The 57,320-nt window shown below is 64.8% G+C and carries 50 protein-coding genes and 1 tRNA gene; 20 read left to right on the top strand and 31 right to left on the bottom strand.

Annotated features, from left to right (window positions below; all coding sequences use genetic code 11):
• Window positions 1–207: 207 nt before the first annotated feature.
• Window positions 208–1,443: a DNA polymerase IV gene (gene dinB / locus ACFUCV_RS10950; protein WP_380815518.1), complete on the bottom strand. Its 1,236-nt coding sequence runs from the start codon at window positions 1,441–1,443 to the stop codon at window positions 208–210.
• A 116-nt stretch (window positions 1,444–1,559) separates the two neighbouring features.
• On the opposite strand from dinB, the gene ACFUCV_RS10945 reads away from it, so the two are divergent.
• Window positions 1,560–2,180 carry a hypothetical protein gene (locus ACFUCV_RS10945; protein WP_380815516.1) on the top strand — a complete coding sequence of 207 codons (621 nt, stop codon included), beginning with the start codon at window positions 1,560–1,562 and terminating at the stop codon, window positions 2,178–2,180.
• Window positions 2,181–2,257: 77 nt separating this feature from the next.
• The gene (locus tag ACFUCV_RS10940) at window positions 2,258–3,373 is read left to right on the top strand and encodes a polyprenyl synthetase family protein (RefSeq protein WP_380815514.1); all 1,116 of its coding nucleotides are present in this window, start codon (window positions 2,258–2,260) and stop codon (window positions 3,371–3,373) included.
• 95 nt (window positions 3,374–3,468) lie between these two features.
• Here ACFUCV_RS10940 and ACFUCV_RS10935 read toward each other — a convergent pair whose 3' ends face one another.
• On the bottom strand, window positions 3,469–3,822 hold the full coding sequence (locus ACFUCV_RS10935; RefSeq protein WP_380815512.1) for an Rv2175c family DNA-binding protein: 354 nt from the start codon (window positions 3,820–3,822) through the stop codon (window positions 3,469–3,471).
• Between the two features lie 169 nt (window positions 3,823–3,991).
• On the opposite strand from ACFUCV_RS10935, the gene ACFUCV_RS10930 reads away from it, so the two are divergent.
• Together ACFUCV_RS10930 and ACFUCV_RS10925 are read left to right on the top strand one after the other, a co-directional pair.
• Window positions 3,992–5,353, top strand: coding sequence for a LysM peptidoglycan-binding domain-containing protein (locus ACFUCV_RS10930; protein ID WP_380815509.1), 1,362 nt, complete (start codon window positions 3,992–3,994; stop codon window positions 5,351–5,353).
• A gap of 90 nt (window positions 5,354–5,443) precedes the next feature.
• On the top strand, window positions 5,444–7,588 hold the full coding sequence (locus ACFUCV_RS10925) for a PASTA domain-containing protein (protein WP_380815507.1): 2,145 nt from the start codon (window positions 5,444–5,446) through the stop codon (window positions 7,586–7,588).
• 96 nt (window positions 7,589–7,684) lie between these two features.
• Here the strand turns inward: ACFUCV_RS10925 and ACFUCV_RS10920 are convergent, their stop codons facing one another.
• Together ACFUCV_RS10920 and ACFUCV_RS10915 are read right to left on the bottom strand one after the other, a co-directional pair.
• On the bottom strand, window positions 7,685–9,079 hold the full coding sequence (locus ACFUCV_RS10920) for a class II 3-deoxy-7-phosphoheptulonate synthase (protein WP_380815505.1): 1,395 nt from the start codon (window positions 9,077–9,079) through the stop codon (window positions 7,685–7,687).
• 135 nt (window positions 9,080–9,214) lie between these two features.
• Window positions 9,215–10,159, bottom strand: coding sequence for a lysophospholipid acyltransferase family protein (locus tag ACFUCV_RS10915; protein ID WP_380815502.1), 945 nt, complete (start codon window positions 10,157–10,159; stop codon window positions 9,215–9,217).
• A gap of 182 nt (window positions 10,160–10,341) precedes the next feature.
• On the opposite strand from ACFUCV_RS10915, the gene ACFUCV_RS10910 reads away from it, so the two are divergent.
• The 3 genes from ACFUCV_RS10910 to ACFUCV_RS10900 all read left to right on the top strand — a co-directional run bounded on the left by ACFUCV_RS10910 (window position 10,342) and on the right by ACFUCV_RS10900 (window position 13,610).
• The gene (locus tag ACFUCV_RS10910) at window positions 10,342–11,085 is read left to right on the top strand and encodes an alpha/beta hydrolase (RefSeq protein WP_380815500.1); all 744 of its coding nucleotides are present in this window, start codon (window positions 10,342–10,344) and stop codon (window positions 11,083–11,085) included.
• Window positions 11,075–11,632, top strand: coding sequence for a hypothetical protein (locus ACFUCV_RS10905; protein ID WP_380815497.1), 558 nt, complete (start codon window positions 11,075–11,077; stop codon window positions 11,630–11,632). Before ACFUCV_RS10910 ends, ACFUCV_RS10905 begins: the two co-directional genes overlap by 11 nt.
• 163 nt (window positions 11,633–11,795) lie before the next feature.
• Window positions 11,796–13,610 (top strand): AMP-dependent synthetase/ligase, encoded by a 1,815-nt coding sequence (locus tag ACFUCV_RS10900; RefSeq protein ID WP_380815495.1) that lies wholly within the window; start codon window positions 11,796–11,798, stop codon window positions 13,608–13,610.
• Window positions 13,611–13,697: 87 nt separating this feature from the next.
• Here the strand turns inward: ACFUCV_RS10900 and ACFUCV_RS10895 are convergent, their stop codons facing one another.
• Window positions 13,698–17,093 (bottom strand): pyruvate carboxylase, encoded by a 3,396-nt coding sequence (locus tag ACFUCV_RS10895; protein ID WP_380815494.1) that lies wholly within the window; start codon window positions 17,091–17,093, stop codon window positions 13,698–13,700.
• Window positions 17,094–17,724: 631 nt separating this feature from the next.
• On the opposite strand from ACFUCV_RS10895, the gene ACFUCV_RS10890 reads away from it, so the two are divergent.
• Complete coding sequence (locus ACFUCV_RS10890; protein WP_380815491.1) at window positions 17,725–18,561, top strand: ParA family protein; 837 nt, start codon at window positions 17,725–17,727, stop codon at window positions 18,559–18,561.
• Window positions 18,562–18,599: 38 nt separating this feature from the next.
• Here ACFUCV_RS10890 and ACFUCV_RS10885 read toward each other — a convergent pair whose 3' ends face one another.
• From ACFUCV_RS10885 to gcvH, 5 genes are all read right to left on the bottom strand, one after another.
• Complete coding sequence (locus ACFUCV_RS10885) at window positions 18,600–19,193, bottom strand: MerR family transcriptional regulator (RefSeq protein WP_380815488.1); 594 nt, start codon at window positions 19,191–19,193, stop codon at window positions 18,600–18,602.
• 261 nt (window positions 19,194–19,454) lie between these two features.
• Window positions 19,455–19,964, bottom strand: a complete 510-nt coding sequence (locus ACFUCV_RS10880; RefSeq protein WP_380815485.1) for a bifunctional nuclease family protein — start codon at window positions 19,962–19,964, stop codon at window positions 19,455–19,457.
• Window positions 19,961–20,686: a MerR family transcriptional regulator gene (locus ACFUCV_RS10875; RefSeq protein ID WP_380815560.1), complete on the bottom strand. Its 726-nt coding sequence runs from the start codon at window positions 20,684–20,686 to the stop codon at window positions 19,961–19,963. The genes ACFUCV_RS10880 and ACFUCV_RS10875 overlap by 4 nt, the downstream gene beginning before the upstream one ends.
• Before the next feature lie 48 nt (window positions 20,687–20,734).
• Window positions 20,735–21,217 (bottom strand): FHA domain-containing protein, encoded by a 483-nt coding sequence (locus ACFUCV_RS10870; RefSeq protein WP_380815482.1) that lies wholly within the window; start codon window positions 21,215–21,217, stop codon window positions 20,735–20,737.
• 66 nt (window positions 21,218–21,283) lie between these two features.
• Window positions 21,284–21,670, bottom strand: a complete 387-nt coding sequence (gene gcvH, locus ACFUCV_RS10865) for a glycine cleavage system protein GcvH (RefSeq protein WP_380815480.1) — start codon at window positions 21,668–21,670, stop codon at window positions 21,284–21,286.
• Window positions 21,671–21,807: 137 nt separating this feature from the next.
• Between gcvH and ACFUCV_RS10860 the strand changes: the two genes are divergently transcribed.
• Together ACFUCV_RS10860 and ACFUCV_RS10855 are read left to right on the top strand one after the other, a co-directional pair.
• Window positions 21,808–22,473, top strand: a complete 666-nt coding sequence (locus ACFUCV_RS10860) for a hypothetical protein (protein ID WP_380815478.1) — start codon at window positions 21,808–21,810, stop codon at window positions 22,471–22,473.
• Between the two features lie 251 nt (window positions 22,474–22,724).
• Window positions 22,725–24,530 (top strand): acyl-CoA dehydrogenase, encoded by a 1,806-nt coding sequence (locus ACFUCV_RS10855; protein ID WP_380815476.1) that lies wholly within the window; start codon window positions 22,725–22,727, stop codon window positions 24,528–24,530.
• Window positions 24,531–24,618: 88 nt separating this feature from the next.
• Here ACFUCV_RS10855 and ACFUCV_RS10850 read toward each other — a convergent pair.
• The 8 genes from ACFUCV_RS10850 to ACFUCV_RS10815 form a co-directional block, all read right to left on the bottom strand.
• Window positions 24,619–24,692 (bottom strand) — tRNA-Pro (locus ACFUCV_RS10850).
• A gap of 149 nt (window positions 24,693–24,841) precedes the next feature.
• Window positions 24,842–26,398: a ribosome biogenesis GTPase Der gene (gene der, locus ACFUCV_RS10845; protein ID WP_380815474.1), complete on the bottom strand. Its 1,557-nt coding sequence runs from the start codon at window positions 26,396–26,398 to the stop codon at window positions 24,842–24,844.
• 195 nt (window positions 26,399–26,593) lie between these two features.
• On the bottom strand, window positions 26,594–27,325 hold the full coding sequence (cmk, locus tag ACFUCV_RS10840) for a (d)CMP kinase (RefSeq protein WP_380815472.1): 732 nt from the start codon (window positions 27,323–27,325) through the stop codon (window positions 26,594–26,596).
• Window positions 27,322–28,425, bottom strand: a complete 1,104-nt coding sequence (locus tag ACFUCV_RS10835) for a prephenate dehydrogenase (protein ID WP_380815470.1) — start codon at window positions 28,423–28,425, stop codon at window positions 27,322–27,324. The genes cmk and ACFUCV_RS10835 overlap by 4 nt, the downstream gene beginning before the upstream one ends.
• Window positions 28,426–28,432: 7 nt before the next feature.
• Window positions 28,433–29,494, bottom strand: a complete 1,062-nt coding sequence (locus ACFUCV_RS10830) for a pseudouridine synthase (protein WP_380815468.1) — start codon at window positions 29,492–29,494, stop codon at window positions 28,433–28,435.
• A gap of 46 nt (window positions 29,495–29,540) precedes the next feature.
• On the bottom strand, window positions 29,541–30,140 hold the full coding sequence (gene scpB, locus ACFUCV_RS10825; RefSeq protein ID WP_380815466.1) for an SMC-Scp complex subunit ScpB: 600 nt from the start codon (window positions 30,138–30,140) through the stop codon (window positions 29,541–29,543).
• Window positions 30,137–31,009, bottom strand: a complete 873-nt coding sequence (locus ACFUCV_RS10820; RefSeq protein ID WP_380815558.1) for a segregation and condensation protein A — start codon at window positions 31,007–31,009, stop codon at window positions 30,137–30,139. The genes scpB and ACFUCV_RS10820 overlap by 4 nt, the downstream gene beginning before the upstream one ends.
• A 13-nt stretch (window positions 31,010–31,022) precedes the next feature.
• Window positions 31,023–31,904 (bottom strand): ParA family protein, encoded by an 882-nt coding sequence (locus ACFUCV_RS10815; protein WP_380815464.1) that lies wholly within the window; start codon window positions 31,902–31,904, stop codon window positions 31,023–31,025.
• 227 nt (window positions 31,905–32,131) lie between these two features.
• Between ACFUCV_RS10815 and ACFUCV_RS10810 the strand changes: the two genes are divergently transcribed.
• Both ACFUCV_RS10810 and ACFUCV_RS10805 read left to right on the top strand, forming a co-directional pair.
• On the top strand, window positions 32,132–32,875 hold the full coding sequence (locus ACFUCV_RS10810; protein WP_380815462.1) for an ATP-binding cassette domain-containing protein: 744 nt from the start codon (window positions 32,132–32,134) through the stop codon (window positions 32,873–32,875).
• Window positions 32,876–32,893: 18 nt separating this feature from the next.
• Window positions 32,894–34,552 carry a DUF6297 family protein gene (locus tag ACFUCV_RS10805; protein WP_380815461.1) on the top strand — a complete coding sequence of 553 codons (1,659 nt, stop codon included), beginning with the start codon at window positions 32,894–32,896 and terminating at the stop codon, window positions 34,550–34,552.
• 67 nt (window positions 34,553–34,619) lie between these two features.
• Here ACFUCV_RS10805 and ACFUCV_RS10800 read toward each other — a convergent pair whose 3' ends face one another.
• Window positions 34,620–36,002 carry a cation:dicarboxylate symporter family transporter gene (locus tag ACFUCV_RS10800; RefSeq protein WP_380815460.1) on the bottom strand — a complete coding sequence of 461 codons (1,383 nt, stop codon included), beginning with the start codon at window positions 36,000–36,002 and terminating at the stop codon, window positions 34,620–34,622.
• 127 nt (window positions 36,003–36,129) lie between these two features.
• Between ACFUCV_RS10800 and ACFUCV_RS10795 the strand changes: the two genes are divergently transcribed.
• The 3 genes from ACFUCV_RS10795 to ACFUCV_RS10785 all read left to right on the top strand — a co-directional run bounded on the left by ACFUCV_RS10795 (window position 36,130) and on the right by ACFUCV_RS10785 (window position 39,969).
• Window positions 36,130–37,824, top strand: a complete 1,695-nt coding sequence (locus ACFUCV_RS10795) for an ATP-binding protein (RefSeq protein ID WP_380815457.1) — start codon at window positions 36,130–36,132, stop codon at window positions 37,822–37,824.
• The gene (locus tag ACFUCV_RS10790) at window positions 37,821–38,528 is read left to right on the top strand and encodes a response regulator (RefSeq protein ID WP_380815455.1); all 708 of its coding nucleotides are present in this window, start codon (window positions 37,821–37,823) and stop codon (window positions 38,526–38,528) included. Before ACFUCV_RS10795 ends, ACFUCV_RS10790 begins: the two co-directional genes overlap by 4 nt.
• A gap of 157 nt (window positions 38,529–38,685) precedes the next feature.
• Complete coding sequence (locus ACFUCV_RS10785) at window positions 38,686–39,969, top strand: dicarboxylate/amino acid:cation symporter (RefSeq protein ID WP_380815453.1); 1,284 nt, start codon at window positions 38,686–38,688, stop codon at window positions 39,967–39,969.
• Between the two features lie 138 nt (window positions 39,970–40,107).
• Here the strand turns inward: ACFUCV_RS10785 and ACFUCV_RS10780 are convergent, their stop codons facing one another.
• Window positions 40,108–42,006: an AMP-binding protein gene (locus ACFUCV_RS10780; RefSeq protein ID WP_380815451.1), complete on the bottom strand. Its 1,899-nt coding sequence runs from the start codon at window positions 42,004–42,006 to the stop codon at window positions 40,108–40,110.
• 209 nt (window positions 42,007–42,215) lie between these two features.
• Here ACFUCV_RS10780 and ACFUCV_RS10775 point away from each other — a divergent pair, with 209 nt between their 5' ends.
• The 5 genes from ACFUCV_RS10775 to ACFUCV_RS10755 are packed head-to-tail and all read left to right on the top strand — an operon-like array spanning window position 42,216 to window position 46,897.
• Window positions 42,216–42,851: a GntR family transcriptional regulator gene (locus ACFUCV_RS10775; protein WP_380815449.1), complete on the top strand. Its 636-nt coding sequence runs from the start codon at window positions 42,216–42,218 to the stop codon at window positions 42,849–42,851.
• Window positions 42,852–42,903: 52 nt separating this feature from the next.
• Window positions 42,904–44,424 (top strand): MmgE/PrpD family protein, encoded by a 1,521-nt coding sequence (locus ACFUCV_RS10770; RefSeq protein ID WP_380815447.1) that lies wholly within the window; start codon window positions 42,904–42,906, stop codon window positions 44,422–44,424.
• 1 nt (window position 44,425) lies between these two features.
• On the top strand, window positions 44,426–45,355 hold the full coding sequence (gene prpB, locus ACFUCV_RS10765; protein WP_380815445.1) for a methylisocitrate lyase: 930 nt from the start codon (window positions 44,426–44,428) through the stop codon (window positions 45,353–45,355).
• A gap of 34 nt (window positions 45,356–45,389) precedes the next feature.
• Window positions 45,390–46,535, top strand: a complete 1,146-nt coding sequence (locus ACFUCV_RS10760) for a bifunctional 2-methylcitrate synthase/citrate synthase (RefSeq protein WP_380815443.1) — start codon at window positions 45,390–45,392, stop codon at window positions 46,533–46,535.
• Window positions 46,536–46,567: 32 nt separating this feature from the next.
• Entirely contained in the window at window positions 46,568–46,897 is a 330-nt protein-coding gene (locus ACFUCV_RS10755) for a cupin domain-containing protein (protein WP_380815441.1), read from the top strand.
• A 103-nt stretch (window positions 46,898–47,000) separates the two neighbouring features.
• Here ACFUCV_RS10755 and ACFUCV_RS10750 read toward each other — a convergent pair whose 3' ends face one another.
• The 11 genes from ACFUCV_RS10750 to ACFUCV_RS10700 form a co-directional block, all read right to left on the bottom strand.
• Window positions 47,001–47,507 carry an 8-oxo-dGTP diphosphatase gene (locus tag ACFUCV_RS10750; protein ID WP_380815439.1) on the bottom strand — a complete coding sequence of 169 codons (507 nt, stop codon included), beginning with the start codon at window positions 47,505–47,507 and terminating at the stop codon, window positions 47,001–47,003.
• 36 nt (window positions 47,508–47,543) lie between these two features.
• Window positions 47,544–48,512 carry a site-specific tyrosine recombinase XerD gene (gene xerD / locus ACFUCV_RS10745; protein WP_380815437.1) on the bottom strand — a complete coding sequence of 323 codons (969 nt, stop codon included), beginning with the start codon at window positions 48,510–48,512 and terminating at the stop codon, window positions 47,544–47,546.
• Window positions 48,509–49,204 (bottom strand): NUDIX domain-containing protein, encoded by a 696-nt coding sequence (locus tag ACFUCV_RS10740; RefSeq protein WP_380815436.1) that lies wholly within the window; start codon window positions 49,202–49,204, stop codon window positions 48,509–48,511. Before ACFUCV_RS10740 ends, xerD begins: the two co-directional genes overlap by 4 nt.
• Complete coding sequence (locus tag ACFUCV_RS10735) at window positions 49,204–50,910, bottom strand: CTP synthase (protein ID WP_380815434.1); 1,707 nt, start codon at window positions 50,908–50,910, stop codon at window positions 49,204–49,206. Before ACFUCV_RS10735 ends, ACFUCV_RS10740 begins: the two co-directional genes overlap by 1 nt.
• A 57-nt stretch (window positions 50,911–50,967) precedes the next feature.
• Window positions 50,968–52,695: a DNA repair protein RecN gene (recN, locus tag ACFUCV_RS10730; protein WP_380815432.1), complete on the bottom strand. Its 1,728-nt coding sequence runs from the start codon at window positions 52,693–52,695 to the stop codon at window positions 50,968–50,970.
• Complete coding sequence (locus ACFUCV_RS10725; protein ID WP_380815430.1) at window positions 52,692–53,768, bottom strand: NAD kinase; 1,077 nt, start codon at window positions 53,766–53,768, stop codon at window positions 52,692–52,694. Before ACFUCV_RS10725 ends, recN begins: the two co-directional genes overlap by 4 nt.
• Window positions 53,769–53,864: 96 nt before the next feature.
• Entirely contained in the window at window positions 53,865–54,689 is an 825-nt protein-coding gene (locus ACFUCV_RS10720) for a TlyA family RNA methyltransferase (protein WP_380815428.1), read from the bottom strand.
• Window positions 54,686–54,922, bottom strand: a complete 237-nt coding sequence (locus ACFUCV_RS10715) for a hypothetical protein (protein WP_380815426.1) — start codon at window positions 54,920–54,922, stop codon at window positions 54,686–54,688. The genes ACFUCV_RS10720 and ACFUCV_RS10715 overlap by 4 nt, the downstream gene beginning before the upstream one ends.
• The gene (locus tag ACFUCV_RS10710) at window positions 54,919–55,956 is read right to left on the bottom strand and encodes an HAD-IIA family hydrolase (RefSeq protein WP_380815425.1); all 1,038 of its coding nucleotides are present in this window, start codon (window positions 55,954–55,956) and stop codon (window positions 54,919–54,921) included. The genes ACFUCV_RS10715 and ACFUCV_RS10710 overlap by 4 nt, the downstream gene beginning before the upstream one ends.
• Window positions 55,919–56,947: a hypothetical protein gene (locus ACFUCV_RS10705; protein WP_380815423.1), complete on the bottom strand. Its 1,029-nt coding sequence runs from the start codon at window positions 56,945–56,947 to the stop codon at window positions 55,919–55,921. The genes ACFUCV_RS10710 and ACFUCV_RS10705 overlap by 38 nt, the downstream gene beginning before the upstream one ends.
• Window positions 56,863–57,320: hypothetical protein (locus ACFUCV_RS10700; protein ID WP_380815421.1), on the bottom strand; the 458-nt coding region annotated here is incomplete at its 5' end. The genes ACFUCV_RS10705 and ACFUCV_RS10700, both read right to left, overlap by 85 nt.

Below are 57,320 nucleotides of genomic sequence, written 5' to 3'. Positions count from 1 at the left end.
CCTCCTTCAGGTCCGGGCCGTGGGCGCTTGTACTCGTATAACGACTTCGGCGTGCCAATGATTCCCATGGGCCAACTGCCAGAGCCGCCACAGGCGGGCGCTGGTAGGTCCTGACAGCAGCCAAAGTCGTCATTGAGTCAACTCCTTGTCACTAAGAATAGGCTTGATTCCGCCGATCTGAAACCCGTGTTTGCAATCCTGTGAAGACTAGGGGTCAAACTTTTTTTGCTGCCGGGCCTCGGCGGCCGGCTTCAACAGCCGGGCCGGGACAATTTTGGCGCTGCCAAAGCGTGCGGCTATGGCATCGCCGACCAGTTCAGCGGAGCGTGCATTGTTGTCCCGGGGATCCAGGGTGAACTGCATCGGGGCATCAGCCACCGAATCCAGGCGCTCCACACGGACCCCAATGAGCCGCACACTTTGCCTCCTTTGGCCCAGGCCTGCCAGCAAGGCCACGGCGCCAGAATATATTTGGGCGGCACTGTCGGTGCCGGCACTGAGGGCCTTGGAACGGGTGATGGTGGTGAAGTCGGCATACTTGATCTTCAGCGCCAAGGTGTGTCCGCTGAGCCCGGCGGCGCGCAAACGCCCCGCCACCTTATGTGAGAGGCGCAAAAGTTCCCGGGTGAGGACTTCGTCGTCGCCGGTGTCTTGGGCGAAGGTCTCCTCGGCCCCAATGCTCTTTTCCTGATGCACGCCGCTCACAGGCCGCGGATCGATGCCCCAGGAGAGCGCATGCAGGCTGGTGCCGGTGCTCCCCAAGGCCTTGTGCAGGACGGCCGGCGGCGTGGCCGCAACGTCGGCGACCGTGAAAATCCCCAGGCGCGCCAGGACGCCGCGGGTCTTTTCCCCCACCCCCCACAACGCCTCCACCGGCAGGGTGTGCAGGTACTCCACCGTGCGTTCCTTTTCAATCAGCAACATCCCATTGGGCTTGCACCGGGTGGATGCGACCTTGGCCACGAATTTGCTGGCGGCCAGCCCCACGGACGCCGTGATGCCAATCTCCGCGGCAATGCGCGACCGGATCAGGGCCCCGATCTCCAGTGGCGTGCCCAGGCGGCGCAGCGAGCCGCTGATGTCCAGGAAGGCCTCGTCAACGCTCAACTGTTCCACCGTGTCGGTAATGGAATTGAAGACGGCCATGATCTGTCCGGACACCTGCTGGTAGTCGGGGTGCCGGGGTGGAAGCACCACAGCACCGGGACACAGGCGCAGGGCCGTGACCATGGGCATCGCCGACCGCACTCCCAGGGCGCGCGCCTCGTAGGATGCGGAGAGCACCACCGAGCGGCCCTCGGGCTGGCCCACAATGACTTTTTTGCCGCGCAGATCGGGCCTGCGGCGCAGCTCAACGGAGACATAAAAGGCATCCATGTCCACGTGCATCACCGTGCAGCCGCTTTGATCCGGCGCCTGCTGCGACGTTTGCTCCACTCTCACCCTTCCAGTCTAGTGAGCGCCGCAGACAAGCACCGCGTGCGCTGCCGCTGGCGCGGACCCCAGTGGGTAAACTGATCAAGATGCCACAGCACCGGCACCAAACCCTAAGGACCGCCATGACCCACCCTTCATCCCGTCCCGGCTCGAATGCAATGGCACTGCGCAGGGCCCTGGCGGCCCTGGCCATCACGGCCGCCGCGGTCTGCACCTCCGCCTGCTCGGCTGCTGGACCGGCGCAGAATCCGGCCACGGGCACTTCCACACAGGAATCGTCCGCGGCACCGCCCACCGCATCGGGCTCCGTCAGCGCCCAACCGCCGGCAGGCTCCCCGGCGGCGACGGCGGAGGCGACGGCTGAGGTGACGGCCACCGCCACGACACAACCGACTGCGCAAACCGCGGTGGGCAGCTTGGTGGAAGGCTTTCCCGTGGCCAGCGTGCCGCTGATGGAAAAAGCCCGGATACAGGTCTCCAGCACTGAACGTGCAGGTGCCCTCTCGCAGGCTGCCGTGACAGCGAGCATCACTGCCAGCAGCGCCGAAGTGCTGGCCCACTACACCAAGGTCTTTGCCGGCCAGGGGTTCACGGCGCAGCCCGGCGAGGCAGTGGACGGGGTGCCGCTGAAAACGTTCGTCCGAAGCGGGGGCCGGGAACTCGCCACCGTTTCGGTCAGCCAGGATGCCGGAACGGCCACCTTCACCGTGGGCGTCACCCTTTTGCAGGCGGCCTTTAAATAACGCGCCAACATAACGCGCTGCTGCCAAAACCCGAAATTTCCCTTCCCGCCCCAGCCCACAGCAAGGACCCCTGCCGCATGAATTCCACGCCCTCCCCCAGCAGCGCCGACCAAGACGTGGAAGGTGCTGACTTTGTAGCAGCCGTCGCCATGGAGCTGGAGAGCTTTCTGGCGGAGAAACGTGCGCTTTTGGAGCGCGTCTCCCCGGCTTCCCTGGTCCTGCTGGATTCCATCCAAACCTTGGCCACCGGCGGCAAGCGCATGCGGGCGCTGCTGTGTTATTGGGGTTGGCGGGGCGCCGGGGGCGCAGCCGGGGGCGCAGCCGGGGCCGGCACCATTGTGCAGGCAGGTGCCGCCCTGGAACTTTTTCAAACGGCGGCTCTGATACACGACGACATCATTGACCGCTCGGACACCCGCCGCGGACGGCCCAGCGTCCACCGCCAGTTCACCACCTTGCATCAGAGCAGTTCCTGGGCCCTGGACGGGGAACGTTTTGGCCACGCCGCTGCCATCCTGGCCGGGGACCTGTGCCTGTCGCTGAGCGAGGAAATGTTTGCCCGCATTGGTGCCGGCGCCCACAGCACCGCCCGCGAGGTGTTCAATGTGATGCGCGCAGAGGTCATGGCGGGGCAGTACCTGGACATACTGGAGGAAGTCGCCGGCCCTTCCCAGCCTCATGGGACGGCTGTGGCGAGGGCATCGGCGATCATCCGCTACAAGTCGGCGAAGTATTCCTCCGAGCATCCCCTGGTGTTGGGCGGCGCCTTGGCGGGGGCCGACGGGGCCTTGCTCGAGGGCTACAGCGCCTTTGCGCTGCCGCTGGGCGAGGCCTTTCAACTCCGCGATGACATCCTGGGGGTCTTTGGGAATCCGGCCACGACCGGCAAGCCCGCCGGGGATGACCTGCGCGAGGGCAAGCGCACGGTGCTGATAGGCCTGACCATGGAGTGTGCCAAGGAGGCCGACCGCAGCTTTGTGCATGAAAACCTGGGCCGCGAAGATTTGTCCGACGGCGAGGTGGAACGTTTTCGTGCCATCCTCACAGACTCCGGCGCGCTGGCCCGGGCGGAGGAAATGATAGCGGTGCTGCGCGCCCAGGCATTCGAGGCACTGGAGCGGCTCCCCCTCGGTGCCGCCACCGCCAACGCACTGGCAGCATTGGGCGAGGCGGCCATTTCCCGCTCGGCCTAGACCAAAACGGCAGTCCCCGGCGCGCAATGCGCCGGGGCCTGCCGTTTCAGCACTGCCGTTTCAGCACTGCCGCTTGCAGCGCTGCCCGCGGGTTCTTACCAGCCCAAAGCTCCGGCGCGGCGGCGAATTTCCGTTTTGCGTCCGGCAATCAAGGCATCCACCGGGCGTCCGGGCAGGGACTCGTCGGGCGTGTACAGCCACTGGATGGCTTCTTCATCGTTAAAGCCGGCGTCGCGAAGCACCGTAATGGTTCCGCGCAGGCTGTCCAGAATGTGGTCCCCGGCAATGAACTCCGCCGGAACCGCCCTGATGTTCCGTTCGCCGATGCGGGCCGAGAGCAGGCTGCCGTCCTTCACCAGGGCGTGGACCCTGGTGATGGGCAGCTGCAGCATTTCAGCGACGTCGGGCAGGGGCAACCACGTATTGACTACTGTTTCAACATTACTCACCCTCAAAGGTTCCCACATTTTGACCCGCAGGGTGCAAATTTATGACCGCGCACAGCCCGTGGGCATCCACTCTGCCTGGCATTTAGTGTAAATTCGCTTCTAATCAGCTTGGCAAAACCACGCGCACTGGTTTTGATCCGCAAAATACAAGACCCTAAGGTATTCGCCTATGACTCCCCCGCGTTCTTCGACGTCCAACAGCAAGCAGCTGGCAGCCGTTGCCACGGCGGCCATCCCCGTGGTCATGCTTTCTTCCTTGGCCATGGCTGGAACGGCCACGGCCGCGCCGATGCAGGCCGAACCCCTGTCCCACGGCAACCACGGGACCCTTGACGGGAAGAAAATGCTCGCCGCCGTACAGGCCCGCACCAGCGGCAAGAGCATTTCCTCGACCATGGTTGCCAGCACCATGCCCAAGGCGGTGTCCACCCTGAAGGCCGCCACCATCACCGCAGCCGCCACGCATACCGTCGAAGCGGGCGAGACCCTTTCCGGCATTGCCGTTTCCCACGGCGTATCGCTGGGTTCCCTGCTCTCAGGCAACGGCCTCTCAGCGGAGGACCTCATTCAGCCCGGCCAGGTCCTGGCTGTTTCCGGGTCATCAACACCCGGCAGCTCCACCAGCCCGAAAGCGGCAGGAAAGGCCCACATTGTCAGTTCCGGCGAGACCCTCAGCGCGATTGCCGCCGAGCACGGTGTAAGCCTGGCTGAGCTTTTCTCCCTCAACCAGATGGGCCAGGACACGGTGATCCATCCGGGCCAGTCCATCAAGATCAGTGCCGCCGCGCAGGAATCCCGGAATGCACCCGCGGCTGCGCCACAGCCGGCCGGCAGCTATGTCATCAAGGCCGGTGACACCCTGTCCTCCATTGCGGCCGAACACAATGTCCAGCTTTCGGCGCTTGCGGCCGCGAACGGCACCAGCGTCAACGGGACCATCTATGCCGGCAAGAGCCTCGCCATCCCCGGCGTCGCCGCCGCCTCCAGCGACATCGTGCCGATTGAACCCGGCGCGCCGGCTCCGGCCCAGCTGCCCGCCGATCAGCAGGTTCCCAACACCTTCCTGCACTACACCTACCCCGATGCCGTGGTCAACGACGCCAACCGCAACAAGGCAGCCCTGCTGGCTGCCCCCGCACCGACGCGGGGGCAGATGCAGGAGATGGTGGCCGGCACCGCGGCAGCCATGGGCGTGGATCCGGCGCTCGCCCTGGCTTTTGCCGAACAGGAATCGAGTTTCAACCACCAGTCGGTCTCCCCCGCCAATGCCATCGGCACCATGCAGGTCATTCCCGACGCCGGCGAATGGGCCTCAGGGCTGGTGGGCCGGCAGTTGAACCTGCTGGACCCGCAGGACAATGTCACGGCCGGGGTGGCCATCATCCGCGCCCTGCACGCAGGCGCAGCCACCGAGGAGGAAGCCATTGCCGGCTACTACCAGGGCCAATATTCCGTCAGCGTCCACGGCCTTTTCCCGGATTCGGTGAATTACGTGGCGGGCATCAAGGCCAAGCGGGAGCTGTACCGCTAGGCCCCACCCGGGATGGCAAATTCCAAGAAAGGGACCGCCGGCACGGTGTTGCTGGCGGTCCCTTCGCCGTTGGCCTCCTAAGCTGGAGGAGTGCAAGAACAACCAGCCGATCCCCTGATTGGGTCCACGCTTGACGGCCGCTACCTGGTGCTCTCCAAGGTGGCGCACGGCGGCATGTCCACAGTCTATTTAGCCAACGACCAGCGGCTGGGGCGCAACATCGCCTTGAAAATGCTGCGCCCGCACCTGGCTGCCGACGACGGGTTCGTGGCCCGGCTGCAACGCGAGGCACAAAGCGCCGCCAGCCTTTCGCACCCCCACGTGGTCCAGATCCATGACCACGCCGCCGGCCCCGACCATGCTTATCTGGTCTTTGAATTCATTGACGGCTACACCCTGCGTGATGTCATTGACGGCAATGGCGCCCTGAGCCCGCGCCAGGCACTTGACCTCCTGGATCCTGTGGTGGAGGGCCTGGCGGCGGCCCACCACGCCGGTCTGGTGCACCGGGACGTCAAACCTGAGAATGTTTTGATCTCCCATCAGGGCTGGGTGAAGATTGGCGACTTCGGGCTCTCCCGGGCGGTGACCACATCCACCAACACCAGCACCCTGCTGGGCACGGTGGGCTACATTGCCCCGGAACTGGCGCAGGGCCAGGGCGGGGACGCCCGCAGCGACATATACTCCGCCGGCATCATGTTGTATGAACTTTTGACCGGTCAGCAGCCCTTCCGTAATGAAATGCCCGTGGCAGTGGTCATGGCGCACATCCGCGATGACGTGCCGGCCCCGTCCTTGGCCGTCCCCGGGTTGCCACCTGTGATGGATGAACTGGTGCGCTACATGACGGAGAAGGATCCCGACCACCGTCCCGCCAATGGGGCCGCGCTGCTGGAGGACCTGCGGCACATCCGGCAGACCCTCAGCCCCGGCGAACTTGATTTTGGTGCCCCCTTCGGAAAGGCGCCGCTGGCGGCCCCCGGTGCCGCCAGAAAAGCCGTGGAACGGGCAGGGACGGCCATACTGGCCCAGGGCGGCAGCTTCCATGGCGAACTTGGCAGCGCCCCGGACCACGCCCCGGCGGAGCACCACACCCAGGCGCCCCCCTTCGCCCGTTCAGCTGCGCCGACCACGGACGAAGCGGACGCCACCAGCGTCATTGCCGCGCCCCGGTTCCCCACCTCCGTGCTCCCGGCCGGCACAGGGCTGTACGCGGAGGATCCCCACGCACCGGGGACGGGTCCTGTGCCGGTGAAAACGAGCCGGCGCCGCACTTCGGCGCAGGCCAAGGCCCGCGCCAGGGAGGCTGCCACGCCCCGGACCACGCTGGGACCGGCCAAGCCGCGCCGCCGGGCGCTGCTGTGGATTGCCCTGGTCATGGTGCTGGTCGCCGCCGTTGCGGCAGCAGGCTGGTTCCTCGCCCTGGGGCCGGGCGCCTTGGCCACCGTGCCCGACGTCCACAACAAAAGCATCCCCCAGGCCCAGGAGGCCCTGCTCGCGGCAGGCTTTGAAACCGTCCCCACGGCGGAAATTTTTGATGAAAAGGTGGCCGCGGGTTTGGTGGTCGCCACCGACCCCAATGCCGGGGCATCCGTGCGCAGGTTCAACTCCATCCTGCTCCAGGTCTCCCGCGGACCGGTGTTGTACCAAGTTCCGGACCTGACCGGAAAAACCCTGCCGGAGGCCCAGCAGGACCTTGCCGACGCCACCTTGGCGGTGGGCAAGGTCAGCGAAGCGTTTAACGAGTTGGTTCCGGCCGGCACCGTGATCAGCCAGGATCCGCAGGCGGGCAAGGAATTCCGGGCCAACAGCAAAATCACGCTGAACGTGTCCAAGGGCCCCCGCCCCATCCCCGTTCCCGCCGTCACGGGCCTGACCGAGTCCGCTGCAATCGCCGCTTTGAAGGAGGCGGGCCTGGTGGGGGCCATCGCACCGGAGCAGGTCAACAGCGCCACCGTGGCTGCAGGGCTGGTCCTCACCCAGTCCCCCGCCAGCGGTGAGCTGAAAGCAGGGGAAAAAGTGACCCTGACACTCTCCAAGGGACCCAAAATGATCCCGGTTCCGGACCTGGTGGGCAAGCAGGCAGCGGCGGCCCGGAGCGAGCTGGAGGCCCTGGGCTTTAAGGTCGCGGTGGAAAACCTGCTCGGCGGCTTCTTTGGCACCGTCCGTTTCCAAGACCCCCAGGGCGGCTCCGCCCCGGAAGGCAGCACCATCACGCTCAGGGTCATCTAAACTGCGGCAGCCGGACTTCAGCAGGAAACAACGACGCCGGCGCCGCACCCTGTGATCAAGGTGCGGCGCCGGCGTCGGCCGTCTCCTAAAAAATCCCTACTTGGACTTGCGCAGGGCCTCGGAGACCAGGAAGGCCATTTCCAAGGACTGTTTGTGGTTCAGGCGGGGGTCGCAGACGGACTCGTAACCGGTCAAAAACGCCTCCTGGTCAATGGGGTCCGCGCCGCCCAGGCACTCGGCAACGTCGTCGCCCGTCATTTCCACGTGCAGCCCGCCCGGGAAGGTCCCCAGCGACTGGTGCACTTCGAAGAAGCCGCGGACCTCGTCAATGACATCGTCAAAGTTGCGGGTCTTGTAACCATTCGGGGACGTCACCGTGTTGCCGTGCATCGGGTCGGTGACCCACAGCACCTTGGCACCGGAGGCCGTGACCTTCTCCACCAGCTGGGGCAGCTTTTCACGGATGTTGTTCGCGCCCATGCGGGTGATGAAGGTCAGGCGCCCGGGCTCGCGGTTCGGGTCCAGCTTCTCAATCAGTGCCAGCGCATCATCGGCACTGGTGGTGGGTCCCAGCTTCACGCCAATCGGGTTGCGGACCCGGGACAGGAAGTCCACATGAGCCTGGTCCAGATCGCGGGTGCGCTCGCCAATCCACAAAAAGTGCGCCGAGGTGTCGTACGGCAGGCCGGTGCGCGAATCGATGCGGGTCAGGGCACGCTCGTAATCCAGCAGCAGGGCCTCGTGGCTGGCAAAGAACTCCACCGTCTTCAGCGCATCAAAGTCCGCACCGCAGGAGGCCATGAACTTGATGGCGCTGTCGATGTCCTGCGCCAGACGCTCGTAGCGGCTGTGGGCCGGATTGGAGGTGAAACCCTTGTTCCATTCGTGGACGCTGCGCAGATCGGCGAAGCCGCCCTGCGTGAAGGCCCGGATCAAATTCAAGGTCGACGCCGAGGTGTGGTACGCCTTGAGCATGCGGGCGGGGTCGTGCCGGCGGGACTCGGGCGTGAAGTCGTAACCGTTGACAATGTCCCCCCGGTACGCCGGCAGGGTCACGCCGTCGCGCGTTTCATCATTGGACGAGCGCGGCTTGGCGAACTGTCCCGCCATGCGGCCCATCTTGATCACGGGCAGCTGCGCGCCATAGGTCAACACCACAGCCATCTGCAGGATCGTCTTGACCCGGGCACTGATCTTGTCAGCCGTGGCTGCTTCGAAGGTTTCAGCGCAGTCACCGCCTTGGAGCAGGAAAGCCTCGCCCTGGGCGGCTTGGGCCAGACGGGAGCGCAGCACATCCACTTCGCCGGCGAAAACCAGCGGCGGCATGGTGGACAGTTCCTTCACCGTGGGGGCAAAGGACGGGGCATCACTCCAGGTGGGCTGCTGGGCAATGGGCAAGCCGCGCCAGTCATCCAGGCCGGGATAAACCGCCGCACCCGGGACGGGAAGGGCCGGGGTGGCAGCGTCTGCATCATAAGTTAGTTCAGTCACCCATCAAGCGTAGTCCCGAAAACCCCATCGGCGGCAACCGGTCCGTTCCGTGAGATGCCGAGGATGGTTCCGCCCCGCAGGGCCCCGCCGTTGCAGCTGCTGCGGCTGCCCCCGGGCGCAGGCGCGCCAAGTGGCTCAGGGCCTGCCGGACCGGCGTGGTTTGAGGGCTGGTGCGGGACCGTGTCCTTCTGCCGCCGCCGGGTGCGCTTCGTGCACGGACGCCCCGGTGGGCAGCGGGGTGTCCTGGGTTGGTGCGGTTTTGCCGCCCACGATGCTGATGGTCCCCGGCGCCAGCGGTGCGGGGGGCTCAATGCGCACTGCGTCATGCGCGCTTGCCTGGGGCTGCTGCGCGGCGGGGCGCTGGGCGGCGGCGTCGGCCTTTGTCGATTTGGCGGCCTTTTCCGCAGCGAGTTTTTCCTTCACCGTGGAGGCGTAGGAGTCCACATACTCCTGGCCGGAGATCCGCATGAGCTCATACATGATTTCATCCGTGACCGAGCGCTGCACAAAGCGGTCTTCGGCCATGCCCTGATAGCGGCTGAAGTCCATGGGTTCGCCAAAGATGATGCCCAGGCGGCGGATGCTGGGAATGCGGCGCCCAATGGGCTGGACCTTGTCCGTGCCGATCATGGCCACGGGAATGACGGGGACATTGGCTGTGAGCACCAATTTGGCCACCCCCACCTTTCCCCGGTACAGACGTCCGTCGGGACTGCGGGTGCCTTCGGGATAGATGCCCAGCAGCCCCCCGGCTTTGAGGACCTCCACGCCGGTGCTCAGCGAATTGGCCGAGGCCGCCCCGCCCGAACGGTCCATGGGCAGCTGGTTCGTCAGGCGAAAGAACGCGGCCGTGAGCCGGCCCTTGAGGCCTTTGCCGGTGAAGTAGTCGCTTTTGGCAAGAAACACCACCGGCCGCGGCACCATCAGGGGCATGAAGATGGAGTCAGAGAACGACAGGTGGTTGCTGGCCAAGACCGCCGGCCCGTCCACGGGCAGGTTGTCCAATCCCTTGGTCCACGGACGGAACAGCACCTTCAGGACGGGACCGAGAAAAAAATTCTTGAGCACCCAATAAATCACGGCGGTCTGCCTCCTCCGGTGCTGCCGCAGTGGCGGCGAACTCCCTGTTGTTGCGGTACCCCGCTGTGGACTTAACAACAGTAGTCTAGTGAAGGAGCGGCTGAAACTACGCTGGCGTCACCAGTTCCGGTGTTTTTTACTCCCGCCCTTCCCCGTGTTGCATGCTCCAGAGAGGCTCTGCCATGACTGAATCGTTCCGTTCCCTTGGCCATGGCGGGCTGGCGCGCACCGGAGTGGTGGTGTGCCATGGTTTCACCGGTTCCCCCGTCAGCGTCCAAGGCTGGAGTGAAGCCTTCGCCGCGGCCGGTTTCGCCGTGAACATGCCGCTGCTGGCAGGTCACGGCACCAGCTGGCAGGAACTTGCCAAAACACCTTGGCAGCACTGGTACCGGGATCTGGAAAAGGCGTATTTGGACCTGGTCAGCCGCTGCGACGCGGTCTTTGTGGCAGGCCTGTCCATGGGTGGGGCCCTGGCGCTGCGCCTGGCGGCCCAGCACCCGGTGGCGGGACTGGCCCTGGTGAACCCCGGCCTGACCTTTGCCGACAGGCGCGCCAAATACGCCGGACTGCTTAAATACGCCCTGCAAAGTGTGCCGGCCATAGGCAATGACGTGAAGAAGGAAGGGATTTTGGAAGGGGCCTACAGCCGCACCCCCGTCGCGGCCGTGCATCAACTCGCGCAACTGTTCACCGACACCACGGCCCTGCTGCCCCAGGTCACCGCGCCAGTGCTGATCTTTCGTTCCACCGTGGACCATGTGGTTCCGGACTCCAGCATCGATGTGCTGCGAAAGCGCATTGGCAGTGCCCATGTGGAGCTCACAGCGCTTGAAAACAGCTATCACGTGGCCACCCTGGACCACGATGCCCCCCAGATTTTCTCCGAATCCATTGCATTTTTCCAAAGGACACTCCATGGGCTTTAATCCAGGCGCTGAACCCCGCTCCTCCAGCGGCGATGACGAGCAGACGTGGCGGGAACTGGTGGCCCGGCTCGAGGCTGCCGATCAGGGCGGGACGGGCCAGGAGGGCGAAGGAACTGCCCCGCCCTCCGCCGCAGCATCCCCGCCCGGCTTTGATGCAGGTGCTGCGCCCAAGGGCGTGGCTGATTTTGATCCGCTGGGGGTGTGGCAGCAGCACGGGGACCCTGCCCCCCGGGAGCTTTCCGCCCACAGCCGGTCCAATGCCGCCGGGCCCGGGCCACGCGACCATGAGCCGGCCGAAGGGGACGATGAGCGCTTTGTGCCCGCGGAACCCCCGCGCTTGAGCAACGCCGATCCAGCCGTTCTGCTTTCCTGGTTCGGTGCCGCGGGAGGGCCGCTGTTCCTGGTCTTCGCCGCAATGTTCTGGCGCAGCATCCCGCTGCTGGTCACCATTGCCGTCATCATGGCCTTTCTGTCGGGAACCGGCTACCTGCTTTCCCGCCTGCCCAAGCACCGGGACCATGACGGCGGTGATGGCGCGGTGGTCTAGGGCGCGGCACTGCGCGTCCGTGGCGCGCAAGGGCCGCCACGGGTGCGAAAGTGGGCCAGCTAACATAAACTTCGCCCCGGGGCGGCTTTTGTCCGCCCCGCTGCGTGGTTGCCAGCTAGAGTGAAGCAACAGGTTCTCAGGCCCGCATATCAAAGGAGCTACAGTGCAAGAGATGTCCGTTCCGGCCAAGGTGATCAGCCCCCGGACCATGAACACCACCGATTTTGTGCTCCGCCAAGCAAAGCTGGACGCCAACCCGGCCCTTTTTTCCAAACGCAACGCCGACAATGTCTGGATTGATGTTTCGGCCAAGGAATTCCATGCTGACGTCAGCGCCCTTGCCAAGGGCCTGATTGCTTCGGGAATCGGCGTGGGCGACCGGGTGGGCATTATGGCCCGCACCCGTTATGAGTGGGTCCTGGTGGACTTTGCCATTTGGTTTGCCGGCGCCGTCTCGGTGCCGATCTATGAGACCTCCTCCCCCTCGCAGGTGGCATGGAACCTGGGCGATTCGGCGGCCGTGGCCGTCTTTGCGGAGACTGCAGCGCACGAAAACATTGTGCGCCAGGCCGCCCACAATGAGGATCTTGGTTCCCTGGCGCACGTGTGGCAGTTGGAAGGTGACGGCCTGGACGAGCTGCGCGAGGCGGGCCGGGATGTCAGTGACGCCGCCTTGGAAAGCGCACGCACCGCCAATGGCCTCGATGACCTGGCCACGATCATCTACACCTCAGGCACCACGGGCCGCCCCAAGGGCTGCATGCTCACGCACCACAACTTTGTTGAACTCAGCGAAAACGCCTACGCCGTTCTAGGCTCCACGGTGCTGGCTCCGGGAGCCGCAACCATCATGTTTCTGCCCCTGGCGCATGTTTTTGCCCGCTACATCTCCGTCCTGGCCGTGGCCGGCGGGGCCAAGGTGGGGCACACCCCGGACATCAAGAACCTCCTGGTTGACCTGCAGAGCTTCAAGCCCTCCTTCATTCTGGCCGTGCCCCGCGTCTTTGAGAAGGTCTACAACTCCGCTGCCCTGAAAGCCGAGTCGGAAGGCAAGGGCAGGATTTTCGCGGCGGCCGCCAAAACCGCCATTGACTACTCCCGGGCCATTCAGGACGGCCGCGCAGGACTTGGGCTGCGGGCCCGCCACCTGGTCTTCGACAAGCTGGTCTACGGCAAACTGCGTGCAGCCATGGGAGGCCAGGTACGCCATGCCGTTTCCGGCGGAGGGCCGTTGGGTGAACGGCTGGGGCACTTCTTCCAAGGCATTGGCCTGCAGATTCTGGAAGGCTACGGCTTGACCGAGACCACAGCCCCCATCACCGTCAACCGGCCCGAGCGCATTAAAATCGGCACCGTGGGCGCACCCCTTCCCGGCAATGCCGTCAAAATCGCCGCTGACGGGGAAATCCTGGCCAAGGGCGTGTGCGTCATGAAGGGCTACTTTGGGCGTGAGGACCTCACGGCAGACACCTTCATCGATGGCTGGTTCCGCACCGGTGACATTGGTGAACTGGATGAGCAGGGCTTCTTGAAAATCACCGGCCGCAAGAAGGAAATCATTGTCACGTCCGGCGGCAAAAACGTGGTCCCGGCCCTGCTGGAGGATCAAATCCGTGCCGATGCCATTGTTTCCCAGTGCGTGGTCCTGGGCGATCAGCGCCCCTTCATTGCCGCCCTCATCACGGTTGATGAAGAAGCCCTGGGCCAGTGGGGCAGGGCCCATGGCCTTCCTGCGGGCATCAGCGTGGCCGAGGCGGCCGTGCACCCCACGGTGGTGGCGGCCGTGCAGGCGGCAGTCGACAGGGCCAATGCCAGTGTTTCCGGTGCCGAGGCCATCAAACAGTTCCGCATTGTTGACACTGACTTCACGGAAAGCTCCGGACACCTGACACCTTCCATGAAGGTCAAGCGTGCCCAGGTCATGAAGGACTTCGAGACAGTGGTGGAGGACCTTTACGCCACGCCCAAGTCCAGCTGACCACCACCGACCGGCCCTTCCGCACAGGCAGGCCCTTCGCAGCTGCGTGATTCTTCGCGGCTGGGAAGGGCCTGCCTTCGTTTCGGGCTAGGAAATGGCCACCAGCAGGTCGCCACCTTGAACCTGCGCCACGCCGGAAATGGCCAGCCGCTGCACAGTGCCGCCGACGGGTGTGGTGATGGACGCCTCCATTTTCATGGCTTCAATGGTGGCCACGGTTGCCCCGGCCTCCACCACGTCACCCACCGCCACCTTCACGGAGACAGCACCGGCAAAGGGCGCGGCAATATGCCCGTCCAGCCCGGGGTCGGCCTTTTCGGCAGCCTGCACGGTGCTTTCCACGCTGCGGTCACGTACCTGGACCGGCCGGCTTTGGCCGTTGAGTTTAGCCGTCACGGTGCGCAGGCCCTTTTCGTCGGGCTCGGAAATGGTTTCCAGCTCGGCAATGAGGCGCACGCCCTTTTCCAGCGACACGACGTGCTCCACGCCGCGCCGCAGGCCATGGAGGTAGTCGCGGGTGTCCAGCACGGAAACATCGCCGTACTCTTCGCGCACCTTTTCAAAGTCCTTCGTGGGTCCGGCAAACAGCAGGCGGTTCAGGGTGGCCCGCCTCGTGCCGCTGTCCCCCTGCAGCGCAGCGCTGTCGGCGTCGCTCAAGGTGCCCGTGCGCGCGCCCACGGTGCGGCCCTGCAGCGCCTTGGTCCGGAACGGCTCCGGCCAGCCTCCGGGCGGGGTGCCCAGTTCGCCGCCCAAGAAGGCAATCACCGAATCGGGGATGTCGTAGTTCTGCGGATTGGCCTCAAAGTCGGCGGGATCGGCCTTGATGCCCACCAGGTGCAGGGCCAGGTCCCCCACAACCTTGGACGACGGCGTGACCTTGACCAGGTGCCCCAGGATCCGGTCGGCGGCGGTGTACATGTCCTCAATTTCCTCGAAGCGCTCCCCCAAGCCCAGGGCGATGGCTTGTTGGCGCAGGTTTGAGAGCTGGCCGCCGGGGATTTCGTGCATGTACACCCGGCCCGTGGGCGCTGCCAGTCCGGACTCAAAGGGCGCGTACAGGCGCCGGACCGCTTCCCAATAGGGTTCCAGGGAGCTGATGGCTGCCAGGCTGATGCCCGTGTCACGTTCGGTGTGGGCCAAGGCGGCCACGAGCGCCGAGGCGGAGGGCTGGCTGGTGGTGCCCGCCAGGGCGGCGGAGGCAACATCCACTGCATCGACCCCGGCGTTGATGGCCGCCATCAAGGTCGCCAGCTGGCCGCCGGCCGTGTCATGGGTGTGCAGGTGCACCGGCAGCTCAAACCGTTCCCGCAGCGCCGTGACCAAGGTGGCCGCGGCTGCAGGACGGAGCACCCCCGCCATGTCCTTGATGGCCAGGATGTGCGCACCGGCCGCCACAATGCGCTGCGCCAGCTCAAGGTAGTACTCCAGCGTGTAGATGGTTTCCGCCGGGTCCAGCAGGTCCCCGGTGTAGCACAGGGCCACTTCGGCGACGGCTGTGCCGGTGGCGCGCACGGCCCTGATGGCCGGCTCCATCTGGTCCACGTCGTTGAGTGCGTCGAATATGCGGAAGATGTCAATGCCGCTGGCGGCCGCCTCCTGCACAAAGGCATCCGTCACCGCCGTCGGGTAGGGCGTGTAGCCGACGGTGTTGCGGCCCCGCAGCAGCATCTGCAGGCACACATTGGGCAGGGCCGCGCGCAGCTGGGACAGGCGCTGCCAGGGGTCCTCCCCGAGGAAGCGCAGGGAGACGTCATAGGTGGCGCCGCCCCAGGCCTCCACGGACAGCAGTTCCGGTGTGAGCACGGAGACCGCCGGGGCGGCCGCCAGCAGGTCCCGGGTGCGTACCCGGGTGGCCAACAGCGACTGGTGCGCGTCCCTGAAGGTGGTGTCGGTGACGGCAACAGCCGTCTGCGCGCGCAGGGCCGCGGCAAAGCCCTCGGGGCCCAGCTCGCGGAGCCGTTGGCGGGAGGCTGCCGGGGCGGCCTGTGGGTCCACGGCCGGCAGCTTCGCCGCAGGATCCTCCAGCGCCTGCAGTTCGCCGTGCGGCTGGTTGACGGTGACGTCGGCCAGCCAGGTGAGCAGCTTGGTTCCGCGGTCCGAGGACACGTGGGAGTTCAGCAGCTCGGGGCGTTCGTCAATGAAGGAGGTGGCCACATCGCCGGCGTTGAAGGCCGGGTCTTCCAGCACCGCCTGCAGAAAGGAAATGTTGGTGGAGACGCCGCGGATGCGGAACTCGGCCAACGCGCGCCGGGCGCGGGCCACGGCCGCCTTGTAGTCACGGCCGCGGCAGGTGAGTTTGACCAGCATGGAGTCAAAGTGGGGGCTGATCTCGGCACCTGCATAAATGGTGCCGCCGTCGAGCCGGATCCCGGCCCCGCCGGCGGAACGGTAGGTGGTGATCTTACCGACGTCGGGGCGGAAACCGTTGGCGGGGTCCTCCGTGGTGATCCGGCATTGCAGGGCGGCACCCTTGACGTGGACGTTTTCCTGGGTCAACCCCAGATCGGCAAGGGTCTCACCGGCGGCTATGCGCAGCTGCGCCTGGACCAGGTCCACGTCGGTGATTTCCTCCGTGACCGTGTGCTCCACCTGAATGCGCGGGTTCATTTCAATGAACACGTGCTGGCCGGCCCGCTCACCCACGGTGTCCACGAGGAATTCCACGGTGCCGGCATTGACGTAACCCATGGCCTTGGCGAATTTTACGGCGTCGGCATGGAGGGCTTTGCGGATGTTCTCATCCAGGTTGGGCGCGGGTGCAATCTCCACCACTTTTTGGTGGCGGCGCTGCAGCGAACAGTCGCGCTCGAACAAGTGGATGACATTGCCCTTGCCGTCGGCCAGGATCTGGACCTCAATGTGGCGCGGACGCAGCACTGCCTGTTCCAGGAACATGGTGGGATCGCCAAAGGCGGCGTCCGCCTCCCGCATGGCGGATTTCAGGGCCTCCTCCAAGTCCTCGGCCTTTTCAACACGGCGCATGCCCCGCCCGCCGCCACCGGCCACTGCCTTGGCGAAGATGGGGAAGCCGATCTTTGCCGCCGCACCGAGCAGGTAGTCAAGATCGGCGCTGGGTTCGGAGGACTCCAGCACCGGGATGCCGGCCTTCCGCGCGGCGTCAATGGCGTGGACCTTGTTTCCTGTCAGTTCCAACACTTCCGGCGGCGGCCCAACAAAGGTGATCCCCGCCTCCCTGGCCGCGCCGGCCAGCTGGGGATTCTCCGAGAGAAAGCCGTAGCCGGGGTAGATGGCGTCCGCGCCGGCTTCCTTGGCGACGCGGATCACCTCTGCCACGTCCAGGTAGGCCCTGACTGGGTGTCCCTGGGTCCCAATCAAGTAGGCCTCATCCGCTTTTTGGCGGTGGATGGACGTCCTGTCCTCATACGGGTAGACGGCCACTGTCTTGGCGCCCAGTTCGTAGCTGGCGCGAAAGGCACGAATGGCGATTTCACCACGGTTGGCAACTAAAATCTTTGAAAACATCTCACTCCTGTGTGAACAATTTGCGGTGTGTCCCAAAAGGGCCTTCCCCGCTTGGCGGCGGTGAAGGACGCGCACCCCGCGTGGGGCGGGCGCCTGCTCTCCGCCGAAACGGATCCGGCACACATCCCTGTGGATAAAAACCTTCACACAAGCCGAGCGGCGCCCCCATGCCGTGGACACGCCATGCCACTTGTGCCAACTCCAACCTCACCCTCGGCCAGCACGTCACGCCGCTGGCTAAAGTGGTGTCATTGTGCCCGCGGAATGCCAGTTGCGCCAAATCGTGTGGTGCATATCACCGCCGGGGACGTAACAAAGTCTAGGACCTGCGCCGGCTTTCGCGGCAACCTTGCGCTTTGGCGCGCCCGCGGCGCAGCGCGTTCGCAGGGCAGGGCCTGCAGCAGTGGCCCAATGACGGCAGATCCGTGCCGCCCGGCACCGGTTCCAGCCGCCTCTTTGCGGAACGCCAGGGGCAAAGCAGCAATTCCGGGGGCACTCCACATATGATGAACATGGGGCTGCAAGTCTCCCCACTGCGTCGGCCGCCCAGGCGGCCCATGCAAGGTATGTGTCAGTGTTCATCGCAGCCGCACATGATTAGGTACGCAACGCAAAGGGTAATGGTTCATCCGTGCAAGTAGTGAGCATCAGCAGCCTCAAGGGCGGCGTCGGCAAGACATCAGTCACCCTGGGCCTGGCCTCGGCAGCGTTGGCCGCCGGCATACCCACTCTGGTCATAGACCTGGATCCGCATGCCGATGCCACCACCGGTCTGGGTGTGTCGGTGCGGGGCCAGCTTGATATTGGCCAGCTCATTAAGAATTCCCGCAAGGCCGAGCTGGCCGCCAATGTTGTTCCCAGCGGCTGGCTCGCCGCGCACGGCAACGACGCCGGCGCCGCCCCCACCCTTGATGTGGCAGTGGGTTCGGCCTACAGCGGGATCTATGACCGCCCGGATTTGGGCAAACGCGATCTACGCCGGCTGTCCACCATTTTGGCCAACGCCGACAAGGAGGGCACGGCCCCCTATCAGCTGGTTCTCATTGACTGCCCGCCGTCACTCAATGGACTGACCCGGATGGCGTGGACAGCAAGTTCGCGCGTGCTGCTGGTAGCGGAACCTGGCTTGTTTTCGGTGGCGGGAACCCAACGCACCCTGCGTGCCATTGAATTGTTCCGCACTGAATTTGCGCCCTCGCTGGTGCCTGCGGGAATTGTTGCCAACCGGGTGCGCACCGGTTCCAACGAGCATGCGTACCGCCTGGCTGAGATGAAGACAATGTTCGGTGACTTGCTGCTCTCCCCCACCATCCCGGAGCAGGCCAACTGGCAGCAGATCCAGGGCGCCGCGCATCCCGTGCACCAATGGCCCGGGGATTCAGCCAGGAACGCTTCGGCACTCTTTGACAGGCTGCTGGATTCAGTGCTGACCCAAGGGGCCACGCGCAGCAGGCTGTACCGCGGCTAGGGCCTGGGCCTGGCGTTCGACGCCACGCAGCGGCAGCTTCAGGATATGTGCCGGCTTTCGCGGCGCCGGCTCAGCTCGTCGTCGGTAAAGGCCGCGACGGGGGCGTGTTCGCTGGGGAGGGCTGCCAGGCTGCCCTCAACCTCACGCCAGACCCGGCCCACGGCAATCCCAAAGACGCCCTGGCCGCCCTGGACCAGGTCAATGACTTCATCGGCGGAAGTGCATTCATACACGGATGCGCCGTCACTCATCAAGGTGATCTGGGCCAGGTCCGCCACGCCCCGCTCGCGCAGATGTTCCACGGCACTTCGGATCTGCTGCAGGGACACTCCGGTATCCAGCAGCCGCTTGACCACCTTGAGCACCAGAATGTCCCGGAAACCATAGAGTCGCTGGGAACCTGAGCCGGCGGCGCCACGCACCTCCGGCTCCACCAGCCCGGTCCGGGCCCAGTAATCCAATTGTCTGTAGGTGATGCCGGCGGCTTTGCAGGCGGTGGGGCCACGGTATCCGGCGTGTTCGTCCAGGAAGGGAAGATCCTCGGTGAACAGCAGACCCTGGGAGCCTGCGCCGAGAACGGAGCTGCGCGCGACGGCTGCAGCGCCGTCGCCGCCGTCACTGGTGACACTCACGTGGATCCTCCTGTTCACAGTTTCCCGATGGATGGCGGTGCCGCAACGCCTCAGTGCTGCAGCTCCTGGGCCAGGTCCCGGGGGGCTCTTGCCTCAAGTGTGCCCGCGCCCGCCAGGGCTTGCAATGGGAAACTCAATACTTAGACCGTAGAGCCGTACTGGAGCCAGGTCAAAGACATGGGGACAACAATTTTGGCGTGTCGAATGCTTCACCTTCAGCTTGAACCTTAGGGGAAGCTCAAAATGCCCGGGAATGCGGGATTATTTCTCGAAATCCTCCGGTTCGATTTCATTGAGGAACTCCCTGAATTGACGAACCTCACGTTCCTTCTCTTCCTCGGATGCAGTTGACGGCTCCTCGTCCCCTTCGACCAGGCCGCGGTCAATGACCACGCCCGCCTCGTCCACCAGGGACTCGGCTGCCCACAGGGAGCACCCCGAACGCTGCGCTATGGCTATGGCATCGGAGGCCCGGGAGCTGACGGTGGCACCATTGCCAAAGACCAGTTCGGCAAAGAAGACCCCGTCCTGGACCTTGGTGAAGTTGACCCGCACAATGCTGTGCCCCAGGGTCCGTACCACCGTGCACAGCAAATCATGGGTCAGCGGCCGTGGCGGCACCACGCCCTGTTCGGCCAAGGCAATGGAGGTGGCTTCGGCAGCGCCAATCCAGATGGGAATGTGGCGTTCGCCGGCAACTTCACGCAAAAGCACCAGTGGCTGATTGGACGGCATTTCAATGCGCACGCCCACAATCGCGACCTCGATCATGGCGTTTCCATGCCTGCAATGCGTCCCTGCACCAGTGCGCTGTGAAGATTGAGGCAGTGCTCGGCAATTTCCCGGGCGGCCTCGGCGGCACGCAAGGCAGAGGTTCCGTCCCGGCGGGCGGACACCGGACCCACGGCACGTTCGACCAGCCCAAACTCCCGGTCGGCGGCGGCCTGAAAGGGACGCAGGTGGCGCGGTTCCAGGCCGTGGGCGGCCAATGCCGTGCAGGCCTGTGCCACCTTCAGCGCGTGGTCGTCAAAATGTCCGGCGTGGGAACTGATGAGTCCATAGCTGAGCAGGCTCTCAAAGAGCTCCTCGCTGGCGCCGGATTCCCCGCGCAGTTCCTGCGGTGTGAGCCTGCGCGAGCGCTGCGTCAGTTCCCTGGCCAAATCATCCGAAACCATGCGCGGGGCTATGGACACCCCGTGGGGCAGATTCTCCGGCGTCCGCCCCTCGTCAAGGGCCTGCAGGTATTCGCGGATCACCTTCAGCGGCAGGTAATGGTCCCGCTGCAGGGCCAGCACGAAACGCAGCCGCTCCACATCGGACTCCCGGAACTGGCGGTACCCTGCCGGTGTGCGCGGCGGGGTGATGAGACCCTTTTCTTCATAAAAGCGTATCTTTGACGCCGTCACCGACGGAAAGTCGGTATTGAGCTGGGCCAGGACCTCACCGATGTTTAAAACGGGCACGGCCCCGGGGCGCCGGTTGCTGGAGTTCATCTCCAGCAACCGGCGCCCCGCGCCGGCACTGATCGAGGACACGGTTTCCTAGACGTCCGCGGCCGGGCTGTTGGGGCTGAAATAGTAGGTCAGACGGAACTTGCCGATCTGCACTTCATTGCCGTTGCGAAGCCGCACGCTGTCCACACGGTCACCATTGACGTAGGTGCCGTTGAGGCTGCCGGCGTCAATGACTTCGAAGCCGCCGTCGTACTTGAGGAAGTTCACATGACGACGCGAGACCGTGACGTCGTCGAGGAAAATGTCCGCGTCAGGGTGCCTGCCAGCCGTGGTGACCTTACTGTCCAGCAGAAAACGGGCACCCTCGTTCGGACCCCCGTGGGCCACCAGCAATGCCGAACCAGCCGGCAGGGCGTTGACCGCATTTTGCTCCTCGGATCCCAAAGTGGGCACCGACGCCGGCCCGGACTGGACAGGCGCCAAGTGAATTGACGTCGTCTCAGGTGAACCAGGCCGTTCCTGGGAGTCAGCCTGGCCATTCACCCCGACGCCGTTACCCGTGTCAACCATTGGTACTCCTCCTTGCTGCAGTCTGAGTTTGCCCGGACGTCCACCGTCCGAAAGCCTTTGTGGCCTCTAGCCTACCTTTTCCTGGTACCCGCCCGCACTAAGCAGCGTGCCGAGGTCGTTGGCATCGCTGAGGGTGATTTCCATCAACCAGCCGGCTCCGTAGGGATCGGAGTTTATCAATGACGGATCCTCATCCAGCGCCTCGTTGCGCGCTGAAACGACCCCGGCAAGGGGGGCATAGATGTCGCTGACGCTCTTGGTTGATTCAACCTCGCCAACCACGGTGTTGGCCACCACTTCAGTGCCCGTCTCAGGCATTTGGACATACACCACATCCCCTAGGGCATCTTGGGCAAAGTCGGTGATGCCAACACGCACCACACCTTCGGCCGTGGGTTGCCCCACCCATTCATGCTCGGCCGTGTAGGACAGTTCCGCGGGGATGTTGCTCATAATGAAACCTTTCAGATGGTGGTGGCTGCGCCATGGATCATCCCCAGTCTTTAGGCTCGAAGGCGTCTTGACAAGTCAGCGGCGGCGCCGCGGCAAAGGACGTGCGCCAGGACCGTGGCATCTGTCATGATTCCTGTATGACTGAATCATCACCAACCCGGGACCCGGCCAGGATGCCGCCGTGGCTTTTTCGCACCATTGCCGGTGCCGTGGCCGCCGTGGTTTTGGTGGTTGCTTATTTGGTGGGATCGGTGACGCTGCCCTCACTGTGGGCCAAGGCCGTGGTGGGGCAGCTGGGCGGGCAGCCGGGCAACAGCGTGCCGCTGGGCATGTTCTATGGCTTCACCTTCACCTTCGCCCCGCTGTTGCTGGCGTGGCAGTGCCGGCGCCGCCGCCTGCCCAAAGCCGCCCGCGTGGCGCTGGCGGCCACAGCCGTGGTGCTGACCATCCCCAACCTGCTGACGCTGGGGGTGATGTATGGCGGCGGGCCAACCGCTGTGGATGCCCGGGCCCTTTGGCTGACGGAGGCAAATTGGTTTGGCACGTGGAGCCAGATATTCATGCTGTGCGGTGCCGTGTGCGCCGTGGCCGGCATTGCCTTGGGCCGCACGTGGCTGCGCCGCGGACGTGAGGTGCGCATGCTCAAGGCCGCACAATCGCGGGGGCGGGGGAACCCCGGCGTGGACGCACCGAAAGCGGCAGGGGCCGCCCGTGCGGCCCAGCCTGGCACCCCTGACGTGTCCGGTGCCCAGGCACCGGACTCCAGGGGGGCGGAAACTGCCCATGAATCCCCTGCCCCATGAGCGGGGTTGGCGTTCCCGGGCCTTAAATGGTTCGACCCCTGACAGCATCGGCGAGATACTCCCAGGGGTCTGACCGCGGCTGACTTTGAGAAAAGCGCCTTGGCTACCTAAAACAGTACCCGCAGGAAGCGCGAACGGCCGCATCCTGCGCCGCAGCTGAGCCGGAACTCACAAAAGCCGCCGGCGGCAGTTGTACCCAGAAGTAATAAAATCCTTCCGCCAGGGCGCGCAGCAACTGTACGCTGACCAGCATGAGCGCCTATCAGCCCCCCATTGCCGATCTAGCCTTCGCCTTGGAACACGTGGTGGACTACCCCTTCATTGCCGGGCTCCCGGGCTTTGAACATGCCGAGCTGGCCACGGCGGTGGAACTTCTGGCGCAGTGCGGCGAATTTGCGGCCTCGGCTTTGGCGCCCCTGAACAGTTCCGGGGACGCGCAGGGGTCCCGGCTGGAACGCGACGGCACCGTCACGACCCCGGACGGGTTCAAGCAGGCCTATGCCCGCTACGTGGAGGCCGGCTGGGGCTGCGTGCCTTTGCCCGAGGAATATGGCGGCGGCGGATTCCCGCACACCATTGGCGTTGCCCTTCAGGAGCTGCTGACAGGGGCCAACATGGCCTTCTCGCTGTGCCCCCTGTTGACCCAGGGCGCCATTGAAGCCCTCCTGCATTACGGCGGCACGGAACTCAAGGACAGGTATCTGCCCCGCATGGTCAGCGGCGAGTGGACAGCCACCATGAACCTGACGGAGCCGCAGGCAGGTTCGGACGTGGGCGCGTTAAGCACCCGGGCCGTGCGGAGGGAGGACGGCAGCTACGGCATCAGCGGACAGAAAATCTTCATAACCTATGGCGACCATGACCTCAGTGAACAAATCGTCCACCTGGTTCTGGCGCGCACCCCGGGCGCGCCCGCCGGAACGCGCGGCATCTCCTGCTTCCTGGTCCCCAAGCATCACGTGCACGACGACGGGTCCCTGGGGATGCGCAACAACGTCACCACAGTGTCGCTGGAGCACAAAATGGGCATCCACGCCTCCCCCACCTGCGTGTTGGCCTATCAAGATGCCACGGGACACCTGCTGGGGGAGGAAAACGAGGGCATGCGCATCATGTTCGTCATGATGAACAGTGCCCGGCTGGCGGTGGGCGTGCAGGGGCTGGCACTGGCGGAACGTGCCTACCAGCAGTCGCTGGAGTACGCCGGGCAGCGCCGCCAGGGCCAGGGTGCCGGAGCTGCCGCTGCCGGGTCGGCGATCATTGATTTCCCGGATGTGCGGCGGATGCTGCTGACACAGCGGGCATCCATCTCGGGGCTGCGCTACCTGATGCTTTACAACGCCGGCTGCGTGGACCGCAGCAACCATGATCCTGACCCCGCAGCACGGGTGCGCGCTGCGGAGCTTGCCGCCCTGCTCACCCCCATCTGCAAGGCGTTTGGCACCGACGTGGGCAATGAACTGACCTCCCTGGCGATGCAAATCCACGGCGGCATGGGATACATCGAGGACACCGGGGTGGCCCAGCATGTCCGCGATGTGCGGATTGCCGCCATATATGAGGGAACCAACGGCATTCAGGCCGCCGATCTGGTGGCCCGCAAGCTTCCGGTCCGCAAGGGTGCCGCCGTGCTTGAATTTTTGGCCACCATGCGGGCCATTGAGGTGGAGCTGGACGCGGCCGGACCCGACTTTGCCGGCATCCGCACCGCCCTGGCAGGGCAGTTCGACGCCCTGGAGCAGGCCACCACTTGGATGCTGCAGAGGCCAGCTGCGGATGTGGAAGCCGCATTGGCCGGATCCACCCCCTATCTGCGCATGTGGGGCCTTTGCAGCAGTGCCTGGCTGCTGGCCCGCGGTGCGCTGGCAGCAGCCGCCAGCTGCACGCCGGAGCGGGCACATACGCAACTGGTGCTGGCAAGGTTTTATGCCCAGCAGCTGCTGCCGCAGTGCTCGGCGCTGCTGGGGGCGGCCACCGCCGGATCGGGGGACCTTTTTGCCCTGGACGCTTCGGCCCTCTCCAGCGCCTGGCCCAGGCCCACTGCGCCAATGGCGTAAAGGACACTGCGCTTCCGCCGCGGCATTTGGGCAGAAAAAAACCGCCCAAACTCCGGGAAATCCCAGTGTTTGAGCGGTTTGTCCTCGGTCGGGCTGACAGGATTTGAACCTGCGACCCCTTGACCCCCAGTCAAGTGCGCTACCAAGCTGCGCTACAGCCCGAAAGTTCGTCCCCAGGGCTTTTGTATCTCCCTTGGCCGAACCACCGCAAAAAAGTTTACCCCATATTTGGACCCGCATTGACCACTTGGGCTGTGACGGGCATCTCATGCGGCAGCCCCGGGCGCAGTGGGCGCCCGGGGGATGCGAAGTTATTTTTTGCGGCTGCGCTTTTCCCGCACGCGCATGCTGACTTCAATGGGGGTGCCTTCAAAACCAAACGTCTCCCGCAGACGCCGGGTGATGAAGCGGCGGTAGCCTGGATCGAGGAAGCCGGTGGTGAAGAGCACGAACTTGGGCGGACGGCTGGAGGCCTGGGTGCCAAACAAAATCCGGGGCTGCTTGCCACCGCGCACCGGGTGCGGATGCTCGGAGACCAGTTCGCCCAGGAACGCGTTCAGGCGGCCGGTGGGGATGCGGCGGTCCCAGTTTTCCAGCGCCAAATCCAAAGCGGGCACCAGCTTGTCCTTGTGCCAGCCGGTTTTGGCGGAGATGTTCACCCGCGGGGCCCAGGCCACGTGCGCCAGGTCCGTTTCAATTTCACGTTCCAGATACTTCCGGCGCTCGTCATCCATCAAGTCCCACTTGTTGAATGCCAGCACCAGGGCGCGGCCGGATTCAATGGCAAGCTGGAGAATGCGCACATCCTGTTCGCTGAGGATCTCATCGACCGCCAGCAGCACCACCGCCACCTCGGCTTTTTCCAAGGCTGTCTGGGTGCGCAGCGAGGCGTAGAAATCGGCCCCCTGCTGCATGTGCACCCGGCGGCGGATGCCGGCGGTGTCCACAAAACGCCAGGTGCGCTCCCCCAGCTCAATGAGCTCATCGACCGGGTCGCGGGTGGTTCCGGCGACATTGTCAACCACCACACGCTCGGAGCCGGCCAGCTTGTTCAGCAGCGAGGACTTGCCCACGTTCGGACGCCCAATGAGGGCAATGCGCCGCGGCCCGCCGGAGCGCTCGACGCCGGCCACGGCGGAGAACTCCGGCAGCACATCCATGACCCTGTCCAGCATGTCGGCCACACCGCGGCCGTGCACGGCCGAGACCGGGTGGGGCTCGCCCAGGCCAAGTCCCCACAGGGTTGCGGCGTCGGCTTCCTGCACAATGTCATCGACCTTGTTGCCGACCAGGATGACGGGCTTTTTGGACTTGCGCAACATCCGCACAATGGCCTCATCCGAGGCCGTGATGCCCACAATGGCGTCCACCACCAGAAGCACTGCGTCGGCCATTTCCACGGCCACTTCCGCCTGCTCGGCAACACGCAGATCCAAACCGCGGGCGTCACGCTCCCAACCACCGGTGTCCACCAGGGTGAAGTTGCGCCCGTTCCAGTCGGCGGTGTACTGCACCCTGTCCCGGGTCACGCCCGGGGTGTCCTCCACCACTGCCTCGCGGCGGCCCAGGATGCGGTTCACCAGCGTGGACTTGCCCACATTGGGCCGTCCCACAATGGCCAGCACCGGGTCCTGCCGGAAGGCATCCGCCCCGGTGCCGTCGTCGAACTCCCCGGACAAAAGGGCGGCATCTTCATCATCGAGTTCGTAGTTGGCAAGGCCGGCCAGCAGGCCGGCGGCGCGTGCTTCGGCATCCTCGTCCGAGATCGCCGCCAGGCGCTCGGCAATTTGGTCGGTTCCGGTGGGTTCGTAGTCCTGGTTGCCAGGCTCACCGGCGCCTGCGGGCTTGGCTGAGGTTGATTCGCTCATTGTTGCTGTCCTTTTGCTGTGAAGATGGGTGGTGGTGCAGGGCAATTGCTGCCCGGTTGCGGTCTAGGCCGCGCAAAACACGGTTCGCCAGCCGCAGGCGGTTGTTTTTGGCTGCCTGGTCCATTGAAGCACGGAGCCAAGCGGACCCGCCCCGGTCCGGCCGTGGCGGGTCCCTTCAGGCCCGGCGCCGCACCCTTATGCAGCCGGGTCCGCATGGACGGCACGGCGCACGACTGCGATGACGGCATCGACGGTTTGGGCAAAGTCCAAATCCGAGGAGTCGACGGTGAACACGCCGTCGGCCGCGCGCTGGAAATCCGCCACCGTGGCGTCCTTGGCATCACGGGCCAGCACCTGCTCGGTCAACTGGGCGGCGCTCTGGGTGCCGCCCAATTGCAGCCCGCGGCGGCGCAGGCGCGCCTCCTCACTGGCGGTGAGGATCAGACGCGCCTCGGCGTCGGGGGCCACCACCGTGGTGATGTCCCGGCCCTCCACCACAATGCGGCGGTGGTGTTCGGCGATGATGGCCCGTTGACGGCGCACCAGTTCGGCGCGGGCGCCCAGGTTGGTGGCCACGGCGCTCACTGCCGCGGAGATCTCCGGGGTGCGGATGGCATCGGTGACGTTGATGCCGTTGACGCGGAACAGCTCCGTTTCCGGGTCCAGGGTCTGCTCCATGGCAAGCGTGCGTGCCGCAGCCTCGACGGCCGCGGCGTTCTGCAGATCGATGCGTCCATTGAGGCAGTGCCAGGCCACGCTGCGGTACATGGCGCCGGTGTCCAGGAACGCCAGCCCCAGGCGCTTGGCCACCGCCTTGCTGACACTAGATTTTCCCGAACCCGAGGGCCCGTCGACTGCCACGACCAGGGGCTTGCCGACCCGGAAGGGTTCTTCCGGGTTTTCCGGTGTTGCCTGTGCAGTGTTCATTGAAGTACCTTCCAACCACGTGCCGTCAATTCGTTTACGAGCGCCACCCGGCGTGAGGGCAACACCGACAATTCCACCATGCCCACCTGCAGCCCCGCCGAGTGGTCCAGCCGCAGATCTTCCACATTGACCCCGATCTCACCGATCTCGGTCAGCAGCAGCGCAATTTGTCCCGGCCTGTCATCGACCAGCACGCTCAGCCAGGAATACTGCTGGGCCGGGCCGCCGTGCTTGCCGGGGATCCTGCTCTGCCCGGCATTGCCCTCGGCCATGAGCTGGGCCAGGTCCAGGCGGGCCCCGGGGGCCGTGGGCGCGCTCAGGGTGTTGATCAACCGGTCAAGGTCGCTCCGCACTCCCTGCATGATCTCCAACAGCTTGGGGGCGTTGGCGCCCAGAATCTGCACCCACAGCGCCGGATCGCTGGCAGCAATCCGGGTCACGTCCCGCAGGCCGTTGCCAGCAAGGGACAAGGCCGGTCCCGGCGTGTCCTGCAATCGGCTGGCCACCAGCGACGCCATGACCTGCGGCAAATGCGACACCAGCGCCACGGCGGCGTCGTGCTCCGCGGCGCTGAAGCGGAACACCACTGCCTCCAGATCAATGGCCAGCGAGTGCGCCACCTTCACCGCCTGCGCGGAACTGTGCTGCGTGGGGCACAGGACCCAGGGCATGGAGTTGAATAGTTCGCCGCGGGCAGCCACAGGCCCCGAGCGTTCCCGTCCGGCCATGGGGTGGGTCCCCACATAGCGTGAAAGCCCATCGCCGCCCAGCGAGTCCATGGCTTCGAGCTCCGCCAAAATGGCACCCTTGACGCTGGCAATGTCCACCACGACGGCGGACCGGTAACGTTCCAACGCGCCGGCGACGACGCCTGCCGTGACATCCGGCGGCGCGGCCACCACCACGAGCTGGGGAGACAGGCTTTGGGCAGGGTCGAAGGCGCGTCCGGCCCCAATGTCCACGGCCACGGCCTGGGCCGAGGGTGAGGGGTCGCTGAGGAACACCTCTATGCCGCGGGCCCGCAGCCCCAAACCAATGCTGGCCCCCAGCAGTCCACTGCCAAGGACCAGCACCGGGCCGCTCAAGTGCGAAGGATTCATCCGCCGATTACATCCCCACGTCTGCAAGCAGGTAGCCAACTTCATGGCGGCCCAGCACGCGGACGCTGCCTTGACGCTGATCGCCCAGGGCGACGGGACCAAACTTCACACGCACCAGGCGCTCCACGGGGTAGCCGACGGCGTCGAACATGCGGCGCACAATGCGGTTCTTGCCCGAGTGCAGCACGACCTCCGCCAACACGTGGCCGGGGGTTGAATCCACCAGGCGGAAGGAATCCACCTTCTGCCAGCCGTCCTCGAGTTCAACGCCGTCCTTGAGCTGGGCGCCAACACCATGGGCCATGGGACCGCGGACCTGCACCAAGTAGGTTTTGGGAATGTTGTACTTGGGGTGGCTGAGGCGGTTGGCCAGTTCGCCGTCGTTGGTCAACAACAGCAGCCCTTCGGTGCTGGTGTCCAAACGGCCCACATGGAACAAACGCTCACGCGTCTGGCGCTTTTTTAAAAAGTCGCTGATGCAGGGGCGGCCTTCGGGGTCGTCCATGGTGGAGACAACACCCTTGGGCTTGTTAAAGACCATGTACACCAGGGACTCGTTGGTTTGAATGGTCATGCCGTCCACGGCAATGTCCACGGTTTCCGGATCGACGCGCAGGCCCAGCTGGGTGACAGTCACGCCGTCCACCTGTACGCGGCCTTCCATGATCATGTCCTCGCACAGGCGGCGTGAAGCCACACCCGCCATGGCCATGACCTTTTGCAGGCGAACCCCCTCGGCATTGTGCATGTCGACATCGTCGGTGGTGCGCTCGGGACGGCGGTTTTGTTCCGTGGGGCGGTTCTTGGTGGGCCGGACGGTGGTGCCGTACTGCTCATTGTTGTACGGACGGGCGCCGGTCTGGCTGGGCTTCCGGCCGCCGGACTTCGGGGCGCCGGATTTAAAGCCGCCGGACTTCGCGGCGCCGGATTTAAAGCCGCCGGATTTGGGGGCGCCGGATTTGGGGGCGCCGGACTTGAAGCCGCCGGATTTCGGGGCGCCGGAGCGCGGCTTACCGCCACGCGGCTGGTTGTTTCCGGAAGTGCTCCCGGAGCGGGGTGACGGTGTCATAAGTTAAATCCTTAAAGAAATATCAAAAAAATGGTGTCAGACGGTGCTATAGCTGTGGTTCGTTGAAATCCTGAAGGTTTTCAAGACCGGGAAGGTGGGGCGCAATGTGCGGCAGCTCATCGACGTTTCCCAATCCCATCCGTTCCAGGAAGTATGCAGTGGTCCGGTACAGGAATGCCCCGGACACCGGATCGGTGCCGACTTCCTCAATCAGTCCACGCTGCACGAGCGTTCTCACCACGGAATCCACGTTCACGCCCCGAATGGCGGAAACACGGGCCCGGGATACTGGCTGGCGGTAGGCAATCACCGCTAAAGTCTCTAGGGCCGCTTGCGTGAGTCGGGCTGTTTGGCCGTCCACAACAAAGTGCGACACAATATCGGCGTACGCGGCACGCGAGTAAACACGCCATCCTCCGGCCAACTGCCGCAGTTCAAAGCCACGCACCGGTACAGTGCCACTCCTTGTAGTATAGCCGTCGTACTCCTCGGCCAGTTCGCACAACAGCTTATGGACTTCAGCTGTGGGCAAGCCCACCACCGAGGCCAAAGCCTCCTCCGTCACGGGCTCCTCCACCACCATCAGCACCGCCTCGAGGGCGGCGCGCAGATGCGCCTGCGTGGCGGCTTCCGGGCTGTCCGTCATGGTTGGTCCACCCCCGATGGCGCCGCAGCGCCCGCAGCGCACCACCGCACCCGCAATGGCCCCAGCGGCCGCTCCTGCTCAAACAACACGCACTGGTCCCGGAAAAGCTCCAGCAGCGCCAGAAAGCGGACCACTTTGACCATGGACGTTTCAGCGTTGGCGCTGAGTTGCGCAAAGGTCAAGGACTGGCTGCGCCACGAAGCCCTCTGCCCGGCGTCGCTGGGCATCCCGGCCGTCAGCAACGCCACCAGATGGGCGGACTGCTCAGCCACGCTGACAACGGGCGCATGGAGGTGGGCCAGCGCGACCGTGGTGTCCGGCGGCGGCGCGGGTTCCAGCGCCTGGGCAGCCAAGGCCGCGAACTGCGCCGGGCTGTGGCGCCAGATCAATTCGGGAAGCAGGGCTGCGAACTCCGGCTCGAGGCCGCCCTGGCGGGGATGGCGCTGTGCTTCGCGCTGCAGTTCGGCACCCATGAGGGCGGCAATTTCCTTAAACGCCTTGTACTGCAACAACCGGGCGAAGAGCAGGTCACGTGCCTCCAGAAGTGCCAGATCGTCGTCGCTCTCCACTTCCCCGGCCGGAAGAAGCCGGGCAGCCTTCAAATCCAGCAACGTGGCGGCGAGCACCAAAAACTCACTGGCTTCATCCAGGGCCCATTGCTGGCCAAGACCCTGCAGGGCCTTGAGATAACTGATGAACTCGTCGGTCACAGTGGCCAGTGCCACGTCCGTGATATCCATCTCATGCTTGGAAATCAACCCCAGCAAAAGATCAAAGGGTCCGCTGAAATTATCCAGCTGCACCTCAAAACGCAAGGTTCCGGGCCGTTCCCGGGGCACCTGCTCCACCGCGATCCCCGCGGCCTGCATCGTCGTGCTCAATTTAGGGGGAACCACCGCGGGCAATGAGTTCCTTGGCCAGGCGGCGGTAGGCGTCGGCGCCGGGGTGGTTTGCCGCATAGGAGGTGATGGGTTCGGCAGCCACGGAGGCGTCTGCGAACTTGATGGTGCGCTTAATGACGGTTTCAAAAACCTTGTCACCGAAGGCTTCCACCAATCGGGCAATGACCTCCCGGCCATGCAGGGTGCGGGAGTCGTACATGGTGGCCAGTACGCCGTCGACCTGCAGTCCGGGATTGAGCCGGTCCTGAACCTTCTCAATGGTTTCAACCAGCAGGGCCACTGCGCGCAGGGCAAAGAATTCACAAATGAGCGGAATGATCACACCGTGGGCGGCCGTGAGCGCATTGACGGTGAGCAGGCCCAGGGAGGGCTGGCAGTCTATGAGCACCACGTCGTAGTTGTCCTCGACCTTGCGCAGGGCACTGGCGAGCACCTGTTCGCGGGCCACTTCATTGACCAGCTGCACCTCGGCGGCGGAAAGGTCGATGTTTGCCGGCAGCAGGTCAATGTTGGCAATGTCGGTGTGGATGATGGCGTCATCAATGTTGACCTTGCGGTCCATCATGACGTTGTACACGGTGATGTCCAGCTCGTGGGGATTGGCTCCCATGCCTGCTGACAAGGCGCCCTGCGGGTCCAGGTCCACCAGGAGCACCTTGCGGCCGGATTCGGCCAGGGCGGCACCCAAGTTGATGGTCGAGGTGGTTTTTCCCACACCGCCCTTTTGATTCACCATGGCAATCACGCGCGCCGGTCCGTGGGAGGAAAGAATGGGAGGCTCGGGAAATTCCGTCAAGGGCCGACCCGTGGGGCCCAATACATCCTCGCCGGCAAGTGCCGTTGCACCCTGCTCGTTGCTCACCTGTCAGTCCACACTTTCGCCACTAATCCTATTCGCCACTGCCACCTTCTAGGTTACCGCTAGCGGAGGGCATGTTTTGGACATCCACCGCGAAAGCTTTTGAGCCTTGACCCTCTAGCTGAAGCTGAACGTTTTCTCAGAAGCTTGCGGCGGGGGCCCTGCCGCCCGGGCCCAATTACGGCTGCCGGACCCGGATGCCCGCTCCGCCAAGTTTATACTTCCAAGTGATGAGCAAAGCTACGAGGGTCCCGGACAGCAACCCCCCGCACGGGGCGGAACGCAAGGATTTGGTGCGCGCGGAGCGGCTGCAGGCCGGCTATGCGGGCCAGGCAGTGTGTGGCGCCGTCAGTTTCAGCCTGCACGCCGCCCAGGCCCTGGCCCTGGTGGGACCCAATGGCGCCGGCAAGTCAACAGTGGTCAAGACAGTGGTGGGCCAGCTTGAGCCGGTTTCCGGCACCGCCTTGATCAACGGTGCTGAAGTTGATGACAGGGCCCTTGATTTCCGCCGCGAAGTGGCAGTGGTCTTTGATGACGACGCCTTTTTCCCGGCCCTGACAGTCCAGGAGCACCTGGCCATCGTCGCGGCCGGGCACGGTGTGCACGAGGTGGAGGAAGTGATTGCCGGCGAATTGGAGTTTTTTGGGCTCTCGGCGCAGGCCCAGTCGCGTCCCTACAACCTGTCCTCGGGGCAACGGCGCCGCATGCTCCTGGCCGCGGCGTTCGTGCGGCCGCGCTCGCTGCTGGTGCTCGATGAGCCCGAGCAGCGGCTGGACACCTCCATGCGGCACAGGCTCGCCTCCCGGTTGCGGGCGGAGGTCGACGCCGGCCTGGCCCTGCTGCTGGTCACCCACGATCCGGCGTTCCTTGCCACGGTGGCCACGAAGGCCTTGTTCATTGCCGACACCGTCCAGTCCATGACCCCCCGGCAGGCTGCAGTGTCCCTCGCCTCCGAGAACCCCCACGCCGAGTAGATCCAGACCATGGCGACCATGCAGACAAGCGAGCGCTTCAGCGCCAGGGAGATCCGCCGGTACACCTTCCGGGCGGGCCTGAGCCGCACGGAGGGCGGCCTCATGGAACTCGTCTCCGAGGTGTACACCTCCATTTTGGGCGCGTTGACGTTGCTCACCATGGCCGGGGCGCTGGTGGTGGCCCTTCGCGGCAGTTTGGGCGTTGGTGACGAATCCGCGCTGCTGGCATCCGCCGTCGCCCCTGGCTTTCATTCGGTGTCCCTGCTGCAGGCCGCTGCAACGGTGCTCCTGACACTTGCGGCCGCACTGCTGGCGGTGGAAATGACCCTGGGTCCCATTGCCATGACATTGCCACAGACGGCCTGGTGGCTGGAGTTGCCGGTGCGCCGGAGGGGTTTCATCACGCCCGGATTTTTGAAGTCGCTGCTGTGGCCCACCATTGCGGCCGTGATCGTGGTGCTCCCGCTGTCACTGGGCATGTCTGCAGAAGCGGCACCTGGCAACATTGCCCTGGCGGCGCTGTGCGGGGCGGGTCTGGCCTGGCTGCTCTACGGCTTGGCCGCCTGGTGCCAGGTCACCGGCTCGGGGGCCTGGTTGGGAAAGGCGATGGCTGCCATCACCGTGGTGGGGCCGCTGACCCTGGTGGGCACCGCCTTGTTCAACAACGTTGCCGGAACGGATGCCATCACCGGAACCCAGACCGCCTGGCTGGGGTACCTGCCCACCAGCTGGCCCCTTCTCGTGGCCGACGGCGCACGGTGGCCGCTGCTGATCCTGGCCCTTGCGCTGGGGCTGCTGGCAGTGGTGTACGCCAACCTTGAGCGCATCACCACTGCCAAGCTGAAGGCCGGTGCCGCTGCCGGAGCCTATGCGGCCAGTTCCTTGCTGTCCATGGACGCCACGGAGCTGACCCGTTCCTTGGGCGCCGGGCCGGCCGAGGGCAAAAGCAGGGTCCGCTTGAAGCTGGTCTTCACCGGGGGCAGCGCCCGTGCCCGCAGCTTGAAAACGCTTCTGAGCACCCACGCCACCATGGCATTGCGCTCCCCGGCCGCGTTGCTGCGGGTGCTGGTGCTGGCTGCAATTCCAGCCTCGCTGGCGTCGGTGGAATTTCTTGGCAATGCCGTGCTGATTGCCGCGGCGCTGGTGCTGTGCGCACACAGCGCGGCAACCACCCTCGGGGCCACTGCGCGTTTCTCGGCGGGCAACCCGGCCGTTGATGCGCTGATGCCGCTGCCGGCGAAGACTGTGCGGCTGGTGCACTACGTCATTCCCGGCGTGGCCATGACCCTCTGGGCAGCGCTCTGCCTTGGCCTGCTGCTGATCCTGGGCGTGGGATCCCCTGCACTCCTTGCCCTGGCGACGCTGGCCGGCCCGGGCCTGGGGGCAGCGACCCTGCGTGCTGCCTTCAAACCGGCCCCTGACTGGAACATGCCCGCCGTCGCCTCCCCCACCGGACCCATTCCCACCGGGGCCGTCAAATCCTTTTTAGCCGGACCTGATTTGACGTTGATTGTGCTGCTGCCCGTTTTGATCTGCCTGGTTTCCGGCGGGGTCCCGCCCTTTGCCTTCGCGGCGCAGCTGGCACTGACGTGGCTGGGGTTTGCGTGGGGCACGCGCCTGCGCCGGGACGGGCCGGTGAAAGCCACGCCCCCGTCGAAACAGATGCAGCACCGTTGAAACCGATGCTGCGCTGCATCTGCTCCGGCGGTGCTGCATCTGCTTCAACGGCCAAGGGTGTGCGGGCCTAGACGCCCAAAGGCACGCGCGGCGCGGCGGAATGATCGCCGGCTGCCTCGGAACCACCCTCGGTGCCCCCCGCGGGACCGGCATCGTGGCCGTCCTCTTCCATGGACAGCTCATCAAAGGGGTCCCGGCCGCCGAGGACCTCACGGGCCTTGTCCAGATCCAATTCGCGGGTCCACTTGCCAATCAGCAAGGTCGCGACGGCGTTTCCGGTGAAGTTGGTCAAGGCACGGCACTCGGACATGAACTTGTCAATGCCCACAATCACTCCCATGCCGTCCAGCAGCACCGGCTTGTGGGCGGCCAATCCGGCGGCAAGCGTGGCCAGGCCGGCACCGGTGACGCCGGCGGCACCCTTGGAGGCAATGACCATGAAGACCAGCAGGCCAATTTGTTCGCCCAGATCCATGGGCAGGCCCATGGCCGTGGAGATGAACAGCGCGCTCATGGTCAGGTAGATGGCCGTGCCATCAAGGTTGAAGGAATAGCCGGTGGGGACGGTGATCCCGACCACCGGCTTGGAGACTCCGGCGTGCTCCATTTTCGCCATCAGGCGCGGCAGCGCGGATTCGGAGGAGGAGGTGGCGAAGATCAGCAGGTATTCACGGCCCAGGTAACGCATCAGGGTGAAGATGTTCAGCCCAGTGACCAAGCGCAGAATGGAGCCAAGAACCAGCACAATGAAGAGCGCGCAGGTCAGATAGAACGCGCCCATAAGGATGGCCATGGAGCCAATGGCCGCCCAGCCCGTGGCACCCACAACGGCGGCAATGGCACCGAAGGCGCCCACGGGGGCCAGCCACATGATCATGGTCATCAGCTTGAACACCACTTTTTGGATGTGCCTGATGCCCACCAGCACCGGTTCACCGGCCTTGCCCAGGGATTGCACGGCAAAACCGACCATGAGCGCCAGCACCAAGGTGGGCAGCACGGGGATGTCACCTGGAATCATGCCCATCAGGAACTTAACCGTGGAGTTCTCTTCCGCTCCACTGCCCGCTTCGTAGGGCTGGAGTTTCAATCCGGAACCGGGATGGATGACATTGCCCACCAGCAGGCCAATGGCCAGCGCGACAGTGGACATGGCCATGAAGTACACCAACGCCAAGCCGCCGACCTTGCCCACCGTCGCCGCCTTGGCTATTGATCCGACACCCAAGACCAGGGTGCAGAAAATGATGGGCGCAATGACCATTTTAATCAGCGCAATGAACATTGTTCCCAGTGGCTTGAGGGCCTTGCCCAGTTCCGGGGCCAGCAGGCCAATGGCGGCCCCCAGGACCACCGCCGCAATCACTGCAATGTACAGCCAATGCGTCTTGTCCATTCTGCGCCGCGATGGCTTCGCCGCGGCGGTTGTCCCTCGTCCTTGAGAGCTCATGGTGACTCCTTGTGTCGCTGGTGATTAGCATGGGGTGGTGGGGCGTGCGATCCGCCTCACACAAGACTGCCCGCAAAAGTGAGCTGCCTCACCGTTGTGTTCATATTGGTCGCAAGAAGGGGTTTATATGCTGTGGCGCAGCTGGAGCATCGCCGGCCGGCTGCTGGTGGCCAACCTAATTTTTGTGCTGCTTTTGAGTGCAGGCCTGGCCGCGATCCTGGTTTCCGACACCAGCACCCGCAGTCAGGAACAAACCCGCCAACGCATGCTTTCAGTGGCCACCACGCTGGCCGATTCACCCCTGGTGCTCGAGGCGGCCGCAGCCGCCGATCCCACAGCCCAACTGCAGCCGTACGCCCAGGCCGTGATGCGCGACGCGGACGTTGACTTTGTCACCATCATGGATCCACGGGGCATCCGCTGGACGCACCCCGACCCGACTCAAATCGGCAAGCCCTATGTTGGTTCCATCATGCAGGCCCAGGCTGGAAGCACCCATGTGGAAATCTCGGCGGGGACCCTTGGGCCCTCCGTGCGCGTCATTGTTCCCGTCAAGGACTCCACCGGCACGGTGCGGGCCATGGTTGCAGCGGGCGTGACGCTGGACAATGTACAACTCCTGGTGACGGCCCGGATCCCGGCGGTGCTTGCCTTCACCGCGGCGCTGTTGCTGGTGGGGTCGCTGCTGGCCTGGTCCCTGGGCCGGTATCTGAAGCGGGTGACCTTTGGTTGGGGTCCGGAGCAGCTGGCCCAGCTCTTCGCCTATTACGAGTCGGTGCTGCATTCCGTGCGCGAAGGGCTGGTGCTGGTGGACACGCAGGGCCAACTGGTCCTCTACAACGACCACGCGGCCCGGCTGCTGGGCCTTGAGCTGCCCGGATCCACGCGGCCGGCAGGGACCGCGGGCGCAGCAGAGACCGGGGGCGCGGGCGCAGCTGCCCGTTCGCGGCGGGCACCCGGTCAAGCGGAGGCCATTGAGCTGGCGGCCTTGAAGCTGCCCGATTCACTGCACGAGTTGTTGCGCAGCGGACGCCTGGCCACCGACGAGGTGCACCTGGCCGGCGGGCGTCTGCTGGTGGTCAGCCAAAGGGAGGCCACCGTTCCAGGCCACCTTTCCCCCGCCGGGACGGTGGCCACCCTGCGCGACCACACCGAGCTGACGGCACTGGCCGGGAAGCTCAGCAGCACCCAAACGCTCGTGGAGGCGCTGCGCTCCCAAACGCACGAACACGCCAACCGGCTGCACGCCATCATTTCCCTGATCGAGCTGGACAAGCCCAGGGAAGCGATGGAATTCGCCGCCGCCGAACAAGCCGAAAACCTGCACCTGGGCGGCGACTTTGTGGGCAGCATTGATGAACCCTTTCTGGCTGCCCTGCTGCTGGGCAAACGGGCACAGGCCGATGAACGCGGCGTGCGCCTTGAATTGACGGCCACCGGCACCCTGCCGCCGGACATGCTCGACCCCCGGGAACTGGTGACCCTGCTGGGGAACCTCGTGGACAACGCCATGGACGCCGCCGCGTCGCACAGCGCCAACCCCACGGTCTGGGTGGATCTGCTGGTGGCCGATGGCATGCTCACCCTGACGGTGGCAGACAACGGCCCAGGCCTGCCCACCACCAATCTCGACGTCCTGGGCAGGATCGGGACCACGGCGAAAAACTCGGTGGCGCCGGGAGGCCGCGGCTATGGCATGGCCTTGATCCGCCGCGCCGCCCACGCCCTGGGGGGCACCATTTCAGGGGAGAACGACGGCGGTGCCGTCATGACCGCCGTCGTTCCCCTGCCTGACGAGGTTCGGTTGGGGAAGACGCCATGAACATTGCAGCCCCCATCACGGTGCTCGTGGTCGACGATGAACCCATTGCGCTCGCAGCCCATGCGGACTACGTCAGGCGCCTGGAAGGCTACCAGGTGGTGGCTGAAGCAAACGGCATGAGCGCGGCATTGGCGTTCCTCAATGATCCGGCAAGCCCTGCCGTGCAATTGATCCTGTTGGATTTGAACCTGACCGACGGGCACGGTCTGGATTTACTGCGCCGCATCCACGGCCTGGGCCTGGTCCCGGACGTTGTGGCCATTACCGCGGTCAGGGATGTGCAGGTGGTGCGCTCGGCCATTGCCCTGGGCATTACGGCCTATTTGGTCAAACCCTTCACCTTTGCCGCCTTCCGGGACAAGTTGGAAAGCTACAGCAACTACCATGCCGTGCTGGCGGGGCGCAGCCATACCTCCCAGGACGCCATCGACCGGGCCCTGTCCCAGCTGCGCCCCACGGGAAGGCTTGACCTGCCCAAGGGGATGCTGCCGGAGACCCTCAGGGCCATCGCCGACTGGCTGCGCACGCAACATAGTCCGGTCTCGGCCACGGACGCGGCGGCAGGATTGTCCATGTCCCGCGTCACGGCCAGACGGTACCTGGACCATCTGGTGGAGACGGGTTCGGCAAGCAAGGCACCCCGGCATGGTTCCCCCGGGCGTCCGGAACTTCAATACAGCTGGCACCACTCCCCACCAGGCTAAACGGGAAGCCACCGCCGTTTCATCCTGCGGACACTGCTGGCGCCATCGCCGGATTTCGAGTAACGCAGCTCACGGACTACTATTGCACAGGCGTGTCTTGCGCCACAACGACGTGGCGCACTTTGTGTCTATACCGAACTTGCCTTGGAGGAAGTCCATGAAACTTCTAAAATCAATCCCCCTGCTGGGCTGGATACTCATAGCCATCGTGCTGGGCATTCTGACCGGCCCGATCATGCCCACATGGCTTGGCGGGGTGTTCCTGACCTACAACTCCATTTTCTCCGGCTTCCTCAGTTTCGTGGTGCCGCTGATCATTTTGGGACTCGTCATGCCGGCCATTGCCGAACTGGGCAAGGGCGCCGGAAAGTGGCTGGGGGTCACAGCGCTCATTGCCTACGGTTCCACCATCCTTGCCGGCCTGCTCGCCTACTTTGTAAGCCGCTGGCTCTTCACCTCCCCCTTGTCAGGAGGTGGCCTGGAGGCTTTCAGCGACGAGTCCGGATCCGGATTCAGCCCCTTCCTCTCAGTGGTTGCGAGCGCAGGCGATTCAGCCACGGAAATTGTCCTGGCACCTGCCATAGACGTCATGAGCGCCCTGGTGCTGGCGTTTATTTTGGGCATCGGCCTCACAGCCTTCCGCAGCAAGGTGCTGTTCCGGGGCGCCATTGAGTTCCGGACCATCATTGAGGCAGTCATCCGCCGCATTATTGTCCCGGCACTGCCGCTGTTCATTTTTGGCATCTTCATGGACCTCTCTGCCAGCGGTTCAGCCGTCACGGTGGTCACGAAGTTCCTGCTGGTGGCGCTGGTTTCCTTTGCCCTGACCTTCGTGGTGCTTGTTGTGCAGTATTCGGTGGCCGGTGCGATGTCCGGCAGCAACCCCTTCAAGGCGCTGTGGACCATGCGTGATGCCTACTTCACCGCCCTGGGCACCTCGTCCTCGGCGGCCACCATTCCCGTCACCTTGGCCTCAACGAAGAAAAACGGCGTCTCGGATTCAGTGGCCGGCTTTGTCGTTCCCCTCTGCGCCACAATCCACTTGTCCGGCTCCATGGTGAAAATCACCTGCTTCTCCATCGCGGTGCTGCTGCTGACCGGCGGTGACGTGTCCTTTGCCAGCTACCTGCCCTTTATCCTGATGCTGGGCGTGATGATGATTGCCGCCCCGGGGGTTCCCGGCGGCGCCATTGCCGCAGCTGCCGGACTGCTGGCACAAATGCTCGGATTCGGTGAACTGGAGATTGGGCTGATGTTTGCGGCATACATTGCCCTGGACAGCTTTGGCACCGCCACGAATGTCACCGGTGACGGGGCCATTGCCTTGATCATGAACAAGCTCACCCGCGGCAAGCTCGGCGCCCAGCCGCAGGACGGCCTGGAGGAGGTCATTGAGGTCGGTGACGGCAGCGCCACATCACCGCACACGCTGGCCCGGTAGCCGGCAGCGCAGCACCGGTTTGAGCTGCGCCGTTGAGCTGCGCCGTTGAAGCAGACCCTGCGCCGTTGAAGCAGATGCAGCGCCGCGTCTGCTTCGACGGCGCCGCGTCTGCTTCGGCCCAGGCCTTTGGGAGCGCCGCTATTTGACGCGCAGCAATGGCAGCAGGACGTCAATGACGGAGGCGTCCTCAATGGTCGACGGCACCGAGTAGCTGCCGCCGTCGGCAATCTGCCGCATGGTCTTGCGCAGGATTTTCCCGGAACGGGTTTTGGGCAGCGCATCCACCACCACCGCGGTCTTGAAGTCCGCCACTGGGCCAATTTCCCGGCGCACCAGTGCCACCAGTTCCTTTTGCAGTTCCTCCGGCGCCACCTCTATGCCGGATTTCAGCACCACATAGCCCACGGCCTTTTGACCCTTGAGGGGATCGGCCACACCAATGACTGCGCATTCAGCCACTGCCGGGTGCGTGCCCAGCACCTGTTCCATGGCGCCGGTGGACAGACGGTGCCCGGCAACATTGATGACATCGTCGGTGCGTCCCATGACAAAGACGTAGCCCTCCTGATCCCGGTGCCCGGAGTCGCCCGTGGTGTAGAAGCCGGGAAAGGTGCCGAGGTAGGAATCCAGGAAGCGCTGGTCGTTGTTCCACAGCGTGGTCAGGGTCCCTGGCGGCAGCGGCAGTCCCAGCACAATGTTGCCCTCCTCCCCCGGGGCGGCATCGGCGCCCATCGCGTCCACAATCCGCAAATCAAAGCCCGGCATGGGCAGGGTGGGTGAGCCGGCCTTGACCGGCAGCGGGTCAAGGCCCTGGGGATTGCCCACAATGGCCCAGCCTGTCTCCGTCTGCCACCAGTGGTCGATCACGGGCACGCCCAGCACCCTCCCGGCCCAGTGGTAGGTGTCCGTGTCCAGGCGCTCACCGGCAGTAAACAGCGTCTCGAGGCTGCCGAGGTTGTACCGGCGCAGCAGTGCAGCGTCCGGATCCATTTTGCGGATGGCCCGCAGCGCGGTGGGTGCGGTGAACAGGGCCTTGACCCGGTGCTGTTCAATGACCCGCCAAAACGCTCCGGCATCGGGGGTTCCCACGGGCTTGCCCTCGTACATGAGCGTGGTGGCGCCGGCGAGCAGGGGCCCGTACACAATGTAGGAGTGCCCCACCACCCAGCCCACGTCCGAAGCCGTCCACCACACATCGCCGGGCCCAATGTTGTAATGGTTGGCCATGGTCCACAGCAGGGCGACGGCGTGCCCGCCATTGTCGCGCACCACGCCCTTGGGCGCTCCCGTGGTTCCGGAGGTGTAAAGGATGTACAGCGGATCCCCGGCCTTGACGGGAACAGCTGCGGCCGGCTGCGCGGCGGCGAGTGCAGCATCCCAATCCGTAAAGTTCAAGCCCAGGGTGGCGGGGTCGGCGGCAAATCCGTCGCGGTGCTTGATGATCACGGGAAGCCCCGGCACATTGGCCTTGGCCAGGGCCTGCTGGACCGCGGGCAGGTATTCGATGGTCCTGCCCGGTTCCAGGCCCCCGGAGGTGGTCACCAAAACGGTGGGGGCGGCATCCACAATGCGGGCGGCCAGCTCGCTTGCGGCAAAGCCGCCAAACACCACCGAATGGATGGCCCCCAGCCGGGCCGTGGCCAGCATTGCCATTGCGGCTTCGGGGATCATGGGCAGGTAAATCAGCACGCGGTCACCCTTGCCCACCCCTTGGGCCCGGAGCGCCCCCGCGAAACGGGCCACCAAGTCAGTGAGTTCGGCGTAGCTGTAGCTGCGTTGGATCCCCGTCATGGCCGAATCGTGGATGAGCGCCGTGCGTTCGCCATTGCCGGCTGCCACGTGGCGGTCCAGGGCGTTGTAGCAGCTGTTGAGTTCCCCGTCGGGGAACCAGCGCCCATGGGGGGCCTGTTCCTGGTTGTGGGCCCGGGTGGGCGAGACGCTCCAGTGCAGCTGCTGTGCCGCCTCCAGCCAGAACCGGGCCGGATCATCCATGCTGCGCCGGTACAACTGCCGGTAGCTGCCTGCCTTGATAACCATTTCGCCGCTCCATCCACGTTGATGTGATGCCTGTCATGCTATTCGCCAGCCGGGGAGCTGGCAAGAGCTTTTGTATACAAAGTTGAGACTTGGACAGTTAATTCCGCGGAAATACTCCACGCGGGCTGTTGTTTGTATACAGTGGGCGGTAGTGTGCTTTATAGTGCAGGGAGAGACACTCCCTGCGGGCACACCACGAAGGAGCAGGCATGCGGGCCAGTGAACGCGCTTACGCAACCTTGCGCAGCGACATCATCAATTGGCGCCTCACTCCGGGCACGGTACTGGGCGAGGTTGAGCTTTCCGAACGTCTCGGGGTTTCCCGCACCCCCATCCGGGAAGCCCTGGCCAGGCTCACGGCCGAGGGCCTGGCCGAGCCGCAAAGCGGCAGGGGCGTGGTGGTCAGCGCCATTTCCCTGGAGCATTTGGACGAGCTCTTTGAACTGCGCACGGCCTTGGAATGCCGGGCCGCGGAACTCGCGGCCCAACGGTGCGACAAGGCGGTTTTCCTCGACCTCTTTCACCAGCTGGCCAATGCCGGCGAGCTCATCACCACCGAAGATCCGGCGCGCAGCGGCTACTACCAGCTTGCCGACGAGCTCGATGCTGCCATAGACGCGGCAGTGGGCAACCACTACCTCAACCAGGCACTGAAGAACCTTCGAGTGCATTTGGTCCGCGTCCGGCGGCTCGCCAAGGACAATCCTGCCCGGCTCAGGGACGCGGCGAAGGAGCACGCGGCCATTGCCTTGGCCATTGCCAACGGCAATTCCGCAGTGGCCAGCGCCGCCACCACCTTGCACCTTGACAACAGTCTCAGGCACCTGTTGAGCACCACTTCCTGATACTTTTCCCCCTTCCAACCTGCTGGCGCAGGCACCCCACGAAAGGCCCATCATGACCGATTTGCACAAGGTACGCGTTTACAAAAGCGAGGAAAAACTGCCACGCACAGAGCAGCTCGCGCACAAGATCGCCACGGTGGCAGCCGATCCGGTGGCGGTCACCGACGAGGTCGCCGAGATGATCATCAACCGGATCATCGACAACGCCTCCGTCGCCGTGGCATCCCTGAACCGCGGCCCCATTGTTGCCGCCCGTGCCCAGGCCCTGGCCCATGCCCCGTCCAGCGGTGGTTCCGGTGCCAGTGTTTTCGGCATCACCGAGAAGGTCTCCCCCGAATGGGCGGCCTGGGCCAACGGCGTGGCCGTGCGCGAACTCGACTACCACGACACCTTCCTGGCCGCGGAGTACTCCCACCCGGCAGACAACATCCCGCCCATCCTGGCAGTGGCCCAGCACACCGGCGCATCCGGAAAAGATCTAATCCGGGCACTGGCCACCGGCTACGAAATACAGGTGGACCTGGTGAAGGCCATTTGCCTGCACAAACACAAAATTGACCATGTGGCACATCTGGGCCCCTCAGCCGCCGCCGGCATTGGCACCTTGCTGAATCTGGACGTGGAGACCATCTTCCAGGCAGTGGGCCAGGGCCTGCACACCACCACCGCCACCCGCCAGTCACGCAAGGGCGAAATTTCCACCTGGAAGGCCCACGCCCCCGCGTTCGCGGGCAAGATGGCCGTGGAAGCCGTGGACCGCGCCATGCGCGGACAGACCTCGCCGGTACCCATCTACGAGGGCGAGGACGGCGTGATTGCCTGGCTGCTGGACGGCCCCGACGCCGAATACAGTGTGCCGCTTCCGGCGCCCGGCGAAGCCAAACGCGCCATCCTGGACACCTACACCAAGGAACACTCGGCCGAGTACCAGGCCCAGGCCTGGATTGATTTGGCCCGCAAGCTCCACGGCGGACACCCCGAGGCCACCGACCCTGCCAAGGTGGCAAGGATCCTGATCAAGACCAGCCACCACACCCACCAGGTGATCGGCTCCGGCGCCAACGATCCGCAAAAGTACGATCCCACCGCCTCACGGGAGACACTTGACCACTCCATCCCGTACATCTTCACCGTGGCACTGCAGGACGGCTCCTGGCACCACGTTGACTCCTACACCCCCGCGCGGGCCAACCGCCCGGACACGGTGGAGCTGTGGCACAAGGTCACCACCGAGGAGGACGCCGAGTGGACGCGCCGCTACCACTCCCTGGACATTGCCGAGAAGGCCTTCGGCGGAACAGTGGAAATCACCCTCAACGACGGCACTGTCATCACCGATTCCATTGCCGTGGCCGATGCACACCCGTTGGGGGCCCGGCCGTTTGCCCGCGGGCAGTACATCAACAAATTCCGCACCCTGGCCGCCGGCTTGGTGGAGGAGGAAGAAATCAACCGCTTCCTGAAAGCTGCCGAAAACCTTGCTGCGCTGGACGCCGGCAGTCTGGACCAGCTGAACATCACTGCAGCCCCCGGCGTCGTCGATTTGGCAGCCGCACCCAAGGGACTGTTCTAACATGCTGTACTCCACAAAAACCCCCGAGGCCAAGCGCCGGGAGCTGCGCGCCATGCTGGTCCCCGGTGCGGCCGTGCAGTTTCCGGGCGCGTTCAACCCGCTCTCGGCCCGCCTGATTGAGGAAAAGAAGTTCGACGGCGTGTACATCTCAGGTGCCGTCCTGGCCAACGATCTGGGCCTGCCGGACATTGGCATGACCACGCTGACCGAGGTGGCCGCCCGCGGCGCCCAAATTGCGCGCATGACGGATCTGCCGTGCCTGATCGACGCCGACACCGGCTTTGGCGAGCCCATGAACGTGGCCCGCACCATCCAGGAACTGGAAAACGCGGGCCTGGCCGGCTGCCACATTGAGGACCAGTTCAACCCGAAACGCTGCGGCCACCTGGACGGCAAGAACATGGTGGACCTGGACACCGCCGTCAAGCGCATTGCCGCCGCCGCCGACGCCCGCAGGGATCCGAACTTTTTGATCATGGCGCGCACGGACATCCGGGCCGTGGAGGGCCTGGATGCTGCCATTGACCGGGCCAAGGCCCTGGTCGACGCCGGCGCCGACGCGATCTTCCCCGAAGCCATGAAGAGCGTGGCCGAATTTGAAGCCGTATGCAAGGCAGCGGCAGTGCCGGTGCTGGCGAACATGACCGAGTTTGGCAAAAGCGCGTTGTTCACCAGGGACGCCCTGGCCGCAGCCGGGGTGGCCATGGTCATCTATCCGGTTACTTTGTTACGCAGCGCCATGGGTGCGGCCGAGCGGGTGTTGGACGCCATTTCAGCCCAGGGGACCCAGGAAAGTGCCGTCCCCGACATGCTCACCCGTGCCCGGCTCTATGATCTGGTTGACTATGAGGCGTACAACCAGTTTGATGCCGGGATCTTCAATTTTTCCATCCCGGGCCTGGACATTGGGCACAACAGCGCCAACCTCTAACCATCTGCACGCATTGGACCAAGGAGCAGCAACTGTGAGTGAAGAAGACGTACACAAGGGCCTGGCCGGTGTGGTGGCCGACTACACGGCCATATCCAAAGTCAATCCGGAATCAAATTCGCTGCTGTACCGGGGCTACCCGGTCCAGGAACTGGCGGCCGGCAGGTCCTTCGAGGAAGTGGCCTGGCTGCTGTGGACCGGAGAGCTGCCCACGGCCGCCGAGCAGGCCGGGTTCGCGGCCTTCGAACGTGGCAACCGGGCCCTGGATCCGCGCGTCCGAGCAGCCATTGATTTGCTGCCACTGGACTGCCATCCCATGGATGTGGGACGCACCGCAGTGTCCGTCCTGGGTGCCAATGACCCCTTGGCCGAAGACTCCTCCGCCGGCGCCGAGCTGACCAAGGCCAAGTCCCTCTTTGCGCAGTTCCCTGCCGTGGTGGCGTACGACCAGCGCCGCCGCCGCTCCCTGGATGTGGTGGAACCACGCGCGGACCTTGACTATTCGCAGAATTTTCTGTGGATGACCTTTGGCGAGGAAGCGGCGCCGGAGGTGGTGGATGCCTTCCGCGTCTCCATGGTCCTGTACGCCGAACACTCCTTCAACGCCTCCACCTTCACCGCCCGCGTGGTGACCTCCACCTTGTCGGACCTGCACTCGGCGGTGACCGCCGCCATTGGGGCCTTGAAGGGCCCCCTGCATGGCGGGGCCAATGAGGCGGTCATGCACACCTTCGATGAAATCGGCATCCGCGCCGATGAATCCCGCGGGGAAGCCGCAGCCCGCGCCAAGGCCTGGATGGAGGACGCGCTGGCACAGCGGAAAAAGGTCATGGGCTTTGGACACCGGGTCTACAAACATGGCGATTCCCGCGTGCCCACCATGAAGGCGGCGCTGGATAAGATGATCGGGCATTTTGACCGGCCCGAAATGCTGGGGCTCTATGACGGGCTGGAGCAGGCCATGGACGAGGCGAAGGCCATTAAACCCAATTTGGACTACCCCGCCGGCCCCACCTACCACTTGATGGGTTTCGACACGGAAATGTTCACGCCCATCTTCATTGCCGCCCGCATTACCGGGTGGACGGCACACATTATGGAACAGCGGGCGGCCAATTCCCTGATCCGTCCCCTGAGCGCCTACAACGGTGTTGATGAACGCCACGTGGACCAGCTGTAGGGTAAAGACAAAGCCGTCCGTTAAGGAGCATCGTGGAAAAATCATCACTGACAGCCTTGGGGCGTGAACTTCTGGCGTCCGCCAGGACCAAGGGAAGCGGCCGCAGCGCACGCACCGTCTATGGCGGACACGAACGTGTCCTGCGCCAGACGGTGATTGCCTTGACCGCGGGAAGCACCCTGGATGAACACGAGAACCCCGGGGAAGCGACCCTCCATGTGCTCTCCGGCCGCCTGCTGTTGAAAGCCGGCGAGGTCTGCTGGGAAGGCTCCCCGGGCGACCACCTGGTGGTGCCCCAGCTCCGTCACAGCGTCGAAGCCCTTGAGGACACGGCCTTTTTGTTGACGGTCGCCAAACTCTGACCCACCGCTTTTATCGTTTTGACGCCACCGCACCCTACACCCCTGGGGGGTGCGGTGGCGTCAATAAGGGTTGGTTTCCTGTGCACCCCGGCCAAGCCGGCTCTTATTCTCTGGGCCCGGCTTCCGCCGGCAGCGGCGTGTGGGTGCAGGAGGCCACCGTCTCATTGTCGCTGTTGAGTTCCACGCGCCAGGCGCCGCGCCGGCCGGACAAAAAGGCCGGGAGCCAGCGGCTGGAATCGGCCCACATTTTATCCAGCGGCAGCTGGTCCACCGGATACCACCTCGGTGAGATCTCCAGGCTTTCAACGCCTTCACCCATGAACTTCCGGCACAGGAACACAGTGCTGAACATGTCCCACCCGGGGCGGGCGGGGAACACAAAATCCACGGATCCCACGTGCTGCAGATCAGCGGGGTCCACCACAATGGAGGTTTCCTCGGCCACCTCGCGGCAGATGGCCTCAACGGGGCTTTCGCCGGGCTCCACGTGGCCGCCGATCCCCACCACCTTCCCCAGCCCGAAGCCGGTCTTTTTCAGACCCAGCAAAACGTGCTCGAGGCCGTCGACGTCGCGGAGCATGAAGCACAGGGTCACAGGCGCAGCAGTCATGGTCCCAGCTTAGGCCTGCACGCGCGGGGCCGCAGGCTACCCCCGCGCCCGGGGGTGGGCCGCGGCATAAACCTCCCGCAGCGTTTCGGCCGTCACCAGCGTGTAAACCTGGGTGGTGGTGACCGAGGCGTGGCCCAGCAGCTCCTGGACCACGCGGACGTCGGCACCGCCGTCGAGCAAATGCGTGGCAAAGGAATGCCGGAGGGTATGCGGGGACACTTCCACCTCCACGAACGCTTTTTCAGCCACCGACTTCAGGATGGTCCACACGCTCTGGCGGCTGATCCGTCCGCCACGGGCATTGAGGAACAGGGCCGGGGAGCCCTTGCCCTTGGCCACCAGCGCCGGTCTGCCCCGCACCAGGTACGCATCCAGGGCCCGCAGGGCGTAGGAGCCCACCGGCACAATGCGTTCCTTTGAGCCCTTGCCGAAGAGCCGCACCAGGGAGGGGCCTTCGGAGCCTGTCCCTGCCAGCACCAGATCGTCCACGTCCAGGCCCACTGCCTCGCTGATGCGGGCGCCCGTGGAGTACAAAAACTCCAGCATGGCGGAGTCCCTCAGCCCGGTGGGGGTGTCATTGCGGGCGGTTTCCAAAATGCGGGTGACTTGATGGACGCTGATGGCCTTGGGCAGGCGCCGCCCGGCCTGGGGCGGGTGCACATCGGCTGCGGGATCACCGTCGCAGAGTCCTTCAAGGGCCCAAAACCTGTGCAGGCCCCGCACGGACACCACGGTGCGGGCGGCCGAGCGCAGGCTTAGGGGGGAACCGCCGTCGTCGCCGTCGGCCAGTGACTGGGCGAAGCCGCCCACATGGTGCCGGGTGATGTCATTGGCCTCGGCCACGCCTGCGGCTTCCAGAAACCGCTGGTAGCGGCGCAGGTCGCGGCGGTAGGCCGCCAAGGTGTTTGGCGCCAGGCCACGCTCCACAGCCACATGCAGCAGGTACCCCTCAATGGCGCGCGCCAGCGAGGAGGCCGTGGCGGGCGTGCCCTGCTGAACCGTCACCGCGGGCGGTGGGCGGGGTGCTCGGGCCAGGGGCTGCCACCGGGGCGCAGCTGATTGAATCCCGTCCGGGCGGCCTGGACCGCGGCGAGGATGCCCACCACGGCCGAGGGGTTGTGGATCCGGCCGGCAAGCACGGCCTCGGCCGCCTCTTCCAAATCCACCCAGGCGAACTGTATTTCCGCTTCTTCCTCGGTCCGCACATGCCGTTGCTCCGCAGGGACCATGGAGATTCCGCGGGCCAAGTAGATGCGGATGGCTTCACTGGAGGATCCGGGCGAATTGAAGAAATCAGTCAGCACATTCCACTGGGACGCCACGAGGTCGGCCTCCTCGGCCAGTTCCCGGGCAGCTCCGGTGAGGAAGTCCTCGCCGTCGACGTCCAACAGGCCGGCAGGAATCTCCCACAGGTTCATTTGGACAGGGTGGCGGTATTGGCGCAGCAGCAGGACCTGCTGATCCTCGTTGAGCACCACCACCGCCACCGCCCCGGGGTGGTCAATGTAGTCCCGCGTCAGCGGTTCGCCGCCGGATTCCAAGGCGAAGGTCTCGGAGACCACGTTCCAAATGCGACCCTGATACACCGTGGACCGCGAGAGCAGCCTGCGCTGGCTGTCTTCGTCGGCAAGGTCCGACGTCGTCTGGCCGGGGCGTGCGTGCTGCGCCGCGGACCCCGGCGCATCAAGGTGCGTCATTAGAGCTCCAACAGGCGGGTGGCGCTCTGGCGTTCCAGTGCGGCGGCCACGAGCCCGGAAAAGAGCGGGTGCGGGCGCGTGGGGCGCGAGCTCAGCTCCGGGTGGGCCTGGGTGGAGACGTAGTACGGGTGGACTTCCTTGGGCAGCTCCACAAACTCCACCAGCTTGCCGTCCGGTGAGGTGCCGGAAAAGACCAGCCCGTGTTCGGCAATTTGCCCGCGGTACTTGTTGTTGACCTCGTAGCGGTGGCGGTGGCGTTCGGACACCTCGGTGGTGCCGTAGGTTTCGGCAATGACGGAGCCTTCGGTCAGCACCGCCGGGTATAGGCCAAGGCGCATGGTGCCGCCCAGGTCCCCCAGGCCGCTGACAATGTCCAGCTGCTCCTCCATGGTGGCAATGACGGGATATGTGGGGTTGTCATCAAACTCCGAGGAGGAAGCGCCTTCCAAACCCACCACGTTCCGGGCGTATTCAATCACCATGGACTGCAGGCCAAGGCACAGGCCCAGCGTGGGGATCCGGTTCTCGCGCGCAAACTTCAACGCACCCAGCTTGCCCTCCAGGCCGCGGATGCCGAAACCGCCGGGAACGCAAATGGCGTCAACGTCGGCCAGGGCCGTGCGGGCGCCGGCCTCGGTGGCACAGTCATCGGAGGGGACCCAACGGATCTTGACCTTGGTGGCGTTGGCGAAACCGCCGGCGCGCAGGGCCTCCGTGACCGACAGGTACGCATCGGGCAGATCGATGTATTTGCCCACCAAGGCAATTTCAATGTGGTGCGCCGGGTTGTGGACGGCTTCAAGCAGCAGATCCCACTTGGTCCAGTCCACATCCTTGAAGGACAGGTCCAGGGCGCGGACAATGTAGGAGTCCAGGCCCTGGGCGTGGAGGGTCTTGGGAATGTCGTAGATGCTGGGCGCATCGGGGCAGCCAATGACGGCTTCCACATCCACGTCGCAGGCGCGGCCGATCTTGGCATGCATGGCCTCGGGCAGGACCCGGTCCGAACGCAGAATCAACGCATCGGGCTGGATGCCCAGGGAGCGCAGGGCCGCAACCGAGTGCTGCGTGGGTTTGGTTTTGAGTTCCTGTGACGGCCCAATGTAGGGCACCAGGGAAACATGCGCGAAGAAGACGTTGTTGCGTCCCACATCCTGACGCACCTGGCGTGCGGACTCCAGGAAGGGCTGGGACTCAATGTCACCCACCGTGCCGCCAATTTCAATGATGATGACGTCCGGGGCGTTGCTGCCCTCGGCAGGCAGGCGCATGCGCCGCTTGATTTCGTCGGTGATGTGCGGGATGACCTGCACGGTGTCACCGAGGTATTCGCCGCGGCGTTCCTTGGCGATGACGGTGGAATAGACCTGTCCAGTGGTGACGTTGGCTGAGCCTTCGAGGTTTTCATCCAGGAAGCGCTCGTAATGGCCAATGTCCAAATCGGTTTCGGCGCCGTCGTCAGTGACGAAGACTTCACCGTGCTGGAAGGGATTCATTGTGCCCGGATCCACGTTGAGGTAGGGATCGAGCTTTTGCATTGTGACCGAGAGGCCGCGTGCCCGCAGCAGGTGGCCGAGGCTGGAAGCCGTCAGTCCCTTGCCGAGCGAGGAAGCGACTCCGCCGGTGACGAAGATGTGTTTGGTCGTCTTGGACTGACCACTGAACCGGGAATTTGATCGTTGCACCACGGGATTCGAGCCTATCATCTAATGAGCCGCTATGGCGTCCGGGACTGCTGTTGATTTGTCCAAACCCGCAGCGTTTCAAGGCTGGGGCCGGGCCGCCTGCGCCAACAATTCCTTGGCGTGGGCCTGTGCGGTTGCGGAATCCTCTTGACCTGCCAACATTCTGGCCAGTTCCACCACCCTTTCCTCGTACGTCAGGACCTTCACATTGCTGGTGGTGGTGCCGCTGGAGTTTTTGCTCACAGAGCTCTTGGTGACCAGGATGTGCTGGTCCGCGAAGGCCGCCACCTGGGGCAGGTGGGTCACCACCAGAACCTGCACATGTTCGGCCAGCATGGCCAGCCTGCGGCCTATTTCCACCGCGGCCTTGCCGCCGACCCCGGAGTCCACCTCGTCAAAGACAAAGGTGGGGACGGGATCCACGGCAGCCAGGACCACCTCGATGGCCAGCATGACGCGGGAAAGCTCTCCGCCCGAGGCGCCCTTGCCCAGGGCGCGCGGCGCAGCACCGGCGTGGGGTGCCAGCAGGAAGGCAATGTCATCTTGACCGTAGGGGCCCCGCTCCGCAGCGGAAATTTCAATGACCAGTTTGGCATCGGGCATGGCCAGGGCCTTGAGTTCGGCGCTGACCGCCTTGGCCAACTTGGCACCGGCAGTGGTGCGGGCGGCAGTCAGCTGCGCGGCGAGCTGCTCCAGTTCGGCCAGCGCCTCCATCTCGCCGGCTTCGAGGCCTTCGATGCGCCCGGAGTCATCGCTGAGTTCGCTCAGGCGGAGCCTGGCGGCGTCGGCCCATTCCAGCACGCCGTCAATGCTGGGGGCATACTTGCGCACCAGCACGGCCAGTTCGCCGCGCCGGTCCTCCACCTCGGCCAGCCGTCCGGGCCCCTCGGAGTCCAGGGAGGTGGCGTAGCTGGCCAGGTCACGGGCAATGTCTGCCATGAGGAAGCCCACTTCCGCCAGCCGTTTGGAGGTCTGCGCAAGCTCGGCGTCGGCCTCCGCCACGGTTTCCAGCAGCCGCCGGGCATTGTCCACCAGGGCCGCGGCGTCCAGGCCGTCACCGTAGTCGCTCATGCTCAATGCCTCGTGGGCGCCCTGGGCCGCCTTGCGCAGCTCCTCCACATTGCCAAGCTTCACGGCCTCGGCCTTGAGCAGCTCATCCTCGCCGGGCAGCGGCTGCACGGCATCAATTTCAGCCAGCGCGGTTGTCAGTGCTTCAGCCTCACGCAGCCGTTCCCGGCTGGCGGAGCGCAGCTCTTGCAGCTGCGCTCCGATGGCGCGCCAGCGTTCAAACACGGCGCTGTAGCTGCGCGCCGTCGTGGCGAAGCCGCGCTGCGCCTCGGCAGCGTACTTGTCCAGGGCGCGGCGCTGCGCCGACGGGTTCTTCAGACGGATTTGATCCGACTGCCCATGTACTGCAACCAGCGTCCCGCCCAGCTCATTAAGCACGCCGACGGGCACGCTGCGGCCACCCACGTGCGCGCGGCTGCGGCCGTCAGCATTGACGGTGCGGGCCAAAATGAGCTGCGCGGCGCCGTCGAGTTCATCCAGCTCCGCTCCAGCCTCCAGGGCACGCTCCAGCGCCGGATGATGGGCAGGCAGCGTCAGGGTGGCCTCCGCGGAGGCCGTCTTGGCACCGTTGCGCACGGCACCGGCATCGGCGCGGTTGCCCAGCAGCAGTCCCACCGCTGTCACCACCATGGTCTTGCCGGCACCGGTTTCACCACTGACGACGCTCAGCCCGGGGCCGAGCGGGAGGACGGAGGTGGAAATGACGCCCAGGTCCCTGATCCTGATTTCTTCAATCACTTGCGCTCCTCAGGGTAAAAGGAAGTGGTCCCCAGGTAGTCGCCCTGCTGCGGGGGCACCCTCAGGTCCGGCACCTGCGGCACCGGACCCGCCGGGTGGCCCTCCACGGCGCTGCGTGGCTTGGCGGGCTTGATGATGGGCAGCTGGGTGGTGGGTGGTTCGACAACATCCGTGGTGGGGCCCCGCCAACCCTGCACGGGGAGCTCGAACTTGCGCACCAGGCGTTCGGAGAAGGGCGATTGCTGGGTTCTGGCCAGCTTGACGGGTTTGCCCGACCGCGTCACTTCAATGCGGGCGCCGGGCAGCAGATCCACCGTGCGCCGCCCGTCACACCAGATGACACCGTTGGCGCCGGTGCGGGTAAGCACCTCCACGGCCATTTTCGACGACGGCGACACCACCAAAGGTTTGGCGAACAGGGCGTGGGCGCTGATGGGCACCATCAGCAGCGCCTCCACCCCGGGCCACACCACCGGACCTCCGGCGGAGAAGGCATAGGCCGTGGACCCTGTGGGGGTGGCCATGACGACGCCGTCGCAGCCATAGGAGGTCAGCGGGCGGCCATCAACTTCCGTGACCACCTCGATCATGCGTTCCCGGTTGCCCTTTTCAATGGCCACCTCGTTCAACGCCCAGGTATGCGCCACCACCTTGCCGGCCACCTTGACCAACACGTCAAGGCACATGCGCTCCTCCACCGTGTATTTACGCTCCACGACGGCCGAGACGGTTTGGATGAGATCCTCACGTTCACTTTCAGCCAAAAAGCCCACATGTCCCAGATTGACGCCCAGCAGCGGCACATCGAAGTCGCGCACAATTTCAGCAGCACGCAGGATGGTGCCGTCCCCACCCAGCACCATGACCAGTTCAATGTCCGAGAGTGTGACATCCTGATCCAGAATTTCCATCTTGACGCCGGAGACGCCCAAATACCCCGTCAGATCCGCCAGTTCCTCGGCATACATGACGGGCACCATGTTGTTGGCGTGAAGTTCAACGCAGGCCTCAAGCGCCGCCAACATCGACTCTTCGCGGCCGGTGTGGGCCAAAATCAAGATGCGGCGTGTCATGTACGTGTTACCTCTTCAATCACTAGCCGGATATTTAATGCAGGACCAGCACTGCTGACGGCTTTCCTGCCCGACAACAGCGGGAGCAGGCAGCTGTCACGGCCAAAGTTGGGTCAACAGCTCCTCAACCTCGCCATTCCAGTCTTTCATGGCACCCTCTGCTTCGATCTTATGCGCAGGTCCGGACACCGCACGTTCAGTGAGCAGGAAATACTCCACGTTTCCATCCTGCCCGGGCAGGGCACTGGTGCCAATGCCCCGCAGACGCAAGCCGTTCTCCACTGCCGCCATGGCCACCTGAGCCACGGCACGGCGTCGTTCATTTTCACTGGCCACCACTCCGGTGCGGGCCAGCCGCTCACGGCCCACTTCGAATTGCGGCTTCACCATCAGCAGCAGGCGCCCGCCCTCCCGGGTGGCACGCGCGAGGGGCTCCATCACCATGGTCAGGGAGATGAAGGACAGGTCGCAGACCGTCAGGTCCACCACACCGCCAATATCCGCCGCGCCCATGTAGCGGATGTTCAAACCCTCATACACGTCCACGCGCGCATCGTGGCGCAGGGACTCCACCAGCTGCCCATGCCCCACGTCGACGGCTGCCACTTTGCTGGCGCCACGGCGCAGCAGCACGTCGGTGAATCCACCTGTGGAAGCGCCGGCATCAAGGCAGCGCAGGCCCCGCGGGTCGACCTGGGGAAAGTGTTCCAGCGCGCCCGCCAGCTTGTGTCCGGCCCGTGAGACGTAATCTTCCTCATGCCCGGGCAGCACCTCCAAGACAGTGCTGGAATCGACCTGCAACGACGCCTTGGGAGCAACAGAACCGCCCACCAGCACGCGTTTGGCCTTGATCAGCGTGGCCGCGAGGGTGCGGGATCTGGCCAGCCTGCGGTTGACAAGCTCAGCATCAAGCCGTGTCACGGCTGCGGCCGGTCTGTGCCACTGTGTGCCACCGTGGTGCCGGGATCGGCAGTGAGTTCAGCGGTAAGTTCGCTCAAGACCTGCCCATAGTGGCGGTTGCGCTCACCGACCGGCAAGGATTCAATTCCTGCCGCAGCCTGCAGCAGTGCATTGACCCTCGCGTCCGAGCTTGCAGCTGCGATTCCGGCACCTTCAAAAGAGGCGGGCGCGGCTTGGGCGCTTTCCGCTTTCATGGCAGCGTCTGGGCCCATGTGATGGCCGGAGCCGTGGCTTCATCGCTCTGCTCCACGGCAGCCCACCACGCGGCACAGGCTGCACGCCAGCTGTCCACGCTCTGAGGATCCCCCACAATGTGCAGGGTCCGCTCCCCCGCTGCGTCCATCACCACCGATGCGGCGGCGTCCCGGCAGCTGAACTGCATGCCGCGGGACTCCACTTCGGGGTAGGGCTGGTACAGCCCGGCCAGCGTTTCAAGGATAAAGCGGGGACGTTCACTGGTGCGGGCCTGCAAGGCCGTCAAGGCCGAATCCACACCCGTCAAAACCAGCGCGGTGGCCATGCCGGCCTTGTTGCCGCCCAGAATGTCAGTGTCCAGCCGATCCCCCACCACCAAGGGGTGCTTGGCGTGAAGCTTGTCCGCAGCGGTCAAAAACAGCGGCGCCTCCGGCTTGCCGGCAACCAGCGGCTGCCGGCCCACGGCGGCCTGCACGGCCGCAACGAGGGTGCCGTTGCCGGGCGCAATGCCACGGTCGCGGGGAATGGTCATGTCGGTGTTGGTGGCAATCCACAGGGCACCGGCGTTGATGGCGTAACCGGCCTCGGCCAGATCCGCCCAGCCGAGGCCCGGATCGAAACCCTGGATGACGACGTCGGGGACCTCAGTGGCGCTGTCGACAACGGTCATGCCGTGCGCCTGCACCTCCTGGGCCAGTGCGGCGCTGCCGGTGACCAGCACCTTGGTCCCGGCAGGAAACTTTTCGGCCAAAAGCGCGGCCCCTGCCTGTGCCGAACTGACCACTTGGTGATCTTCGGCGGGCGCACCCAGCTCACGCAAATGCGCAGCCACCTGCCCGGGCGTGCGTGAGGCATTGTTGGTCACGTAAGCCAGCTTTACCCCATGGCCCGCCAATGCCGTCAGCGCCTCGACAGCGCCGGGAATGGCGTTTGGACCGGCGTAAACAACGCCGTCCAAATCCGCCAACACCGCGTCGAACGCTTTGAGCAGAATGTCAGCTGTCACTGTCATCGCGCTGGTCGTTCGAACCATGCTCCTCTGGGACATCCCCCGCATCGACGCCGTCCCCATCTTCGGCGCTGTCCCCATCTTCGGCGCTGTCCTGGTCGGATTCAGCATCATCAGATTCAAAGTAGGAGGAATCAGCGTCGTCCAGGTTGCCGTCCCCGCCTTCCTCAGCCTCAGCTGAGGTGAGTTCGGCAGCTGCCAGCGTTCCGGCGTCGTCCGTGGCGGGAGGAACCGCAGCGTTCATGACATCGGCTACACGGATCCGGGGGCTTTCCAAGGGGATGTCATCATCGTCTCCAAGGTCAACAATGATCTGGTCAGTGCTGTCATCGATGCCCAGTGCCTCCTCGGCCACCAGGGCCTGGCGCTCCCAAACCTTGGCTTCATCCTTGCGGCCAGCTGCCCGCAGGACCATGCCATAGGCACGGAAAAGCCGAGGGCTGTAGGAGAACGCGCGGTTGAGGTCCAACTGCGGGATTTCCAGCGCTGACAAAGCTGCATCAAGCTCACCGAGGTCTCCCCGGGCGCCGGATTCAACAATGGCCAATTCCACCTTGCCGGCGGCGTCCAGGCTTTCGGCATCTTCGGACTTGATCAACTCGAGGGCGCGGTCAGGGCGACCCAATCCACGTTCGCAGTCGGCCATCAGGGGCAGGTGCATATTGGATCCGCTGATACGCCGGAAGGTGCGCAACTCACGCAGCGCTTCGCCATACTTTCCGGCTGCATAGGCTGTCATGGCCACTGCTTCGCGAACGCAGGCCAGCCGGCCTCCGCGGCGGCTTGCGGCCAACGCATGTTCAAAAGCCAGCTCTGGAACGAAGTCAATCAACCGGCCAGCCATGACCAGGTGTTTGGAAACCCATTCGTTATTGCGGGCATCGAGAATCCGCAGCTGGGCCCGGGTCACCTTGTCCAGCTCTTCGCCTGTTACATCGGGATCAATCTGCGGTGAACGGTCGCGGTCGGGACGGTTGGAACTGCGCAGATCCGCGGCATTGCGTTCCGGGGCCACACGAGGGCCACGGGCTTCGCGGTCTGCACTACGGGGCGGCCGATCATTACTACGCGCCGGGCGATTATCCCGATCACCATAAGGACGATCATTGCTACGCGCCGGGCGATTATCCCGATCACCATAAGGACGATCATTGCGGGGACGCTCACCACCGCGGTTGTCCCGATCACCAAAAGGACGATCATTGCGGGGACGCTCACCACCGCGGTTGTCCCGATCACCAAAAGGACGATCATTGCGGGGACGCTCACCACCGCGGTTGTCCCGATCACCAAAAGGACGATCATTGCGGGGACGCTCACCACCGCGGTTGTCCCGATCACCAAAAGGACGATCATTGCGGGGACGCTCACCACCGCGGTTGTCCCGA

The sequence above is a fragment of the Specibacter sp. NPDC057265 genome (assembly GCF_042668835.1).
Lineage (GTDB): Bacteria > Actinomycetota > Actinomycetes > Actinomycetales > Micrococcaceae > Specibacter.
This window is presented reverse-complemented; position numbering and strand designations above follow the sequence as displayed.

Bases quoted from the DNA above. Each gene is read 5' to 3' on its own strand.
- ACFUCV_RS10945 (WP_380815516.1), top strand. From the start codon at position 1,560: ATGACCCACCCTTCATCCCGTCCCGGCTCGAATGCAATGGCACTGCGC.
- ACFUCV_RS10940 (WP_380815514.1), top strand. From the start codon at position 2,258: ATGAATTCCACGCCCTCCCCCAGCAGCGCCGACCAAGACGTGGAAGGT.
- ACFUCV_RS10930 (WP_380815509.1), top strand. From the start codon at position 3,992: ATGACTCCCCCGCGTTCTTCGACGTCCAACAGCAAGCAGCTGGCAGCC.
- ACFUCV_RS10910 (WP_380815500.1), top strand. From the start codon at position 10,342: ATGACTGAATCGTTCCGTTCCCTTGGCCATGGCGGGCTGGCGCGCACC.
- ACFUCV_RS10905 (WP_380815497.1), top strand. From the start codon at position 11,075: ATGGGCTTTAATCCAGGCGCTGAACCCCGCTCCTCCAGCGGCGATGAC.
- ACFUCV_RS10895 (WP_380815494.1), bottom strand. From the start codon at position 17,093: ATGTTTTCAAAGATTTTAGTTGCCAACCGTGGTGAAATCGCCATTCGT.
- ACFUCV_RS10880 (WP_380815485.1), bottom strand. From the start codon at position 19,964: ATGATCGAGGTCGCGATTGTGGGCGTGCGCATTGAAATGCCGTCCAAT.
- ACFUCV_RS10875 (WP_380815560.1), bottom strand. From the start codon at position 20,686: ATGAACTCCAGCAACCGGCGCCCCGGGGCCGTGCCCGTTTTAAACATC.
- ACFUCV_RS10870 (WP_380815482.1), bottom strand. From the start codon at position 21,217: ATGGTTGACACGGGTAACGGCGTCGGGGTGAATGGCCAGGCTGACTCC.
- gcvH (WP_380815480.1), bottom strand. From the start codon at position 21,670: ATGAGCAACATCCCCGCGGAACTGTCCTACACGGCCGAGCATGAATGG.
- ACFUCV_RS10860 (WP_380815478.1), top strand. From the start codon at position 21,808: ATGACTGAATCATCACCAACCCGGGACCCGGCCAGGATGCCGCCGTGG.
- ACFUCV_RS10855 (WP_380815476.1), top strand. From the start codon at position 22,725: ATGAGCGCCTATCAGCCCCCCATTGCCGATCTAGCCTTCGCCTTGGAA.
- der (WP_380815474.1), bottom strand. From the start codon at position 26,398: ATGAGCGAATCAACCTCAGCCAAGCCCGCAGGCGCCGGTGAGCCTGGC.
- cmk (WP_380815472.1), bottom strand. From the start codon at position 27,325: ATGAACACTGCACAGGCAACACCGGAAAACCCGGAAGAACCCTTCCGG.
- ACFUCV_RS10835 (WP_380815470.1), bottom strand. From the start codon at position 28,425: ATGAATCCTTCGCACTTGAGCGGCCCGGTGCTGGTCCTTGGCAGTGGA.
- ACFUCV_RS10830 (WP_380815468.1), bottom strand. From the start codon at position 29,494: ATGACACCGTCACCCCGCTCCGGGAGCACTTCCGGAAACAACCAGCCG.
- scpB (WP_380815466.1), bottom strand. From the start codon at position 30,140: ATGACGGACAGCCCGGAAGCCGCCACGCAGGCGCATCTGCGCGCCGCC.
- ACFUCV_RS10820 (WP_380815558.1), bottom strand. From the start codon at position 31,009: ATGCAGGCCGCGGGGATCGCGGTGGAGCAGGTGCCCCGGGAACGGCCC.
- ACFUCV_RS10810 (WP_380815462.1), top strand. From the start codon at position 32,132: ATGAGCAAAGCTACGAGGGTCCCGGACAGCAACCCCCCGCACGGGGCG.
- ACFUCV_RS10805 (WP_380815461.1), top strand. From the start codon at position 32,894: ATGCAGACAAGCGAGCGCTTCAGCGCCAGGGAGATCCGCCGGTACACC.
- ACFUCV_RS10800 (WP_380815460.1), bottom strand. From the start codon at position 36,002: ATGAGCTCTCAAGGACGAGGGACAACCGCCGCGGCGAAGCCATCGCGG.
- ACFUCV_RS10795 (WP_380815457.1), top strand. From the start codon at position 36,130: ATGCTGTGGCGCAGCTGGAGCATCGCCGGCCGGCTGCTGGTGGCCAAC.
- ACFUCV_RS10790 (WP_380815455.1), top strand. From the start codon at position 37,821: ATGAACATTGCAGCCCCCATCACGGTGCTCGTGGTCGACGATGAACCC.
- ACFUCV_RS10785 (WP_380815453.1), top strand. From the start codon at position 38,686: ATGAAACTTCTAAAATCAATCCCCCTGCTGGGCTGGATACTCATAGCC.
- ACFUCV_RS10780 (WP_380815451.1), bottom strand. From the start codon at position 42,006: ATGGTTATCAAGGCAGGCAGCTACCGGCAGTTGTACCGGCGCAGCATG.
- ACFUCV_RS10775 (WP_380815449.1), top strand. From the start codon at position 42,216: ATGCGGGCCAGTGAACGCGCTTACGCAACCTTGCGCAGCGACATCATC.
- ACFUCV_RS10770 (WP_380815447.1), top strand. From the start codon at position 42,904: ATGACCGATTTGCACAAGGTACGCGTTTACAAAAGCGAGGAAAAACTG.
- prpB (WP_380815445.1), top strand. From the start codon at position 44,426: ATGCTGTACTCCACAAAAACCCCCGAGGCCAAGCGCCGGGAGCTGCGC.
- ACFUCV_RS10750 (WP_380815439.1), bottom strand. From the start codon at position 47,507: ATGACTGCTGCGCCTGTGACCCTGTGCTTCATGCTCCGCGACGTCGAC.
- ACFUCV_RS10740 (WP_380815436.1), bottom strand. From the start codon at position 49,204: ATGACGCACCTTGATGCGCCGGGGTCCGCGGCGCAGCACGCACGCCCC.
- ACFUCV_RS10735 (WP_380815434.1), bottom strand. From the start codon at position 50,910: ATGATAGGCTCGAATCCCGTGGTGCAACGATCAAATTCCCGGTTCAGT.
- ACFUCV_RS10725 (WP_380815430.1), bottom strand. From the start codon at position 53,768: ATGACACGCCGCATCTTGATTTTGGCCCACACCGGCCGCGAAGAGTCG.
- ACFUCV_RS10715 (WP_380815426.1), bottom strand. From the start codon at position 54,922: ATGAAAGCGGAAAGCGCCCAAGCCGCGCCCGCCTCTTTTGAAGGTGCC.
- ACFUCV_RS10710 (WP_380815425.1), bottom strand. From the start codon at position 55,956: ATGGTTCGAACGACCAGCGCGATGACAGTGACAGCTGACATTCTGCTC.